Origin of the sequence: Niastella vici, assembly GCF_002077945.1 — a bacterium.
Lineage (GTDB): Bacteria > Bacteroidota > Bacteroidia > Chitinophagales > Chitinophagaceae > Niastella > Niastella vici.
Genome location: NZ_LVYD01000124.1, coordinates 403,701 through 461,371, shown reverse-complemented (window position 1 = coordinate 461,371; position 57,671 = coordinate 403,701). Strand labels below are relative to the sequence as shown.

Below are 57,671 nucleotides of genomic sequence, written 5' to 3'. Positions count from 1 at the left end.
CTTATGGCACCACCACCAAGCGCATGAATACCGGCGATGTTACTACCATCACTGCAAAAGATATTGAAAAGAACCCGGTTAATAATGTACTGGAAGCCGTACAGGGGCATGCGCCTGGATTATTTGTACAGCAGGTAACGGGGCAACCCGATGGCGCCTTCAATTTGCGGTTGCGCGGGGCCGCTAATTTTCAGGCCGGGGCGCCGCAACCATTGATTGTGGTGGATGGCGTAAGATATCCCGGCGGTACCTTGCCTATGTCGACAAGCAGCTATGGCACCGTTGGTTTTTTGCAGGGTGGCAGCGGGTTGAATTTTATAAATCCGCAGGATATTGAAAGCATTAATATCTTAAAAGATGCAGACGCTACGGCTTTATACGGTTCAAGCGGCGCTTATGGCGTAATACTGATCACTACCAAAAAAGCCAGGCTGGGCGAAGCTTCGTCGTTAAGCGCCAATGTATATACCGGTACGTCGGTGCTGGGCTCAACGGTAAAGCTGATGAACACAGAACAATACCTCACCATTCGCCGGGAAGCCATAAAAAATGATGGGCTCACGGTTACTGCTGCTGATAAAGATCTGAATGGCACCTGGCCCGAAAGTAAGTACAACGATTATAAAAAAGACCTGCTGGGTGGCCGTGCGCAAACCACCAATGCCAGCGTCAATTATATGGGGGGTACCAAATATGCCAGCTACCTCATCAATGCAAGCTTTAAGGACAATGGCAATATTCAACGGCACAAAGGAAAATCGAGAAATGGTTCCATCCGGTTCTCGCTGAATACCAACTCAGCCGACAATAAGCTCAGCTTTTCGATCTCGGGCAGTTATCTCTCGGCTGTGAATAATATGGTGCCTACCGATTTTTCTTCAAGCATTATTTATGCCGCGCCCAACGCACCGGCCCTGTTTTCGCCCGATGGCAGCATTAACTGGGAAACAGGAAGCAATGACCTGGCAGATGATATAAACAGGACCTATAAAAATATCACCAATAACCTGCTGGCCAATTTTACCATGTCGTACAAACCGGTGCAACACCTCACGCTTCGTTCCATTATCGCTTACAGCGAAATTTTCAGCAAGGAGTTTATGGGCTATCCAACCACTACAAAAGCGCCTACCTACGTCAACGCCGCTGCAGAATCCCATAGTGAATTCCATCATTATGATGTGCGCACGGTCACTTTTTCGCCTTATGCAGAGTATAACATCAAGGTGGGAGGCAGGGGCGACCTGGACCTGAAGACCGGGGGCATACTCGACAATCAATTAAAGTATACCGATATGATCCATGGGGTGGGTTTTGCTTCCGATGCATTGCTCAGTAATCCTTCAGCCGGCGCCACCGTTACAGCTGAGTATACCGAAACACCCTACCGGGCGCTGGGATTTCATGCAGTGGCAAAATTTTCGTGGGACCAGAAATATATCATCAACCTGAATGCCAGAAGAGATGGCAGTACAAAGTTTGGCTCGGGAAAGAAGTTCGGCAATTTTGGTTCGGTGGCCCTGGCCTGGATCTTCAGTGAAGAAAAATTGATAAAGGATAATCTCCCATTTTTAAGTTACGGTAAATTAAGGGCCAGCACCGGTGTGGTAGGCGGCGATGCGGTTGGCGATCTTTCCTATTTGCGAACCTATAGTATTATAAATGGGTCGTACCAGGGAAAAAACGGGCTCACCACTTCTTCGCTCACCAATCCAAACCTGAGCTGGGAAAAAAATAAGAACTCCGAGATCGGGCTGGAGCTGGGCTTTTTGAACGGCCGCATTTATGTGGAAGGAAATTTTTACCGGAATATAGCCAGTAACCAGTTGATCAGTATGTCGCTTCCTACAGTGACCGGCTTTAGCGGCTATCCTATTAATTCAGCTGCGCGCATCAGAACAAGCGGCTGGGAGTTGGCGTTAAATACTACCAACGTTAAAACCCGGGATTTCAACTGGTCAACCCGCGTCAATATTTCTATCCCGCGCAGTAAGCTCATAAGGCTACCCGAACACAAGGTGCTTGATAAAGCGTATATCATTAATAAACCGGTGACCGGCGTGCTGTTGTACAAATACGAAGGCATTAATCCGCAAACCGGTTATTACAGTTTTACCGACGCCAGTGGAAAAAAGGATGATTTCGTGGGCGGCCTTACCAACGACGACAAAACCGAATTCCTTGACCTGGCGCCGAAATACTATGGCGGGGTGCAGAACTCATTTTCTTATAAACAATTATCATTCGATTTTTCGATCGCTTACACCAGCCGGGTAGGGAAGAACTTCCTGGCACAAACAGGATATCCTATTGGCTATATAGGCCTCAATGGCGGAACCCAATGGTTGAACCGCTGGCAAAAGCCGGGCGATATAACCGATATGCCCCGGGTAAGTACCGAGCTGTTCAGCCAATGGGCGCGGCATATGTTGTTTCAGGAAAGTACCGGCGCTTACAGCAATGCAACATATGCCCGGTTGCAGAATGTAAGCATACGATATGCCCTGAAACCCGGTTATCTTAAAAGGCTGCACATAAAGGATATGTCGGTATACCTGCAGGGGCAAAACCTGCTTACTGTTTCAAAGTATGGCGGGCTCGATCCCGAAAACCTCGACGCAGCCACCATTCCGCCTATGCGGGTATTCACCGCCGGCATCAATGTATCATTATAAAGCCTGAAAAAATAATACCATGCAATTGAAAATTATATCTCATACGCTTACCATATTGGTATTGTCGGTATCACTGATATCCGGGTGCGAAAAGTACCTCAACAATACACAATTGCCCGCTGGCACCATTGCCGGTGATGATGCTTTTGTTTCTGACAATTCCATCTCTGCCATTGTAACGGGCAGTTATTTCAGCCTGAACGGATCCGGTCCTTTTTCAGGAGGCAGTTCGTCAAACCTGGGAAACCTGATGGGGTTGTTTACCGACGAACTGAAACCGGTGGCTACCAGTAGCGTTACCAATCAGGTATATTATAATGATGCACTTACTACAAAAAATACCGGGTACTGGAGCGATCTGTACAACAAGATCTATGTGGTTAATGCCAACATTGAAGGCATTAAAAGCACACCGGCCTATTTGTATTACAAAGACCAATGGTTGGGCGAGTGTTATTTTTTAAGGGCCTTCCTGTATTTTAACCTGGTGAATATTTATGGTGATGTACCACTGGCGCTCACGAGTGATTTTACCGTGAACAGCAAACTGAGCCGGGCGCCGCAAAGCCAGGTGTACGATCAGATCATTGCAGATTGCCGGATGGCAAAAAGCTTATTGAGCTCTGATTATAAAGATGGTTTTGGTACCACGTCCACTTACCGGGTAAGGCCCAACCGGGCGGTAGCTACTGCGTTGCTGGCCAAGGCCTTTTTATTTGCCGGGAAGTGGGACAGTGCCGAAGTACATGCCGCTGCGCTTATTAATAATGGAGCCTATAAACTGGAAGCCCCGGATCAAACATTTTTAACAGAAAGTAAAGAAACCATTTGGGCGCTGGCAACAAATAATGATGAAAAAACGTACGAATACAGTATGTACAACAATGCCATGCCGGCCACTATAACGCCGCCCGAGGACCTTTCTGCCTGGACGCTGGTAGCCATGAACCCTGCACTCCCCAATGCATTTGAGACAAATGACCAGCGATTTACCAACTGGGTACGGTCAACAACCGTTGCAGCATCTGCCACAACGCCGTCCATCACTTATTATTTCCCTAATAAATATAAATCTGCTACTGGTGGCGCCGAAAAAACGGTATTATTGCGACTGGCCGAAATGTACCTGATACGGGCCGAAGCGCGTGCCCGGCAGGAGAATACCGGGGGTGCCCAGGTCGATCTGAATATGATAAGAACAAGGGCCGGACTGCCGGCAACAACTGCCGGTACCCGTGATGAGCTCATCAGCGCTGTTACTGCCGAAAGAAGGGTGGAATTGTTCACAGAATGTGGGAACCGTTTTTTTGATCTGAAAAGGACCGGCACCATTGATGCAGTAATGACAGTGGCGGCGCAACAGAAAGGAACTACCTGGAAGAGCTATATGTCACTGTGGCCAATTAATCCCGACGATATTATATTAAATACCAATTTAACACCTAATCCCGGTTATTAATATTGTTAAAATTAAAAACAAAAACTTCATTGAAAAAGAACATGATCGTGGCGATGGCACTGCTCCCTTTACTGGCCACCGCACAAAGTACTCCATTTAGTGTAACGGTAAAATTGTCAAAGCTAAAAAATGACTGGAAGGCTTACCTGATTTACCAACAGGATGAAAAGCGAATAATGGATTCTGCAGTTGGTAAAGATGGCATCTGGTCGTTTAAAGGCAACATTACAGAACCTGTTAAAGCCTACCTGGTACTCGATCATACGGGCGCGGGGCCGCAAATGAACAGAACGGCCGATTTAACGGGTGTATACCTCGAAAAAGGAAAGATGGAATTTACCGGTACCGATAATGTGAAACAGGCCACGCTCACCGGCGGCGCCATTAATAAGGAATACGTGCTGTACAAGGCGAAGGTGTTAACCCCGGCGCAGAAGATCATTGATTCGCTGGATGCCCTTTATTTAGCGGCGCCTGCCGAAAAAAAGAATGATGCCGCATTCAGGGATGGCCTTATGAGTGTAGCCGGCCAAACCATGGAAGAAAGGGAAAAACAAAAGTATGCCTACATTCAACAACATCCTGATTCATATATAAGCCTCGATGCGTTGTTGGAAGTTACCAGTGAAAATAATGATCATGAAAAAGCAGCACCGCTTTTCAAAAGTCTTTCTGCCAAAGTACAGGCCACTAAACGGGGTCAAAAACTGGCGAATGATATAGAGGCGCAAAAGGCGCTCGCCATTGGGGCCATGGCGCCTGATTTTACCCAGAATGATGTGAATGACAAGCCGGTGAAATTATCCGATTTCAAAGGCAAATATGTATTGCTCGATTTCTGGGCTTCGTGGTGCGGCCCCTGCCGTAAAGAAAACCCCAATGTGGTGATGGCCTATAATAAATACAAGGATAAAAATTTCACTGTTTTAGGCGTTTCGCTCGACCAGCCCAATAAAAAAGATGCATGGGTGGCAGCCATCAAAAAGGATAGCCTGGAATGGACGCAGGTATCGGACCTGCAATTCTGGGATAATGCGGTAGCCAAAAAATACCTGATCAGGTCAATACCGCAGAACTTTTTGATTGATCCCACGGGTAAGATCATTGGTAAAAATCTGCGTGGTGAAGACCTCGATGCCAAACTGGAAGAACTGTTTGCCGTAAAACAGTAACCGGTTGCTGATATAATTCCAATAAAAAAGGGTCCCGGCATGCCGGGACCTTTTTTTATTGGTCATTGATCAATGTATAGAGCTAGAACTTGTAACTCACAGTTGCCGAGAATTGAGCAGGCGGAATGGGATTGATGCTGTAGTTCTCGTGTACATAAACGTTATACGTGTTGGTAAGGTTCGAAACCTTTGCCAGTACAGCCACTTTTTTGAAAGTATAACCGGCCGACAGATCGATGGTAGTGAAACCGCTTACGAAAATGCGGCGGTCGCGGTAGGTAACCGGATTGGTTTTGGTAACATCGCTGTTCCAGCCGCCAACGCGGTCGCCAATGTAAACGATGGTGGTACCAACTTTCAACCCTTCCAACGCACCTTTTCCAAATGTATAGAAGATGCTTCCGTTGGCCGTGTGGGCCGGGTTATTTACCAGGCGCTCACCGGTTTTAAAACTGCCCACGGTGGTGTCGGTTTTAGTGTAGCGCATATAGTTATAGCTGTAACCGGCTGTAATGTTTAGTCCGTTCAATGGAGATGCGGCCAGGTCTACTTCAACACCATCGCTGGTGGTTTCACCGCCCAGCATTTTGATATTGGTGTTTGAATTTTGCTTGCCATCCAATGTATAAGGAGCTGTTTGCGCCAGGTTGTTATTCTTGATGCGGTAAACAGTAACGTTGGCCGACAGCATGCCATTCATGAACTGGTTCTTTACACCCGCTTCATATTGGTCAATAAGCGAAGGTTTTATCGCTTTGCCATAGATGTCCTGACCGGTATTGGTGCTGAAGGAATTTGAATAGCTTACGAAGAATGAGGTGGAGTTGAATGGTTTGTACACCAGGCCAAAGCGGGGCGAAAAGGCTTTATCGTATCTGGTTACGCCGGTTACTTTAGTGCCATTGGTGAGGTTGGTTGAATCAATACCACGGGTTTCAACATACGCCCATCTTACACCGGCCAGTAAATTGAATGTAGGCGACAGCTTAATGAGGTCCTGTACAAATACGCCAAAACGGTTCACCGGCGCCAGCCGTTCCCTGATGGCGGTAGCTACGGGTATATCGGTACGGGCTGCATATTTTCCCAGGTCCAGCACATTGATAGAGTCGTAGATCTGATTGGTAACGTCATAGTCGTTGTTGAACGTAACGGTGCGGTCAGCGTCGATACCGGTAAGCAGGTTATGCTCAATTTGGCCTGTATTGAATTTTCCGATCAGGTTAAACTGACCGGCATAGAATTTTTCGGTGGTATAAATTCTGCCCAGCGGTCTTTTCCATTTTCCGGTGCTATCGGCCTGTATGCGTTCTACCGCATAGTAATCTCTTTTATAATTCTGGTACGAGTAAGAGGTGTTGATTTTCCAGTTGGCCGACAGCTGATGTTTTAACGTAAGCGTACTGGTTGTTTGCCAGATCTTGTTGTATTGCCAGGGGGTGCCCATAAAACGGGAGCGGGGCACATCGGGAATATTTTTGTCGCCGATGCTGCCAATGCCAAAATCGGGTGTGAATTTATTATAGAGGTAATCGCCTTCTGCTATAATTTCGGTGCGTTTGCCCAGCTTGAACAGCAGGGAAGGGTTTACATAGTACCGGTCGCTGCTAACCTGGTCGCGGAAGCTGCCGGCTTTTTCATACGTGCCATTAACGCGATAAGCTATGGATGAATTAATGGGGCCGTAAATATCGAAAGTGGGTTTGTACAGGTCATAGCTGCCAACGCGCATCGACACTTCACCGCCAAAGTTGAATTTGGGTTGTTTGGTGACCATGTTTACAATACCACCGGGCGCAACCTGTCCGTACAGGATGGCGGCGCTTCCTTTCAGGATCTCTACTTTTTCGAGCGAGCTCATTTCGGGGAGAACGGTTGAGTTGATGCGAAACCCGTTTTTGAACAGGTTGGTGCTACCGAGGGCATAACCGCGGGCGCCAAAGCTTTCCTGCACATTGCCACGGGTTGTTGTAACATACACGCCGTTCACATTGCGGATCACATCGCTCAAACGCAGGGCCTGCTGTTCACGGATCAAGCCCTGATTAATTACGCTCAGGCTTTGGGGAACGTCCATCGGGTTCAGGGCTATTTTACCTGCGTTCACCGGCTGAGTGTTCAAACTTTTGTGCGTGGTTACAATAACTTCATCGAGTTGTTTATGATTTTCGGCCAGGGTAAAATTTACTTCAGCTACTTCATTGGCTTTAACCGTAATGACCTGTTCTTTTGATTCCAGTCCGGCCATGGTCACCAGCAGGGTATATTGACCGGGTTTTATATTCTTCAGGATGTAAGAACCGTTTTCGTTGCTATAGGTGCTGCGGTTGGCGCCTTTCAGCGTAATGGTTACATAAGCCGCAGGTTGTTTATCGGTTGTTTGAATGCTGCCCTGAACAACGCCTGTTTCCTTGTCTTCCGGTAATGCAACAGCCTGGTTGGTTGGTGCAGTCAGCATGGCTGTTTGGGAATAGCTGCCGGTAGAAGCAAGTAAAGCAGTGAGCAATAGGGTGTAAAGTCTGATCACGTTATCGAAATTTTTTGCAAAGAAAAGCCCCGCGAAGCGGGGCCCTGTGCCGTAAGCGGAAATCGAGTTACGCGATCCGGAAAAATTACGTTTTCCGGTTATAAGTGGAACCTAACCGGTTCCAACCCAATTATGTATTAAATGTTTGATAATGAACGCTTCCCGTTGGCAGGCAAGCTGCCCGGACCATTATTATAATGTCCTCATTTCCTGGTCTTCTTCAACTGCAGCCACCCCCTTTATAGCCCTTGCCTTTTGTAAAGTTTCGTGATCGGGAATTTTAACCACCAGCACATTTACTTCGCCCAGCTCATCAACCATTTTAATATTCAGGTTGTTCAATTCGGTCTTTATCGCCTCCACGGCTTGCGCGCCCTGGTCTTGCGCCAGAGAAACAAGATATTGTTTGGTCATAATCATCGTTTTATATTACAGGAATCGATAAAAGAACTATGCAAATTAGTATTTGTTCCCGGTTCCCGGTTTCCAGTTCCCGGGCTTGAATTTCGATCACTTTACAAATTATCGTGTTTCTCAATTCTTTTGCCTGGTAACGGGGAACTGGTAACTGGTAACCGATTTATTTGCAATTGAAAAGACAGAGCCATCCCGATTGTTATAGGGATGGGCCCTGTCGCCGTTTTCACTTTTCACACTATGCGGTTCACATGAATGATATCATGCGGATGCATTTGCTTTACAGCGTTGCCTTATCGCAGTTCAGCAAACCGGATCCATACGTAGGATCATTGCCCGGAACACCGAGGTCAGAAGAAGAAACGATCAGTTTTGCTTTTACCTGCGCCGGTGTAAACAGCGGGAATTTTTGTTTTATCAAGGCCACTGCACCTGCTACATGCGGGCAGGCCATACTGGTGCCCGACAGGGTTTTGTAACTGCTTGCAGGGAATGGGAAAGTTGAATTTATGGAAACACCTGGGGCCACCAGCGTTACTGGGTTCCAGGGTGAGCCATGTGTACCTCTTGACGACCAGGGGGCTATTATTTTATTGATATCAATAGCACCTACTGCAATGGCAAGCGGATGGCTGTTGGCAGGAGCGCCCACATAAGGGAAAGTCGTTGACTGGCCGTTGTTGCCTGCAGCGCATACCACAGTTACGCCGGCATTGGTTAATTGAGTAATAGCATTTTGATAAGCTACCATGGGCGGAACATTGGCTCCAAGGCTCATGGAAACTACTTTCATTCCATTTTGCCGGGCCCAGGTCATACCAGCCAGGATCCAGCTCGTCATACCCGAACCGGCGCTGTTTAACACCTTCACGGCATATAAGGAGGCGGCAGGCGCAACGCCGATCACCCCAATAAAATTATTACGGGCAGCGATGATGCCGGCGCAATGGGTGCCATGGCCGTTATCATCATTATAAGAAGCGAGACCAGGTACAAAACTGGCGCCACCGCTTACACCCAGATCGGCATGAGCGGCGATACCGGTATCAATTACTGCTACCTTAATACCATTGCCTCTGAGCCCTCTGGCCCATGCTGCCGGCGCTTTTACCATGGCAATATTCCACGGTGTAGGCTGCACGGGGAAAAGCTGGGATGGTGTGGGGCGTGCGAAGGGCGAAGTGGTAGGTGTTGGGAATGGATAATCGGTCCGTTGCTGAAGGCCTGTAAACGGGTTACCAGTTCTGGAAAATGCATTACCGCTGGTATTACCCGTGTTGATCCTGGTGTTTGGGTTGCCCAGGAACTGCTGCAGTTGCTCAAAGAAACTTTTTTGTGATTCGGCCTTACCCTGTTCAAAACCCTGTTTGAAATATTCCTGGACCAATTGATAATAAGGGTCCTGTTCGTTTGAAGCTGTTTCAACATCCTGTTGATGTTGATAATCTTCGAGGGTTTCAAAAGCAAACACTTCCACATCTTCTTCAACGGCTAAAACGCGGTTGTCCTGTTTAAGTTCTTCTGCTTTTTGGTCGCTTAAACTAAGAACGGTAGAACCAATGCCATCCAGGTGCAGAACATCTGCCCCGCCAAATTCAGCAGCTGTTGCCATTAATTCTACACCGTTTGCTACGCTGTTGGCATTTACATTCAATATTTGTGATGCGGTTACTGCATCTGTTTTGGAATCAACATAAGTTACGATGTAACGTTTTTCGCCAGATTGTTTTTTTTCTTTCATTGTTGATGTTGTTAAAATGACTACTTCTCTTCTCGTAAGAAGCAACAACGCGCCCTCTATCAAGCCAGGGCAGCCTGCTTGTGATCCCGGCTTGCCGGAACTACTTGCTACAATCTTGCTTAGGGAGCCTTAAGGAGTAATTATTCCTTTACCAATGGGAATAATGGGCAGGGTAAAGGCGGGTGCGGGGCATCGATGCGCCTGAACAGCTGAATGCTCAAATATACGTTTGACTGAATATGATTGGTGACCGTGTTTTAACGGTATTTACAATGTAATATGAATTGAATGTTAATTTGTTGTGATGGGTACACAGTAAGTTTTAAGTGATCAAAATCTGTAACCGATCTTGTAACCCGCGGTTATATTGGGATAAATATGATTCCCGATAGTCCTTGCCGCCGATTGCGACATCTCTACATTGTGAAGCTCTTCTTTATAAACAATATTGTCATGTTCCTCGTTCGAAGCGCCCCTATTTTTTCCTGCGTTTATACTTTATTTCGAGCGAAGCAACGCCGGCGTCTACCATACCCAGTTTGCGCGCCGCTTTTTTGGAAACGTCGATGATGCGGCCGGGGGCAAAGGGGCCGCGGTCGTTGATGGTAACATTTACTGAACGGCCATTGGCGAGGTTGGTCACTTTTACTTTGGTGCCAAAGGGCAGCGTACGATGGGCCGCTGTCATTTTATGCTGGTCGAATCTTTCGCCGCTGGCAGTAGGGCGGCCCTGGAATTTATCGGCATAAAAAGAACCCTTGCCGGTTTCGGTTATTTTGCGGGCACAGGATGAGAAACCGATCAGCATGATAGAGGCAAATAGAACAAAAAGAATTTCTTTTTTCACCGGGAATGATTTTAAAATGATGCGGCAAATATAGTTCCACTATTGTTTTTTACACCCTTTTCCCTACATTTGATCATAGATTAGTATAGAATAGGACAGGTGGTGCGGGAATTTGCTAATATTGATTGCATTGCCATATGAATGATATCTACAAACAGATCTACGAAATGGAAGGGGTGAGCGGGTTGTCGAAACACGATCAATTGGTGAACGGCATACTGAACGCCATTCAGAACAAAGCCCTGCAGCAGGGCGACCTGTTGCCCTCCGTAAACAACCTCATAAATGAATTTGGTTTTGCCCGCGAAACCATTGCCAAGGCCTATAAAGACCTGGTAATGCGCGGCGTAGTGGAATCGAAGAACCGCGTGGGTTTTTTTGTATCCAATACCGATATAAAACAACACCTGCGGGTGGCCCTGGTATTATTTGCCTTTGATGCCTTCCAGGAAACCTTTTATAAAGTGTTCCGCTCAAAGCTGGGCAAGGGCGTGCATATCGACGTCTTCTTCCACCATAATAATATCGACGTGCTCGAAAGTACCATCCAGAACATTCGCGGGCGCTATGGCTTCTATGTGGTGGCGCCCATTCCGCACAAACGTACAGCCGAAATTCTGGAAACCCTGCCGATGGATAAATTCCTGATGATTGACCGGTATGAAAAGATCGCCGGCGATCATTCGTACATAGCACAGGAATTTGACAAGTCGAGTTACCGCGTGTTTGATGAACTGAAAGATACCATCAGGCGCTACAACGCCATGATCTATTACCATCGCCCCGCAGCCGATACGCCTATCGAGATCCTGCATGCCTTCAAATCGTTTGTGAAAACAAATAAAATAAAACACGAGATCAGGACCGAATACATCCCCGGCACGCTTGAAAAAGGAAATGTATATTTTACCATCAATAATACCGAGCTGTGGAGCATGCTGAAAGACTGCAAGCTCAAAAAGCTGAAACCGGGAAAAGATGTAGGCATACTATCACATAACGATGAAGTGGTGAAGGAACTGATCTTTGATGGTATTACCACCTATTCGGCCGACTTTAAAGTAATGGCTGAAAAGGCTGCCGAGTTTGTTTTGACCCGAAAAAAGATCCGCGAAATACTTCCAACCGTCCTTATCCGGCGCAATTCACTGTAACGAGCTTAGTACACCATGAATATAACCGGACTTTGCTGCTTTTTACTTTTCCTGGCGCTGGTTGCCGCCATCTCTATTTACAATACCAGGAAGATGCGGTTGAACACAACGACCGCTTACTTTTTGGGTAACCGCTCCCTGGGTTTCTGGATGGTGGGCTTTTCACTCTTTCTTACCAATATGAGCTGTAATACGCTCATTGGGGAGAACGAATTCGTATATACGAACGATATGAGTGTGATGGGCTGGGGCATGAGCTCTGTGCTGGCCATGCTTATTGTTGCAGAATTCTTTCTACCCGTATACCTGAAAATGGGCGCCATTACAACGCCCGACTTTCTGGGGCAACGCTTTGGGCCCCGGTTAAAAAAGATCGTTTCGCTATTCTTTTTGGCCAGTTATGTGGTTAGTCTTATACCTACCGTGTTGTATGGAAGCGCCGTGGCGCTCAATGGCCTTTTTCATGTAGATGAAGTATTGGGCATTTCCTATTTTGCCGCCATCTGGCTGCTGGTGATTGTAGTGGGCATTGTCGGTTGCTGTTATACGGTATTGGGTGGTTTCAAGGCCATCACTATTTCCGACCTGGTGCAGGGTGCTGCCTTGTTGATAGGGGGTATTCTGTTGCTGGTGTTTGGGTTGCGTTACCTGGGGCAGGGTAGTGTACTGCAGGGTATTGAAACCATATTGGCTTCAAAGAAAGAGCACCTTAATGCCATTGGCAGGCCGCATGATCCCATTCCTTTCGGTACGCTGTTCACGGGCATGTTCCTCATTAACCTGTATTACTGGGGCATGGAGCAATATATTATGCAACAGGCGCTGGCAGCGCGCAGTTTGTCGCAAGGGCAAAAGGGCATTTCCCTGGCTTGTTTGGGCAAATTGTTAGCGCCACTGTTCCTGAACGTACCCGGCCTCATTGCCGTACATGTATATCCGCATTTGAACAATACTGCCACGGTTTTTCCAAAACTGGTGGGTGATGTATTGCCGCCCGCAATAACCGGTTTTATAGCCGCCGTGGTCTTTGGTGCAGCCATCAGCACGTTTAATGCAGGGTTGAACAGCTCGGGCACCCTGTTTATTATGAACCTGTACAAACAATGGCGGCAGCGCGCCGGCGATCGCGAACTGGTGAAGGCGGCCCGCATTTTCCAGATTGCTATAACCGTGGTGGCCATGTGCTTTTCACCGTTTATCAGCCATTTCAGCGGCGGGTTCTATTATTATATCCAGAAAATGTCGAGCTTCTTCAGCGTGCCGGTATTTACGGTAATGATCGTGGGTTTTTGCACAAAGCGGGTGTCGGAAAGGACCGCTACAACCGGATTGTTGTTTTTTATAACCACTTATATGTTGAGCCAGCTGGTGTTTGATTTGCCAATTCATTACCTGCATGTATTGGGTATTCTGTTTGTGGCAACGGTGGGGTTGATGTTGTTGATAGCCCGGTACAAACCCATGGCCACGCCCTATATTCCAAAGGACACAGCGATGGTTGAGCTAAAACCCTGGCGCAACCGGCATTGGTTCTTCGCGCTGTTGCTGGCGCTGATGGCCGGCGCCTTTGTATTATTTTCAAAAGCAGGGATCGCCCAATAAAAATCACCATTATAAAATACCCAACCATGTTCATTTGGTCACTATTAAACAAGCAATGCATCATTGTGCTTACTGCAATAGGGATGTGTTTGACAACTGTTGCAGCAATGGGAGCGCCTGTTGGCGAAAATGATACGCTGGTGACAATACCATTCGGAAAGAATAATGTGCTCAAGGTGAATCTGAAAAGAGGTACCTGGGATGTGTTATGCAATGGCAAGCCTGTTATAACCGACGCCTGTGCTACTTATAAAGGGAGGAAAATAATTACCAGCAACAATGCCGGTGCGGGCAAATATGCTGCAGGCGGCGATGGACATGGTTTTGGAATTGGAAAACAAAATATACATAGTGTAACATGGGTAAGTGAAGGCATGCGCGTGACACAAACATTTATATTAAAACCGGGACGCGATTTTTTTATTACCTGGGTAAGCGTTGCAGGCCCGGAAGCTGCAGCCAATTATATTTCACCAATGAGCAATGGAACGGTGATAGTGAAAGACACCGGTGACAACCGCGCATTGTTTGTGCCCTTCGATAATGATATGTGGGTGCGCTATAATGCACAACCGGTGGCGCAGGCCAGTTTCACCGGCAGCGAGGTTACGGCCATCTATAATAACGACACCTACCGCGGGCTGGTAATTGGTTCTTTGGAACATGATAGTTGGAAAACCGGTATCACTGTACAACACACCGCCAATAACGCCGTATCGGTGACTGCTTTTGGCGGGTTAACCGATGGCAACCTCACACACGATAAAATTCCTCATGGCGCTGTAGCCATTGGAGATACAAATTGTACCTCACCCTGTATAATGGTGGGCATGTTCAGCGACTGGCGCATGGGTATGGAGCAATATGCCACCTTAAGCACCGCATTCAATGAACAGGTCATTGCCCCCTGGAAAAAAGCCACGCCTATGGGCTGGAACAGCTGGGGAGCGTTGCAAACCAAACTCACGCTCGATAAAGCAAAAGGTGTTATTGATTTCTTCAGCGATTCCTGCAACCGGTTCCGCAATGCCGATAGCACCTTGTATATTGACCTCGATTCTTTTTGGGACAATCTGGTCAAAGGCGGGTTAGATGGTGATGTAACCCAATTACAGACCTTCGTGCAATATTGCAAAAGCAAACATGTGAAGCCAGGTGTTTACTGGGCGCCATTTACCGATTGGGGCAAGAACGATCGTAAAATGGAAGGTTCCAACTATACCTATGCGCAGGCCTGGTTAAAGCAAAATGGCAAACCCGTGGAAGTGGATGGGGCGCTGGCGCTGGATGCCACGCATCCCGGAACAAAAGCCCGCATAGCCTGGTACCTCGGCCATTTGAAAAAGCTGGGTTTTGAAATGATCAAGATCGACTTCCTGGGGCATGGAGCTTTAGAGAGCGATCATTTTTATGATGCGTCAATAACGACAGGTATGCAGGCTTACCGCATGGGAATGGAATATGTAGACAGTGTGCTTGACAATTCCATGCTGGTGTATGCAGCCATTTCGCCCACTATGGCCACGGCTCCCTATGTACATATGCGCCGTATTGCCTGCGATGCATTCAGTGCCATAGATAATACCGAATATACTTTGAACAGTACCGGCTATGGCTGGTGGCAAAGCCATTTGTATAATTATGTAGATGCCGATCATGTGGTGTTCAACCGCGAAAGCGAGGGGGCGAACCGGGCCCGGTTCGCAGCTGCCCTGGTTACCGGTACGCTCATCACTGGTGATGATTATTCAGAGCAGGGCCCCTGGTCAAAGGCCGCTGCCCGCTGGCTGCAGAACAAAGACCTGTTGAATATTATAAAAGACGGCCATAGCTTTCGGCCGCTTGAAGCCAATACCAATAACAAGGGGGTAGAACTGTTTGTAAAAACTGTTGGCGTCAAAACATATGTTGCCCTGTTTAATTTTAGCAACAGCGCGCGTGCGTATGCCATATCGTTAGCCAGGTTGGGGCTCAATGATAAGATGAAATTACAGGCCACAGCGTTGTTTTCCGGTTCTAAAAGTACCTGGGCGGCCCCGGTGAAAATTACGGTGCCGCCTTCCGATGCCATGATCTATGTAATTACTTCTGGTGGGAAATAATTAATTTCCCATTTTTGTTCGGATAAAATAACTTTATATTTGTACTAGTACAGAATAGGACAGATAAAACTGCCATATATGAAAAAAGGAATTCAGCTAACGATTGTTCTTGTTTCCCTGTTTTTTCTCCCGAACGCCCTGCAGGCGCAATTGCGATTACCCAAAATTTTTGGCGACAGCATGGTGCTGCAACGCAACGCCCCCATAAAGATCTGGGGCTGGGCAACACCCGGTGAAACCATTCGTATTAAATTCCATAATCAGCAACACGTAGCGCAGGCCGGTCCTACTGGTAGCTTTACGGCGGTGCTGGCGCCTGAACCGGTTGGTGGGCCTTACGTATTGCAGGTGCAGGAAAAAACAACCATTACGCTGCGTGGCATTCTTATGGGCGACATTTGGGTATGTTCAGGCCAGTCGAATATGGAAATGCCCCTGAACGGTTGGGGACAGGTGCTGAATTTTGAGCAGGAAATAGCTACAGCAAAATATCCCGCCATCCGGTTATTCACTGTTGAAAAAGATGTACAGGGGCAACCCGCTGAAGATATAAAAGGCGGAACCTGGCAAACCTGTAGCCCGCAACATATACCGCTGTTTTCGGCAGTGGGCTATTTCTTTGGCCGCACCCTGCATCAACAACTGCATATTCCCATTGGCCTCATTAGCACCAACTGGGGTGGAACCGATATAGAAAGCTGGATCAGCAGGACCGGTTTTGAAAAAGAACCCTATTATGATTGGTTACTTCAATTGGCCCCCGAAAAAAGCACCGAAGAGCTCATTGCCATAAAAGATAAACAACTGCAGGATTACCTGGTGGCCAATCAATTGAATGATATCGATACCAGCACGCTGAGTCAATGGCCGGCAACGGAACTCGATGACAGCAAATGGCGGCCCATGAATGTGCCGGGCTTATGGGAAAGCCAGCAACCCGGACCAAAATTCGATGGCGTGATCTGGTTGCGCAAAGAGATCATGATCGATGAAACCGACGCCGGCAAACCGGCCGTATTGAAGCTGGCCATGATCGATGACAATGATATAACCTATGTTAACGGCATACAGGTGGGTGGCATACATGGCTATAATGTACCCCGGGTATATAACATCAACAACGGTGTGTTGAAAAAAGGAAAAAATGTTATTGCCGTGCGGGTTGAAGATACCGGTGGCGGCGGCGGCATTTACGGCGAACCGGCCGATTGTTCACTGACGATTGAAGGCAAAACAATCGCGCTCAGCGGTCAATGGAAATACCGCATGGAATCGGTGTTAATGAACAAAGGGGTTGGACCCAACGATTATCCGTCTATCTTATATAACGCTATGGTTAATCCGCTGGTGAAGCTGCCTGTAAAAGGGGCCATCTGGTACCAGGGTGAAAACAATGCCGGCCGCGCAGTTGAATACCGCAAGGCAATGCCGCTGCTCATTAATGACTGGCGCAAACAGTGGCAACAACCTGCTATGCCTTTTTATTTTGTACAGCTTACCAGTTATAATGCCGGTAATGGCAACAGCAACCAGGGCAGCAACTGGGCCGAATTACGCGAGGCGCAAACAATGGCCGCTTCATTGCCGAATGCGGGCATGGCGGTTACCATTGATGTGGGCGACCCCAAAGATATTCATCCCCGTAATAAACAGGAAGTGGGTAAAAGACTTGCCGGTTTGGCCTTACAAAAAACATATGGGATCAATAAAGTGGTGTCGGGACCAGTTTACAAAAGCATGCAGGTGCAGGGAAACCGCATCGTACTACAATTTGTAAATACCGGAAAAGGCTTAACGGCACAACCTGTTGCCAACAGTGAGTTGGCGGGTTTTGAAATAGCTGGCGCCGATCAGCATTTTTATGCGGCAAAAGCCACCATTTCAGGGAATACCGTAATAGTATCAGCCCCGGAAGTGGCGAAGCCTGTTGCGGTACGCTATGCCTGGGCCGATGATGACAGCAAGGCAAATTTGTTTAATAAAGACAATTATCCCGCAGCGCCTTTCCGTACCGACAACTGGAAATCGATCACGGAGGGAAAAAAATATGCACCTCAATTGATACAACAATAATTTAATAGTTAACCTGTAACACCCAATACGTACCATGCAAAAGCCCATGAGCGGATTGACCTGCCTGACCGTTATAACCTTATTCTTCCTTGTACAACAGCATGCATTTTCCCAGAATATAACTATACCTGTAGAAACACAGCACAATGCCCTGGTATTACAAACCAATAGCAGTAATAACGTGGGTATTGTTTACCTGGGGCCTAAATTGACCGATAAAAAAGAATACGAGGCCATAACGGCCATGTACAAACAAACCACTGAATATACCGGTGTAGCCAATGCCGCCTATGCAGCTTCCGGTTCCCGCAATTTGTTTGAACCGGCGATTACCGTAACCCATGCCGACGGCAATACATCACTCGATCTGCAATATGTGCGGCATGAAACAACAAAGCTCGATGAAAATACTTCCCTGATAACTGTGTTGTTAAAAGACCCGGTGTATGATCTGGAAGTGAAGTTGAACTATAAGACCTTTTTCAACGAAGATGTAATGGAACAATGGAGCGAGATCAGGAATAATGAGAAGGGCAATGTAGTGCTTCAGAAATTTGCTTCAGCCGGTTTGTACCTGAAAGCGCAAAGCTTCTGGCTGCGTCAATACCATGGCGATTGGGCAAAAGAAATGCAGCCGGAAGAGAGCAGGCTTACCCATGGCATAAAAACGCTCGATTCAAAACTGGGTACCCGTGCCGATCTGTTTCAACCACCCGTGTTTATGATCTCGTTAGATAAACCTGCTACGGAAGACGAGGGCGCCGTTTTATATGGGGCGCTGGAATGGAGCGGCAATTTCCGCATCGACCTTGAACTCGATAACCAGGACAACCTGCGCATAATGGCCGGTATCAACAACCATGCATCTCCCTATACCTTACAACCCGGCGAAACATTTACCACCCCGGCATTTTTATCGGTTTTGTCGTACCAGGGAAAAGGCGATGCAAGCCGCAAACTGCAAGCCTGGGCGCGTAATTACAGGCTGCTCGATGGAAAAGGTTCAAGACTTACCTTATTGAATAACTGGGAGGCCACTTATTTCGATTTCAACGAAACGCGGTTAAAAGCCCTGTTGAAAGATACCAAAGCGTTGGGCGTGGATATGTTTTTGCTCGATGATGGCTGGTTCGCCAATAAATACCCGCGCAATAATGATGATGCCGGTTTGGGCGACTGGCAGGAAAATAAATCAAAATTGCCGAATGGCATCGCATCGCTTGTTAGTGAAGCACAGAACAATGGGGTGAAATTCGGGATTTGGGTAGAACCGGAAATGGTAAACCCACGCAGTGAGTTATACGAAAAGCATCCCGATTGGGTGGTAAAGCAACCGAACCGGAAGGAATATTATTTCAGGAACCAGTTGGTGCTTGACCTCAGCAATCCGCAGGTGCAGGAATTTGTTTTCAATACCATTGATAACCTGTTTACAAAAAATCCAAAGCTCGCGTATATAAAATGGGATTGCAATGCAGTGGTGTACAATGCATATTCAGCCCATTTAACCAACCAATCGCATTTTTATATTCAGTATGTGCAGGGCTTGTATTCAGTATTGCAAAAGCTCCGGAAAAAATACCCAACCGTGCCCATGATGTTGTGCTCGGGTGGGGGCGGCCGTGTTGACTATGCGGCCCTGCAGTATTTTACCGAGTTCTGGCCAAGCGATAATACCGACCCATTGGAACGCATCTACATGCAATGGGAATATTCTTATTTCTATCCTGCCATCAGTTCAAGCAACCATGTGACCGATTGGGGCAGGCAACCCATCAAATACCGAACGGATGTAGCCATGATGGGTAAGCTGGGTTTTGATATTGTAGTGAGCAAGCTGAATGAGAAAGACCTGCGGTTCTGCCAGGAAGCGCTTAAAACGTATACTACCATTAAGCCCATCATCTGGCAGGGCAATCAATACCGGTTGCAGGATCCTGTTGGCAATTCGGTTGCATCAATCCTGTATCTCGATGCGCAACAATCGGCCGGCGTCATCTTCAACTATCTGGTGAATAACCGGTACGGGGCGGCGAGTGAACGGCCCATCCGCCTGAAAGGCCTTGACCCTAAAAAGAAATACCAGCTTAAAGAATTAAATATCTATCCGGGTACCCTGTCAACCATCAACAGCGATAAAACGTACACGGGCGAATTCCTGATGACTGTTGGCTTTAACCCCGATGCACGGGCCAACCGTACCAGTGTGGTGTTGGAATTGAAGGCGGTGGAGTAACAAGACCGGTCAACATATAGCATGCAATAACAGGCTTTGACAACAAAATGTTAAAGCCTGTCTTTTTTTATACCCCGGCAGAATGTGATGTACCTCACGCAATCAGGCGCCCATTCCGGTTCATCTTTGTGTGGCAATAAAAGCACACAAAAATGAAAAAACAACAATTTAAGATCGATGCTACACAGAGCATCATTGATTGGGAAGGCCGGAAAATTACCGGTTCGCACAATGGCACAATTTCTATTAAACAGGGCGCCCTCACGGTAAATGATGGACAAATTACGGGCGGCACCTTCATCATCGACACTACTACTATTAAGGTGCTCGATGTAACCGACCCCGCCACCAATGCACAGTTTGCCGGCCACCTGGCATCAGATGATTTCTTTTCTATTGAACAGTATCCCGAGGCCACGTTTGAAATTACTGCTGTAAACAACAACCGCATTGAAGGACACCTGACTATTAAGGGTATTACACATGCTGTTAGTTTTGAGGCCAATGTTGGTGTTGCGGGCGATGTATTGACCGCCTCAGGACATCTGGTGATTGACCGCACCAAATACGGGATCAAATTCCGTTCGGGGAATTTCTTCAACAACCTCGGTGATACGCTTATTTACAATGATTTTGATTTACATATTAACCTCACTGCACGGGCTGCTGCTTAACAGCCCTGGCTTTAAAAACTATTTATATGCCATACATTAAAGTGGAATTGACCCGCGAAGGAGTTACCCGCGAACAAAAACAGCAATTGATAAAAGGGATAACCGACCTGTTTACCAATATACTCAACAAAGACCCGCACTTAACCCATGTAGTTATACAGGAAATTGAACTGGATGACTGGGGCTATGCGGGGGAACAATCATCGGTGTTAAGGGAGCGGGGAATAACGGCGGATAAAAAATAAAGTTATGAAAAAGCAAACCATCATAGTGACCGGAGCTTCATCCGGAATTGGCAAAGAAGTGGCCAGATACTTTTTAGAAAGAGGCGACAATGTAGTGATCAACTCTGCAACGCCCGGAAAATTACAACAGACATACCAGGAGTTGGGCGCCGGACCGAACCTGGCCATGGTAGCCGGTGATGTGAGTGATAAACGCACTGGTGAGCAGTTGGTGGCCGCTGCGGTTGAGCATTTTGGTTCGGCCGATGTGCTGGTAAATAATGCCGGCATCTTTGAGACCCGGCCTTTCCTGGAAGTGGATGAAGCGTACCTCCACCGCTTTTTGAACACCAATTTGAAAGGAACGTTTTTCACTACCCAGGCTGTTATACCACAAATGCTGAAGCAGCAGAATGGTGTAGTGATCAATATTGGTACGCCGCTGGTGAATCATGCGTTAGGAGGTGCGCCTGCTACGGCGCCCGTATCGAGTAAGGGCGCCATTCATGCCTTAACGATACAACTGGCGGCAGAGTTCGGCAAACGCAATATCCGCGTGAATTTGATTGCGCCAGGGACCATCCGCACGCCGATGCATGGAGCCGCTGTTGATGACAGCGCCGGATTGCATCTTGTTAACAGGGTAGGGGAAGTAGAAGATATTGCACAGATGGTGTATACCGTAGCGAAAAGTAATTTCATCAATGGAGCTATCATTAATGTTGATGGCGGTATGGCGGCGGGGCATAATTTGAATTGAGGGGAGCTGCTTTTTATATAATTTAACAACCAGTTCTCCGGTAGGTGGCGGAGGGCTGGTTGTTAGAAGGTTAAACTTTTACTCTGTATCTTTTAATTTACGCATAGCATTGGCGTAATTAAGGGTAGTATCATCATATTCTTCATGGCCATATCCGTGCTTTTCATTCAGCTCGTATAAGGTGTTATATAAAGTAAACGGGTTTTGACTGGTTGAGACCCAATTAATGATAATGTCAACCATTTCGTTCATAACTGGTTGAAATGTCATTCGGCCATCACTGCCACGAACGCCATTGTTATCAGATTTCTTTTTACCAAGGTTCAAAAAAACATTCTTCTCGTCATATATAATATCCCTTGCTTGCTTAAAGTCCTTGCCAGATGGCAAAAATTGCATTAGCACTTTGCGCATCCCATTGTAGTAGGCTTGGAATTTTTCTTCCGGATTTTCAAATTGTGCGCCAATCATGGCCCGCAATTCGTCGACTTCCCTAAGTTCATTATTGAAAGAATCGAATTGCAACTGCTTTCCTGGGGTTTCTGCAGCACGCCGAAGCAGCTCCATACGTTCTTGCTCTTGTTGTTCAGCAGAAAGTTGTTTCTTTTCTTCTTCGGTTTGTTTTTTTTGTTCGTTTTCCATAATTGTCAATTTACCTCAAAAACAATTTTTAATTTTTCGGCAACCTGTTGTATACTTTCTTCTTTCCAGCTCACCGGGTTTAATTTTTCTAATGCGAGCGTGTTTTTGGGAATCTCTTCTTTGAATGCCCCCCAATAGTTCTTTGAATGCAACTTTTGCTGATAGAACTGAAAGGCATTATAGATCATGGAAGGGTGTACCTGTAACTGTTTGGCGAAACGATCAACCTGGTACTTATTATGGATATGGTGCTTTATAAAATTATACTTATCTACATCGCAGAAATAATCCATCGCAAACTCATTCGCCTTATCTTCTATCAGGAACAGATCTGGCCGGCCTTCATCGGTTAAGTGAAATTTTGTTTTTTCTATTACTTCCAGATCGTATAGCACATGATGCAACTCATGCATAAGGGTCGTCCATACTGTAGGATAACTTTTGCGATAATCAGTTAGAACAATACATGGTTTACCATTTATTACAAACGTGCCGCCCCGTACTTGTGTTGTAGGTAACAGTTCCTGGGCAATGACTGTTACTCCACAATGGTACAGTGCTTTACATACCGTTAAAAGTCCATTATTTACATCCTGGGAATATGGCTTTGCTTTTACAATGATACCTTTCAATGCCTCGCGATTATACTCATGCGGGTTGGCAATGCCTTTAAAAACACGATAAGCTGAATCGACCCAGAATTTCATCATCTTATCGGTAAACATCGCTTTTGTACGACTATATAAAGGCGCTTCCTGACTTATTTCAAATTCATTGATTGACTTATAGCCAAAAAACTGAAGCAGGCGGTTTGTAATTTCATTTACATCTGCATTTTTATCAATGAAACCAAGGCTGGTAAGCTTCTTTATGTCAAAATGTTTTAGAAGGAAGACTGCATTTCTTGATTTTTCCAGTGAAGCTATCGTCTCGGCGCTTTGTTCTTTCATAGTTGCAGCAACAACCTGCTGAAGACCAATTCCAAGAAATTCTGCCAGTTTAACTACATGTATCAGGTTTGGTTGTTTTGCAGAACCGCTTATTATATCTTCAAAAACATCTTTATCTATTCCAAGAAAAGTGAGGGCTTTGGATTTCGCAATATCATATTCTTCCAGCTTTTTATTAAAAAGCCGGCGGAGGTCTGGCGCGTCCTCAAATGCAGAATTTAACAATCTGTCAATCTCGAAATTGTCCAAATTTTAGGGTGTTTACCCTCCAAATGTAGGGAAATTCTGGTCTTTAAAATGAATTTAGGGGTAATTACCCTAAAATTTAAAAACAACCAGCTGTTTGTGGGGCCGGTTGTTATTTTGCCTTGAAGTGCCTCATCCTTCGACTTCGCTCAGGACCCAGGGCTTACTGGAGGTTTGGCAACTCAATTTTTAGTTCCGCCAATCAGTTTATAGCTTACTCCAACCCGGTATTTGATATTTCCAATCGCTAAAAGCCATCACCAATTTGGTTTTTAATATTTCCAGTCGAAAGGAAGCCTCCTCCAATCGGGAATTTGATCTCTCTAACTCGGAATTTGATCTCTCCAACACGGGATTTCGTTTCCCAGATCAAATTAAAGTCTTCGCAAGTGGGGATTTGATATTTCCCAACAGGAAAAGGCTATCACCCGACGGGGGAGCTAATTCTTAACGGGAGGGGGGCTAATTCCCGATGGGAGAAGGCTAATTCCTAACGGGGGCGGCCATCGCCTGATTGGAGGAAGCTATCTCATGTTGGGAAGAGGTTTATTGCCTGAGGGATTAAGATTATGCTGAACAGGTAGCGTATAAGTGATTTTCCAGGAATTATAGAGAGCGAAAGTTTAAAAAATAATTTTAAAGGATTGCATCCCACTAAAAAATACTGTATAATAGCGGAAATTCAAACCTCTTAAAAATGGAACCACACACAGAAAATCCAGATCTGCTCGTATTTGAAGAAAATTTAGTTCGCGCCGATGCAGGTAAAAGATTCCTTAACTATATAATTGACGTCGTGGGTTTTTATGGAGTAATGGTCGTCCTTGGAGCAGCCATGGCACTTATAAACCCATCTGTATTTGACAGTATGGATGATTCTCCAGGCTTCGGCCTCGCTGATCGCATCGTTAGTATATTCCTGTATGGAGTGTATATGGGGATTGTTGAAGGATTGTTCAAAGGTAAATCGCTGGGTAAGCTAATTACAAAAACAAGGGCTGTAAATTATGATGGAAGCAAGATCAGTTGGAGTAAAGCTTTTGGCAGAGGTTTCAGCAAAGCTGTTCCGTTTTGTGTTTTCAGCGCGTTAGGTTCGCCCTGTAATCCCTGGCAGGATCGTTGGACATCAACAATGGTTATTGATGAAAAACATTTAATCAACGCACAATAATTTCGCTTACGGCGCAAAACAAGGACACCTAATAATGAAACTACTTTTAATAGTCGCTTTTAGAACAGTTCACTGCTGCAAAATGGGGTTCTACCAAAAGTTGTAATACAAGATTTCACTTAGTCTATAAAGTTATTACCATCTACCTGCCAATCTTAATCAATTGTTGATTTCGATCAATAAATTTACTCTGTTTGTTAGCGTTAGGTCATTGTGGCAAATGGTGTGAGTATTGGTTACCGTTACCTGATTCTATTCTTTTTCAATTAATTATCATCTCCTGTCAGTTTAATTAATATTTAAAATGTGCAACCAATTAAATAACGCAGCCCGGCCTTTCCTTTACCACAGGTATTGCACAGCAAAATAATATAGGCTATTTTTAGTTAATACACTCAAACCTATTAATCCCTAAACCCCTTAATAATGAATCACGAAAAAGGAAAATCAGGACTTACTAAAAAGATTGCAATCATTGTTGGTGCTGCCATTGCGGCTTTAGGCGTACAAAAAACCAGTGCAACGGCTCTCCCGGAGCTTCCCGCTGCGGACGGTAAAAACATCGATTATGCGAAAGACGCTGCAAAGCCCAAAAAAATGCCGGTACTTAAACTTAACCCGCAAAACCCTGGGCAAAGCAAGTTTGTAGCTCAACACAATTCTCATTCTTCCCACAGTTCTCATAGTTCTCACCATTCTCACTACTCAGGAGCCATGTTTGCTTAAATAATATAAATATGACAAGCAAAAATCGTATCCAAAACGGGGAAATTATCGCCTCTGTTGATGGAAGCCTTTATTCCAGCCAAACAGTATTTAAGTGTACTTACTGGTTTGGTGATAAATTCCACGTAAACGTGCAACAGGAAAGTGGCGATTATGTGATCACCTTGCGGCCTATGCCTAATGCTAATATTTCAGAAGGAGAACTTCCATATTACCTGCAAAAACTGGAACGCGACCTGGTTGATTTTCATTTACGGGATATTGTAAATAATGAAACCGGCAGTATAAGAGAATTGCTGGTGGCAAAGGCGTTTTCCAATGGCGAATATGATGAAGCGCCGCCAGGAGAGATCTCTGACCCCGTTGGCTTTGCTCCATTGGTTTAAGGCGTAAAGAGTTTATTGAGTTACAGTACAAATTTATTTGCATAAAAGGCTCCTGAGAATGGATATTCTAAACCCATTTTCAGGAGCATACCTTTCTATTTGCTTCTATTTTATTCATCTGCACCGAAGAAAACCCGAATTATGTCAGTCACAGATATAGCCACTACTAACAGAAAGTTTAAAGAAGCGGCTTTTTTGATAGCCGCCAGAATAACGATTATTATTTGATGCCGATCCGTTTTCACCGGTTGAATGATCAAAAGGAAGTGCTGGTCAATGAAGTGGGAGACCATTTGGTAGTTCCTTCCGGCACTTTTGCCAGACTCGTTCAAAAGGAGCTTGATAAAGAAGGGGAAGCCGATTTGTATGGAGATTTGGTGGCAGGACATTTTATTGCTGAAAGTCCTATTCCTACTCTTATTGATGTATTGGCTACCCGGTACCGTACCAAAAAATCTTTTTTAGATAATTTCACCACCTTGCATTTGTTCGTTGTTTCGCTGCGTTGTGAGCATACCTGTCACTATTGTCAGGTTTCCAGGGTAACACAGGATAAAGGCAAATTTGATATGTCAAGGGCGCATATCGATAAAGGAATCGATATTATGATGCAATCGCCCAGTCCACATGTTACTATGGAATTTCAGGGTGGGGAAGCCTTGCTGGCCTTTGATAATATTGTGTATGCTGTTGATCGAACTAAAGAACTTGCTCTGTTGCATAATAAAACTGTCACTTATGTGATCTGTACTAACCTGGCTGTTATTAATGAAGAAATGCTGAATTATTGCAAAGAAAATAATATTCTTATTTCTTCCTCACTGGATGGCCCTGCTTCTGTTCATAACGAAAACAGGAAAAGGCCTGGGAAAAATAGTTATGAACTGGCTATCCGTGGTATTGAATTATCTAGAAAGATCCTGGGTAAATCACGGGTTTCCGCATTAATGACAACTACAAATTTGTCACTTGAACACCCGATAGAAATTGTAGAGGAATATTACCGGCAGGGATTCTGGAATATTTTCCTGCGGCCTATTTCGCCCTATGGTTTTGCGGTGAAAAACGAAGCAAAGAATAAATATGAGATGGACAAGTTCCTTTCTTTCTATAAAAAAGCGCTTAACAGGATATTGGAGTATAATCTCCAGGGTGAATTCTTCCGGGAAGATTATGCTACTATTATTTTAAGAAAGATACTCACTCCATTTCCGGTGGGATATGTAGATCTGAATTCTCCAACGGGTGCTGTTACTAATGTGGTTGTTTTTAATTATGATGGAGCTGTATTTGCCAGTGATGAAAGTCGTATGCTGGCAGAAATGAAAGATTTTACATTTCAGCTGGGGCATTTGGATACGGATTCTTATGAGGATCTGATGTATGGAGAGAAAGCACGTAAAATAGTAGCGGCGGGTACTAATGAAAGTCTGCCCGGTTGCTCAGATTGCGCCTATCAATTGTATTGCGGTGCCGATCCAATCCATCATCATGCCACGCAGGGTGATATGATCGGATACCGGCCTACCAGTACTTTTTGTCAGCGGAATATGGAGATCATTCGTTATCTGATCGAATTGATGGATAGCGATAAAAAAATAAAAAGCATTTTCGAAAGCTGGGTAAAACCACAATTTTAATATGTTGTTACGTACAAAAGGTGTATCCCTGAATATTCAGGATTTTATAGTTGGCCGGGTAACAAGGAATCCCGATGCGACAGGCGAACAAGCCATTCTAATTTGTGATAAAGAAGAGCAGCGCATCAATGCCGGTCAATTTAGCTGTGTCCTTACCTCTTCTCAGCAGGAAGAAGGACTTAATGGATATCCTTCCGTATATAAGATCCCCTCGCTCGATCATTTGCAGGAAGGCGATGTCGTGGTGGTAGGAAATGATGGTAATATCAAAACCTTGTACCGGGTCAATTCATTTCATAATTCCATCCTGGCTACGGAAAGGTGTAACAGCAATTGCCTCATGTGTTCCCAGCCTCCACGCAACAGGAATGACATACCAGGGATTTTTAGTATTTATGAAAAAATGATTCCTTTGGTTCCCAAGGATTGCCCCGAACTCTGTATTTCGGGTGGAGAACCTACCTTAATGGGAGAATTATTCTTTCAATTACTTGAGAATATTAAAACCAATTTGCCAGATACGGAAATCCATTTACTGACAAATGGCCGTTCTTTTGCCTGGCATACCATGGCCGAACGGCTGGCAAATTTGGAGTATGACCGGTTAATGCTTGGTATTCCTGTATATTCAGATTATTATCAGGTCCATGATTATATTGTTCAGGCCAAAGATGCCTTTAATCAAACCATCCTGGGATTGCATAACCTGGCCCGTTATAACCAACGCATAGAGATAAGAGTGGTATTACACAAACAATCCATTCCCCGGCTCACCCGCCTGGCACGATATATTTACAAGAACCTGCCGTTTGCTGCACACGTAACGTTTATGGGATTGGAATATATCGGGTATACTCCGCACAACATCGATAAATTGTGGATAGATCCTTATGATTATATGGATGAATTGGGGGAAGCCGTTGAATTCCTGGCAGGGCAGGGAATGCACGTTTCCATTTATAACACGCAACTATGTATATTGCCCCAACAGCTTTGGAAATATGCCCGTAAGTCAATCTCTGACTGGAAACAAAGTTATTTGCCGGAATGTAACAATTGCACCAAACTACAGGATTGCGGCGGCCTTTTTACCTGGAATCTAAAAAAGCATAGTGAGCATATACGGCCGTTTACAGCGCCATTAAAAACAGATGCATGAGAAAGTTAAAGGCGGTTTTGTTGGCAAACGCAGGTATGCTTGAGATAGTCAAGAATGTAACAGAGATCGTTGCCATACTGATCGCTGCTACCTGGGCAATATATAGTTTCCACTTAAAAGATGCACCTATACTCGAAACATCTGCCAGATCATTCTGTGAATTACAAATTGATTCAATGAATGAGAAAAAATGTATATTGAAATATGTTTTGCACATGAAGAATGGTGGCGTTACCAGTTTTGATGTGGATTCGGTGCGTATCAGCTACTGGATCATTCCCAATGACACCATGTTAAAGAGTAACTATTTCTCAGCAGTTGACTATGTGAAAGAAACTGCTCCTGATTACTCGATGCTCGATCATGGATTTTCCTATCACTATGTTCCAGATAAGGAATGTATCGAAAGATATTTGTTTTTTGTAGACAAAAAACCAGATTGTGGTATCCTGATCAAAGCCAATTTCTTTATACAGGGCCAGAAGAGTTTTTTTTCTAATGAGTATTTTTGGGATGATACTTATTCTTTCAGGATACATTGCGTTCCTGGTGAAAAGTAACTTGAAAAATAGGTATATAAAATAACCAGGGCGCCAAAAAGTGAAAAAGCATGTGCCCGGAAGAAAACGTATCATTTAAAAACCACGATAAGAAAAGCCCCCTCCACTGTATCAAAACCGCACACCCGCTGCCCACATGTGAACACTGAATACAATCATTTCCCTTAGTTTACAGCTACTTCCGTAATGGCACACGGCTTGTTCCTTCATTGGCACTAAATCGACAACCATGCTCCGTCACTATTTTCAGATCGCCTGGCGTAACCTGCTGAAACGTAAATTTTACAGTTTAATAAACGTCACCGGTCTGGCAATAGGCATGGCATGTTGCGTGCTCATCACGTTGTATATCTATCATGAAAAGTCATATGATCAGTACCACGTTAAAAAGGACCGCCTTTACCGGGTTACACAGGTGTTCGGTGGTGCTGAAAAGGGTGCAAGCCCATCGCCTAAAGATTACCAGGTTTGGGGTTGTGCGCCATTAGGGCCCGCCCTGCAGGCCGATTTTCCTGAAATAGAAAAAGTGGTGCAGTTTATGAGCCCTTCCAGTATGTTGCTGCAACGCGGCGAAAAACGGTTCCAACAGGATAACCTGCTGTTCATGGATTCCACCGCATTCGATGTGTTCAGCTGGAAAATGATCTATGGCGATCCCAAAACGGCATTGACGTCTCCCTATAGTATTGTACTCACAAAAACAGTAGCGCAGAAACTGTTCAAGAATGAAAACCCGGTAGGCCAGGCACTGCGGGTCGATAATCAGAATAATTTTATTGTCACCGGCGTCATGGAAGATGTGCCACCTAATTCGCAATTCACTTTTAACGGACTGATCTCCATGACCACCATGCGAAAATTCAGAGCGGAAATTTTTGACTGGTGGGGCTATGTTGATTTTTATACGTATCTGCTGCTGAAAGAAAATACCAGCATTCAATCGCTACAGGCAAAAAAGACGGATTTTCTTAAACGGCATAATACAGACAAAAAATATACGATCGCATTTGAAAAGATGACAGATGCTTACCTGCATTCAGAAGCCAGCCGCCAGCCTGGCCCCACGGGTAACCTGCTCAATATTTACCTGTTTACTTGCATCGCTATTTTTATAATGCTTATTGCCTGTATCAATTTTATGAACCTGTCTACCGCACGTTCCCTGGAGCGGGCAAAAGAAGTAGGCGTACGGAAGGTGCTGGGTGTATTGCCTTCCCGGCTGATGTGGCAATTCCTGTTTGAATCAATCCTGCTCACCCTGGCGGCTGCGTTCATTGCATTGGTGCTGGTGCGTCCCGGCATTACGCTGATCGAAAAATTATCGGGAAAGGAGATGGCTTATGCAAATTTCTTCTCCCCGCTCACATTCGTTTATGTGGCCGGGTTTGCCATTGTTGTTGGTTTGCTGGCCGGCATTTATCCGGCCTGGTTCTTGTCGGGGTTCAGACCCATCGCTGTATTAAAAGGAAAATTCAATCCCTCAGGTGAAAGTATTTCCTTGCGGAAAGTGCTGGTCGTTTTTCAATTCACGTTATCTATTGCGCTCATCGCCGGAACTATCATCGTATACACCCAGTTAAAATTCCTTGACCGGCATGAATTGGGATTTCAGGATGACCAGATGCTGATCCTCGATTTTGAAGGCGATGGAAAAGTGCAGCAGAATATTGAAACTGTTAAGAGGGCCATTGCCGGTGAACCCGGTGTTATTTCGGTGGCATCCTCGCGTGCCGTTCCCGGTGAATTTCTGCCAAACGCCTATACACAAATACAAGCGCCTGGCGGACAAATGTCAGGTCTCGGGCCGCTTATTTATGAAATAGATTTTGATTTCATTCCTACCTATCATATTTCATTGGTGGCCGGTAGAAATTATTCCCGGTCTTTCCTTACCGATAGTGCCCAATCGATGGTCATCAATGAAGCAGCGGCAAAGCTGTATGGGTATTCCAACCCGGCCGATGCCGTGGGTAAAAAATTTGATCAATGGGGAAGGAAGGGAACCATTATCGGCGTGGTAAAGGATTTTAATTTCCGCTCGCTTCACCTGCCGGTAGAACCTTTGACTTTAAGATATGGGTATCCCGATAACCTCAACCGCATCTCTGTTGCCATCAAAGGTGATAATATCCCCGCAACGCTGGCCAAACTGAGAAGGACCTGGGACAAAGTAGCGCCGCAACGGCCGTTCCTGTATCATTTCCTCGACGAGTCGTTTAATGCGCAATATTCGGCCGACCAGCATTTCGGCCAACTGTTCACTTTCTTTTCCTGCCTCACTATTTGTATTGCCTGTTTGGGCTTGTTAGGCCTCTCCACCTTTATGGCGCAACAGCGGGTAAAGGAAATAGGTATCCGCAAAGTGTTGGGTTCATCAGTGAGCGGTATCGTGCTACTGTTGTCAAAAGATTTTATAAAGCTGGTGCTCATTGCCATCGTCATTGCCATTCCCCTGTGCACCTGGGCCATGAATAAATGGCTGCAGGATTTTGCTTACCGCATTAGCATAGGGCCGCTGGTATTTCTGGAAGCCGGTATTATCTGCGTGGGCATTGCATTTGCTACCATCGCCTGGCAATCGGTAAAAGCGGCGCTGGTGAACCCGGTGCGGTCGTTGCGGAATGAGTGAGCCGGTACCCGCAACCGGCGGCGCCGGATTACTCATCGCCCGGCACACTACGTAATACATCGGGGGCAACCTGCCATGTATTTGCTTTTTTTGTATATTGACGGCAGAAAAATGAATCCTTATACGTATCACAAAAGCAAATGCGAAAACTGATTTCTTTTTTATTGATCTTATTACCCCGGATAATGACAGCGCAGAATAGTAATAAAAACAACCTCAATGCACCATTCGACCAGCTTATTCTTGCTGATCAAAAACGTAAAACAGTCAAAGTTACCGGTATTGACCCCGCTGCAGTTGTTTTTGTGTGTAGCGATTCCATTCCAAAATATACGGCCAAAATGGAATTGGGCGATGGTATACTGAAAGCAATTCTGGAGAGCCCAACCTATTCAGAATCTTCAAAAATACAGTTCATAAAAGACGTCCTGGCTGATACGGTGGGGGACGGAGCAAGATGTTTTAATTTTGAATCCTGTAATTTCTGGCGGTCATCGAAAGAAGCAACAGCATTGATCAATGCTTATTTTGATGGAATGCAGTTTGAAAAGTCAACGCAAGCGCATCTCCGGTACCGGAAGCTTAAGTTTATGACCCAGTCGTTGTATCCGGAGAGTTATCAAATGATAGTCGATTACTTTAAAAGCAGGCCCAATCTTGATATTAAATACCATGAGGAAGCCGACCTGGTTTACTGGCTGGTTCAAATGGGTAAAGATGAAGAAGCGCTTGATTACCTGCAAATACTTGTTGATGATCTGATCCATGACAGGGTGAAATATCTTTCTTTAGGCAGCCGGTATGGCATATTTGAGAAAGGAAATCTTTTTGATCATCTTTGTTTATCAGAAAACGGGTCCACTGCCAAAAGAGCAACCGACCTGTTGTTTCAGCTGTTGCTTCAAAAAGACTTTGAAACAACGGATCTGTATAAACTTACTTACTATCTCGATAAAGATCGCCACGCTCAAATGCTGGCTGCAAAGAATATAAAGAAGGAAAAAATTATGCCTGTCTTTTTAATGCCTGAAGAGAAGATCAATAGCCTGGTAGCTGATTTAAATAAGGTTGCTGTAAGTTGTGATCTTCCTGAGATCAGGCTGAATAAATTGATGAAGTTCGAGATCGCTATAAAACATCAATACGGGGTAATTCACGATTTTTTCCGTGCCAACAACCTGCTTATTGGATTTTACCGCGAGGATGGCGATGTGCCTACAAATTATGTTAAATTATTTGAGGATGAATTCAAATGGGTGGTTAAAGCGCAGGGATGTAATCATTTCACCATTGGCCAGGTAACTAAATCCATCAATAAAGATGACTATCACTACAGCCTTTTTGTGAAATATAATAAATCGATCTACAAGCTGGGCTATTCTGAAGAAGGTACGCACGATTACAACGACATGCAGCGCCTGATTAAATTGCTCAACTTATGTTTGATTGATAATAAGGAAAAGAAACGGTTTGTAGGAATGCCAGGCGAAGCATTCTATGAATATGTGCTGATGGAACCGGCCATCGTAATGCCGCTATCAAAAAAATATAATTTAGAATTCTTTCCCATTGATGAAAAGGATTGATAGCAGGAAAGATATCCCTGGTATCCCTTATAATCGCTAATGCAGGTCCCGCACTACCTCATCGCCCGACCCACCACGTAATACATCGAGGTCGGCGCCCAGATGCGCCTGCTGCACATGATCGATATAGAACTTTACATAACCGCGTGTTGCCCGGGGGGCAGGCGCCTGCCAGCGTGCTTTGCGCGCTGCCAGTTCTTCATCGCTCACATCGAGGTGCAGCTTCCGGGCTGCTACATCCAGTTCTATGATATCGCCATTCTGTACCAGGGCAAGCACGCCACCGATCGATGATTCGGGCGATACATGTAAAATCACCGTACCGCCGGCCGTACCGCTCATGCGCCCATCCGAAATACGTACCATATCCTTAATACCTTGTTGCAACAATTTCATCGGCAGGTCTACATTGCCTACTTCGGGCATGCCGGGGTAACCTACCGGTCCTGCGCCTTTCAAAACGATCACGCAATGTTCATCAATATCCAGTGCCGGATCGTCTATACGCGCATGATAATCTTCTATATTCTCGAATACCACCGCACGGCCACGATGTTTTAATAAGTGTGCCGAAGCAGCGGAAGGCTTTATGATGGCGCCCTGTTCACACAAATTGCCTTTCAGCACGGCCATACCAGCTGCCGGTTTCAACGGTTGTTCCACCGTGGCGATCACAGCTGCATTATAACAGGCAGCAGAAGCACTATTTGTACTGATACTTTTTCCGTTAACGGTAATGGTGTTGTTGTGCAAATACGATTGCATTTCCCTGATGATCACGGGCAATCCGCCGGCATAATAAAAATCTTCCATCAGGTATTGGCCCGATGGTTTCAGGTTCAATAACAACGGCACTTTGCTGCCAATGGCATCGAAGTCTTCGAGGGTGAGCGGAACACCTATTCTGCCGGCAATGGCCAGCAAATGAATAATAAAATTGGAGGAACCGCCAATGGCAGAATTGACGACAATGGCATTTTCAAAAGCAGCGCGCGTGAGTATCTGCGATAGTTTCAGGTCTTCCCGCACCATTTCTACAATACGCCGGCCGCTTAATTGGGCCATTACTTTTTTACGGGCATCTACCGCCGGAATGGCGGCGGCGCCGGGCAGGGTAAGGCCCAGCGATTCTACCATACAGGCCATGGTGCTGGCGGTGCCCATGGTCATGCAATGGCCCTGGCTGCGGGCCACGCCGGTTTCCACTTCCAGGATATCTGCTGCACTATAATTTTCAACACCCTGTTTTTCCTTGATCAGCCAGTTAAAGGTGCCACTGCCCATACATTCACCACGAAAGCGTCCGTTCAGCATGGGACCGCCGGGCACTACAATGGTGGGCAGGTTCACACTACAGGCGCCCATCAGCGTAGAAGGCGTTGTTTTATCGCAACCGGTGAGCAGCACCACGCCATCGATAGGATTGGCGCGAATGGTTTCTTCCACATCCATACTGGCCAGGTTGCGGAATAACATCGTGGTGGGCCGCATAACGGTTTCGCCCAACGAAGTAACGGGGAATTCCAGGGGGACCCCGCCGGCCTCTATCACGCCTCGTTTCACTACTTCGGCCAGATCGCGCAAATGCCCATTGCAGGGCGTTAACTCACTCCAGGTATTACAAATGCCGATCACGGGTTTGTTCTGGAAATAATCGTCGGGATAGCCCTGGGTACGGAACCAGGAGCGATGCACAAATCCCATCTTGTCGTCTTTACCGAACCAGTCGGCGCTCCTTAGTTTTTTCTCTTGTTTCATTTGTTTGTAGTTAGAGATATGTGGTTATTTTTTTTGAAGTAGGAGGTAAGAAGTAGGAGGTAAGAAATACCCGATAATTTCAAAGCGCTGCCATTATTCAGAGGTCTGAAGATTAGGGCGCTTCCTACTTCCTACGTCTTACTTCATATTCCTATATTCACTATTTTAACAATATAACTCACTTGTCCCACCAGATCCGTGTACTTAACTTATCAACTCCCTGCCGGGCAATGGCTTCATTTACATTGTCGGTATTCACACTCAGTTCCGAAGTAGGGTAGGTAAGCCTTCTGATAAACGTGCCATTCGGTACATCCGGGTTATTGGGCTGTCCATACGGGTTTGGTGTCAACACCGGAAAGCCGCTTCTCCTGAAGTTAGCGAATGCTTCCGGACCGTTCAAAAAAGAAGCGATCCAGTATTGGGTATTGATCTGTTGTAATTCAGTACCTGCGGTAAGCGGGTTCGCCGTTATATAGGTATCGCGGGCCGTGGCGGAAACGGCGGAATTGGCGTCGTACATAGCCATCTGGTCCATATTTGCTTTAATGCCATTGGCAAAATATTGTGCGGCCGTACCGCTGGTGATCCAGCCGCGAAAGCGGGCTTCGGCCAGCAACAGGTTGGTTTGTGCAGCCGTTACCAGGAACACGGGCGAGGAGATCTTCACCATGCGGCGGCGGTCGACCTGGCTGTAATCATAAAAGCTTGCCAGTCCATCGGCCGTTGCGGCAGCGCCCACGGTGCCATTGTCTTTCCCGATGGGCATACCAATTTGTTTGGAAGGATCAGTGCTGCCTGCAGCCACGGTTTGTCCGGCGCCGCTGCCTGCACCAACATACCTGATCGCGATCGCCTGCAGGCGTGGGTCACTGGTATTCTTCAACTGATCAACAAAAGGTTTGGTAAGGTAGAAGTTCGCTGCTTCACTGCCATTGAGCGTACCGCCGATCGGTTGCGTAAAATTGGCATCATGACGGATGTAAGCATTGTCGGCATTGTCGGTAATGACGCCGCCCGCCACAGCCGCCTGTACGGTGCTTTGCGCTTTGGCGGCATCTATTTTACTCAACCGCATCCCTGCGCGCAAGAGCAGGGAATAAGCAAATTTTTTCCATTTGGCAATATCGCCGGCATACAGTACATCGCCGGTTTCAATGGTGCCCTTTGTGCTCAGCGCTGTTGCTGCATCTGTAAGCTCCTGAATAAGCTTTGGGTAAATATCCTGCTGCCGGTCGTATTTTGGGAACAACACGCGGTCCGATAATCCGGCGCCGGCCTGTGAATAGGGAATGTCGCCATATTCATCAGTCAATATCATAAAAACATATGATTGAAAAATGCGTGTCATATTGTACATATTGCTTCGCGCGGCATTATCCTTTGTTCGGGTAAGGGCGTCATAGGTGTTCTTGATCACGCTTTGATAATAGGCCGTCCATAAAGGTTGCGAGGTAACATCCTTGCTGTCCTGGTTAAAATTGGCGCCGGCCAGCACACCGCCATTGGGCGTTACCATCTGCTGTACAATGCCAATGTCGAACACCATTGATTTTACGGGGAACGACGTATTGATAACAGCCTGGTTTAGCAACAAGGCCGGGTCGAGCCCGGTGGGGCTCGTTTTGTTCACGTTCAGATCAGACAATCCTTTTTCGCAGGAAGCCATGATCAATATTGACCAAACAAGCAGACTATAATTGACAATCTTTTTCATGATCGAAGGTGTTAGAATTTAATGTTCAAATTCAATCCAAGGCTGCGGGTGGTGGGCAGGCCGGGCGATTCAAGCCCAACCTGGTTATCGGAGCCAAAGCCAAATGTTTCGGGGTCTATATTATCGACCCATTTCTTTAACAGTAAAACATTATTGGCGATCAGGTCGAGTTTCAGGCCTTTGACGGGCCATTTGGCCGGAAGATGTTTGGTGAAATCGTAGCCCAGCGATACCTGCCGCAGCTTCCAGTAACCACTGTTATAAATAACCGATTCAACGATCTGTTGCGAACGCAAATGTTCCCAATAGGTTTGCACCGCCGCAACTGCGGTATTGGGATTTCCGCTGGCATCAACACCGGCGCCTTTTACGCCGCCTTCGCGCCCTTCCAGCGTTCTTTTATGCAGGCCATGCCGTATGGCATTGAAGTTGGTGCCCGACAGCATTTTGCCGCCCAGCTTGTAATCAATAAAAACGGAGAGGTTAACACCTTTGTAATTGATGGTGTTCAGGAAACCGCCTACCCATTTGGGCAGTGCGCTGCCAAACAATACAAAGTCGGCGGTGCGTTGCGGTAATCCGTTCGACTGAAAGATCCGTTGTCCTTTTGCATCACGCGCATAGCCGTAGCCGGCAATTTGCCCGATCTCTTCACCCACCACATGCCGGGTTTCGCCGTTGAATACGTGTGTGCCCGTGGTAATGCGTTCACCCGGTTTGCTGGTAATGATGCTTAGCACTTTGGTGATATTGTAAGAAGTGTTGGCGGTGAATTCCCAGCTGAGATCATTTGTGCGTACCGGCACCAGGTTCACCATGGCCTCAAACCCGTAATTGCGGCTCTTGCCGCTGTTGATGGGCGTATTAAAATAACCCGATCCATCGGAGATCTGCGCCAGTACGATCTGGTCGCTTGTTATCTTCCGGTAAACGGCGAGGTCGAGGTTGACGCGATTGTTGAACGTGCGCACTTCCAAACCGGCTTCTGTTTCGGCTACCCGGCTGGGTTTCAGATTAGGGTTGGGCAGGGTAGTGCCGCTGGTAGTGCCGGGAATGATATTGCTGGTGCCTACCGGTACGGGTGTGCCATTGGGATTGTTGATGAAGTTGGCGTTCACTGTATAGAACAGCTGATCGGCATAGGGCGCCACATCGCCATCGCTGCCTACCTCGGCATAGCCCAGCCGCAGTTTACCAAAGTTCAGCCAGCTTAAAGTGGGCAGGTGTTCCGAAAAAACATAACTACCCGAAACAGATGGATATAATATGCTGCGGTTTGCCGGCGACAGGGTAGAGAACCAGTCGTTGCGTACCGTACCGGTCACATAAAAAGTTTGTTTCCAATTTAGTTCGGCCGAACCGTACAGCGAGTTCACACCCTGTTCTGTTAATGTGTATACCGGGTCTTTGGCCCTTCCGTTCTGCACGGTATACAATCCCCTGATGACGAAATCGGTTACCTGTACATTGTTTATATCAGAACGTTTGCGCATGCGGTTACCCCCGCCATTTATATTAATATCCAGGTTGCCGAATTTTTTGTTGGCATTCACCAGGAAGTCGAGGTTGGTTTCGCGGAACCGGCGCGATTCCTGGGTGTAGATGCCGTTCACAAAACCGGCCGGCGCAGCCGTCCTCGAAGCCTGGCCGGTGGGGAAGTTATTGACATCTTCATCGCGCGACCAGTAGTCCTGCCCAAACCGGCCCTGTACGCTTAACCAGGGCAGAATGTTATATTTTAAAGCCACATTGCCGAAGATGCGGTCGCGTTTGATATTATGGAATTGTTCTGCCAACACCCAATAGGGAATGGTTCGGTTCGTGAACCGCGACCAGTTGTACTCGTTCCCCGCCGCATTGTATTTGTTCTCATTAAGCACGCTCAGCGGCATGGAATTGGCCAGTGCCATCAGCGTGGTGGGAATGGAGTTGTCCTGGTTGGCGATATTAGGTGGGTTCTTATTGATCTCGCGCGAGTAATTGACGTTGCCCGACAAGGTGAATTGTTCAGTGAGGTTATAGCTGAAACCGAGGTTCATCGATTTGCGGTTGAACGTATTATTGGGCATAATGCCCTTGTTGCTCGTATTGTTGAGCGATAACCGCAGGCCGCCCTTCTCGTTGCTGGCTTCAAAAGCAACGGTGTTCGAAGCGTTCTCGCCATGTCGATAAAATTCTTTAATACGGCTTCCCTGGGGTTGGTAGGGTACCGTGAGGTTGTTGAACAGGATATGCGTCATGCCCGGTTGAAACTTTTCACCAAACGACCATTCCCCCGAAGTGGGGTTGGGCGCTGTTGGGCGAACACCGTTCTCACCCTGACCATATTCTTTCTGGTAATCGGTATAATCGAGTGGGGTATCGTTGGTATAATTCAGATTATAGGTAACGCCCATGCCTTTTGTCTTTCCTTTCGTTTTTGTCGTTATCATAATAACCCCGTCCTTGGCGCGCGAACCATACAGGGCCGAAGCCGGGGCGCCTTTCAAAATGGTCATGCTTTCAATATCATCAGGATTAATACTCGATAATCCATCGCCACCATCGGCATACACCCCGCCACCTTTAACAGATATGGTGTTGTCGTTAAAGTTGGTATTATCAACCGGTACGCCATTGATAACGATGAGGGGATTGTTCTGTCCCGAAATAGACGACTGGCCGCGGATGCGGATCTTGGAGGTGCCGCCCGGTCCCGTACCCAGGGAAGAAATATTTACACCGGCCACTTTGCCCTGCAGGGCATTCATGACATTACTGGTACGGTTTACACTTAGGTCTTCGGGCTTTACGCTGGTGGCGGCATAACCCAGGCTGCGGGCCTGCTTTTTTATGCCCAGGGCGGTAACAATCACCTCGCCCAGGTTCTGGTTGTCGCCGGTCAATGATACATTCACCACCGTGCCTCCGTTAATGGCTACATCAACGGTTTTAAAGCCTACAGAGCTGAACGTTAAAGTGGCATTGGCGGGGGCCTGAATGCTGAATTTGCCCTCATTATTTGTAGAAGTTCCCACGGAAGTACCCTTTACTATTACTGAAACCCGGGAAAGCTTCGTACCTTTTTCATCAGAAACGGTACCTGTTATGGTTTGTGCATGAGTAACGGATAAGATCAATTGAAAGAAGAAAAGCAGCCATAGCCCCGTAAAGCGGGATGGCCTGCCGTTGCGATACTTTTTCATACCGGCAAGTTGTTTTGGTGAGTAATCGTTGGGTCGACAAATTATCCGGTATTGGAATGAAAAACTACCAAAATAAAACTGCGTTGAATTTTGTACATGCGTGACGAATAAATTCCCTTTCTTTATATACGCTTCCTGCTAAGGTTAGAGGGTCCACGATAAGTATGTAACGCCATATGAATCAATTCGTGCTACAATATGGTAAATCGAACGAGCTGCTATTATTCCCCCATATTCTGGAATTGGGGTTGAAGAAGAATGGCGCTATCCTTTTCAATACTTTTTTGACCACAGTCACGGAAGGCTTACGCATCTATTATATTATTGAAGGCCGGTTCGAATGGCGCATCAATCACCAACCGTATGTTTTTTATCCGGGTGATGTGGCCGTGATCCTGCCCGGTACGTCGTTCGGCAGCGATAAAGGGGCCCTGGAGATCGGTTCGTTTTCCTGGCTGCACCTCGACGTACAAAAGCCCGATAATGGCCAGCCAATGTTTGGCAAGTGGAGCGGTTTATCGGAAAGCGAAGGCGCGGCTATTGGCAAGATCTTATTATTGAACCCCTCGCCGGTTTTGAGCCGGTTCCCCGATGCCGGCAAAATACTCAAATGCATCCAGGGTGAATTATTCAATAATGAAGTGGCGTACCAGGCGCGGGTCAATCACCAGCTCGATGAACTGCTGATTGCTTTAACCCGGCAAATGACCCGGCAAAATCACTCCACCCGCGACTTTCCCAAAACATTTATGCACCTCGAAGAAGTATTGCGGCAAAACCTTTCACACCAATGGACCGTGGAAGAAATGGCTGCCCTGGTGGGTATGGGCACCACTTTGTTCACGGAAAGGGTGAAAAGCTATTCCGGCTTTTCACCCATCAATTACCTGATCAATATCCGGATCTCTGAAGCCATTAAATTATTAAAGCGGCCCGGGATCTCGGTTACAGATATTGCGCTGGATACCGGTTTTTATTCATCGCAACATTTTTCAACCACGTTCAAAAAGCTGACTGGTTACCGGCCCAGTGAATTCCGAAACAACCATTTGCGTAATAAATAACGACTGAAACATGAAATGCATCATCACCATAGAGTTGGGGACAAACGGCGTACGGGTGTTTGCTTTTACGCTCAGTGGCCAGGTCATCGGTTCCCTGAAGGGCTACTATCCTACATTTCATACCGAGCCCGATCACAGTGAACAGGACCCTGAGCAGATATTTATTACCACGCTGTATGTGCTCAAGAATTTATTGAACGAATATATACATCCGAAAAAAATAAAGGTGGCCTGTATTTGCTTCAGTGCCGCCATGCACAGCGTGCTGGCGGTTGATAAGAATGGCAATCCCCTGGGCAATGCCATTACCTGGGCCGATAACCGCGCCAAAAAAGAAGCGCAGGAATTACGGCGTTCGGCATTGGGAAAGAAATTGTATGCCGCAACGGGCACACCCATACATCCCATGTCGCCCCTGTTAAAGATCGCATGGATCAGGAGCAACGATAAAGAACGCTTTAAACAGGCGAACAAATTCCTTTCTATTAAAAGTTATATCGTTCACCAGCTCACCGGCGAATACATGATCGATTACAGCATAGCTTCCGCAACCGGGTTGTTGAATATTCATACCATAAAATGGGAAGCCGATGCATTACAGTATGCCGGTATTACCGCTGCCAAGCTGCCTGAGCTCGCACCCATATTCACGGCTACGGGTAAACTGAAAAAAGCCTATCAACAATCGCTGCGATTGCCGGCCGAAACAAAGATCCTCATCGGGTCAAGCGATGGTTGTTTGGCCACTCTGGGCGATGGCGTGAAAGGCGAGGGCAAGGCTACCATTACCATTGAAGACAGCGGCGCCGTGCGTGTAATGGGACCTGCCGTTTTGAAAGACGAGCAAATGCGTTTCTTTAATTATCTGCTTACCGATAATTGTTATGTCTCAGGCGGGCCAACCAATAATGGTGGAAATATTTTCGAATGGTTCACCCGGCAGTTTGGGGATTTCACCAATCCGTTCGACATAGAAGACAGCATACAACAATTGATGGAGGAAGCCGCCAAAGTGCCGGCTGGCTCCGATGGACTGTTGTTCCTGCCATACCTGTTGGGCGAACGTGCGCCTATCTGGAATGCCAATGCGCGCGGCGCTTATTTCGGCCTGCATATAAAACATGAACGCCGCCATTTTGTGCGTGCTACCATTGAAGGTATTATGTATGAGATCTACAGTATTGGGAAAACGCTGGCCGAACAGCGCACCATCAAGAGCCTTTCGGTAAATGGAAGTTTCGGCACCATTCCATTCTGTACCCAGTTGATTGCCGACCTGTTCAACAAACCGGTGCGGCTGCGGCAGCAATTTCACAGTGTAAGTTTTGGCGCCTGGTTATTAAGCGCCACGGAGATGGGTATTTACAAATCGCTCGATGAAGCTGCCAAAACAGTGGAGTTGCCCGATGTATATAAACCCAATAAACAACACCATGCTATCTATGCCGATTACTTTGGCATTTTTGAAAAGCTGAGTGTGAAGTTGTATGATGAGTTTGAAGCGATCGGCGGGTTACAACAGAAGTATGGGGTGGTGGAGGATGTTTTTAAGAAGAAGTAAGTTTTGAGCTCATAGGTATGAGAAGTAAGAAGTAGGAGATAAGAAGTAAGAAGAACCTGTATTTCATACTTCCTTCTTCTTACTTCGTAAACAATAACAACTTGCTATATATGAAAAAGTGTTGCTTTATTCTACTTCAATTCCTGCTATGTACACTGCTACAAGCACAACAAACGACATTGACTCCAGAACAAATAAAGGCGCTAACCCCAGACTGGAAAGGCGAACGTTCTGCCGATGGGCGGCCGCATGTATCCGACAAACTATTGACCCGGCTCAAAGCGGTACGGCTCGAAGAAGCCTGGGGCATCTTACGCAACAAAGGGTATATGAACCAGTTCGAAGGCGACTGGATGGTGCTGCATCCCGATTCGGCCATGACCGGCCGCGCGGTAACTGCACAATACCTGCCCATGCGCCCCGATGTTGACAAACTGATAAAAGAAAAAGGAAAAGCCGAAAGCCGCATTGGCGCGCCCAATTCCTGGCCCATCGATGTGCTTCAGCACGGTGACATCTACATTGCCGACAGTTATGGAAAAGTGGTGGATGGCACCCTCATCGGCGATAACCTTGGCAATGCTATTTACGCCAGATCTGCCCGCGGGGTCATCTTCTACGGCGCTGTACGTGATAGGGAAGGGTTGGAAGAAATAAACGGTTTCAATGCCTGGATCAAAGGGTACGATCCCTCTTACATTCAACAAATGATGCTCGGTGGCATTAATGTGCCCATTCGTATTGGCCGGGCTACTGTATTACCCGGCGATGCGGTGTTGGCGAAAAAAGGCGGTGTGGTGTTTATTCCGGCCCAGCTGCTGGAAGATGTGGTGTTGAACGCTGAGTTCATTGCCCTGCGTGATGCCTTTGGTCACCAACGCTTGCGCGAAGGAAAGTATACACCCGGACAGATCGATACCCAATGGACAGACGAGATCAAAAAAGATTTTCTGAAATGGCTCGATGCGAATCCTGATAAGCTGCCGATGTCGAGACAGGAACTGGATGTGTTTATGAAAGATAGGACCTGGTAGGGGAGAGAAGTAAGAGGTAAGAAGTAAGAGGTACGAAGTATTGGTGTAAAAGAAAAAAAAGATTTGAGTCCTGAAGTATGAGGTTCTTCCTACTTCCTACTTCTTACTTCTTACTTCCTACTTCGTATTCCTACAAACTCAAATTTTACAATTAATCAACTTCAAAATAATTACATCATGAACCCATCCCAAAAATTCCTCACGAAACTGGGTTTAAAAGACCCGGCGCCTGTTAGTGATCATACCAGCTGTGAGGCTCCCAACAGCCGCCGGTCTTTTTTGAAAAGGTCCACGCTGGGCGGCATTGCATTGGGTGGCATCAGTGCATTATGGCCCATTGAAGAGCTCATTGCACAAACCACGCAAAAGGTCAGCCGCTATTCCAATCCATCAGATCTCCGCATCACCGATATGCGTTATTGCATCATTCAGAACGTTGGGCGTACGCCTATTATTCGCATCGATACCAACCAGGGTATATATGGTTTGGGCGAAGTGCGTGATGGCGCCGATGAACGGTATGCATTGATGCTAAAAAGCCGCCTTCTTGATCAAAACCCCTGTAATGTAGAAATGCTGTTCAAAACGGTACGGCAGTTTGGTGGTCATGCCCGGCAGGGCGGTGGCGTATGTGCGGTGGAAATGGCCTTGTGGGACCTCTGCGGAAAAGCCTACAATGTTCCTGTATGGCAATTGCTGGGTGGCCGGTACCGCGATAAAGTACGCATTTATGCCGATACGCCCGAAGCGGCCACCTTCGATGAGTTCAAGGCCAAGATCAAACACCGGCTCGAAGACCAGGGCATGACCTGGTTGAAGATGGATATCTCTATCGGTGAAGTGAAAGATAAAGAAGGCGCCCTGGTGAACGGAAAATTCTGGGGCAGCAACCTGGCGCAATGGCGCGGTGGTTATATGGACTATGCCAATACCAAACATCCGTTTACCGCCATCCAGATAACAGAAAAAGGCCTTGACGGCATGGCGCAGATCGTACATGATGTGCGTTCGGTAGTGGGGTACGAAATTCCTATTGCGAGCGACCATTATGGTCATTTCGATCTGAACAATGCCATTCGCTGGGGTAAGAAAGTAGAACCCTACCGGCTTGCCTGGCTCGAGGACATGGTGCCCTGGGAATTCACCGATCAATACAAAAAAATGTCCGATGCGTTGGAAACACCGGTCTTAACAGGGGAGGACATCTACCTGCTAAACGGCTTCAAACCCCTGATAGATGCAGGTGCGGTTGATATCGTACATCCTGACCTCGCAACAGCCGGTGGCATCCTGGAAACAAAGCGCATTGGCGATTATGCCGAAGAAAAAGGCGTGGCCATGGCCATGCATTTTGCCGGCAGTCCGGTTTCGTTTATGGCCAATGTTCATTGTGCGGCAGCCACGCAGAATTTCCTGGCGCTGGAACACCACTCGCTCGACAATCCCTGGTGGGAAACCCTGGTAAAGACTACAGATGGCCGCAAGCTGTTCGAGAAGGGCTATGCGAATGTGCCGCTCTCAGCCCCGGGGCTGGGCATTGAGCTGGTGGAAGAAACCATCAAACAACATTTGCTGCCGGCGAATAAAACGTATTTCGCGCCAACGCCCGAATGGAACGATGTGCGGTCGCACGACAGGTTGTGGAGTTAGGCCCCCAGCCCCCTAAAGGGGATCCCCGGATCCCCCGATCATTTAAAACAAAAATGCAATGACCACTTCAAGAAGATCATTCATAACCAAAACAGCCATTGCGGCGGCTATGGCCCCGTTGGCTTCCTTATCCACTTTCGGTCAGGAATATGAGAAAGCGATAGAGCGAACGCCAAAAGCGTCACCACCTTCCAACCTGAAGATCACCGAAGTGAAGTGCGGATATATCAAAGGCAGCCTGTTTGTAAAAATATATACCAACCAGGATCTTTGGGGTTGCGGTGAAGGCGTGGACGCCATTCTGGGCACCTATCACCTGGTAAAAAATTTTGGCGAACGCATCAAAGGTAAAAGCCCGTTGAATGTGCACCGCCTGTTTGAAGACATCCGTAAATCGGGTTTCTTCCAGGGCGCCCAGTCGGGCATGTATGTGGCGGTATTGTCGGCTATTGAAACCGCCCTGTGGGACCTGGCAGGAAAAGCCCTGCAGTTGCCCGTATACCAGTTGCTGGGCGGTAAGTTCCGCGATAAAGTGCGGGTGTATTGCGACACGGCCCTGTACCAGCGAAATTTGCCAACGCCGAAAGATTTTGCCGAAGCCGCATTGACTGCAAAGAAGATGGGTTTTAATGCCATCAAGTTCGATCTGGACCAGGCGAATGATCCCAACAAGTATGATAGGTATAACTGGACCGCCGGCCCTGCCGAACTGCAACGCATGTACGATCAGCTGGCTGCTGCGCGTGAAGCAGTGGGCCCTGCTATCGACATTTGTGCAGATATGCACGGCCGTTACGACGCTGTTACGGCGGAGGCCATAGCCAAAAGGGTGGAATCGCTGAATCTCATGTGGCTCGAAGAACCCATCCCGGCCGAAAATGTAGAAGCCTATCAAAAGATCACCGCTTCAACCAGCACGCCCATCTGCGCCGGTGAGAACCATTACCTGGCCTATGGGTTCAGAAGATTGCTCGAGATCGGCGCCGTGGATATTATAATGCCCGATCTGCAAAAATGTGGCGGGCTGGGGGAGGGACAACGGATCGCCAACCTGGCGAGTTTATATTATGTGCCTTTTGCGCCGCATATGGTGGCTTCGTTCCTCGGCGCCATGGCTTCTGCCCATGTTTGTGCATCCGTGCCCAACTTCATGATCATGGAGTGGCAATCGTATTTTCATACCCAGCCTATGTTCAAAGAGATCATTAGCTATGATGGCGAATGGGTGAACAACAGTTTTATAACTGTATCCGATAAACCGGGAATTGGCGTGGAGATCAATGAAGCGGGGATGAAGAAATATGCGATCCCGGGTATGCCTTTTTTTGAATAGTACAGGATTGAGATCTATCGAAAGGTATATTGTAATTAATTGTGAAGTAAGGAAATAATAGGAAAACGAAATATGAAGTAGGAAGTACGAAGAGCGCGAACGTCTTACGTCTTATTTCCTACTTCATACCTCATATAGCTAGCACCTCAATTGTCTACTCATATCGACCTTTGGTCTACTCTTCGGACCAAATGATGCACATACGTGCTAATTTACACCGCATTGGTATATTTGATGTATGAAACCGGGGCAGCTTACTGTATCATCAAAATGGGTCCATGCGGCGGTATGGATATTATTGCTGGGCGTGCCCGGCATTATCCTTTGGGACCAAACGTTTTTTGGACTGCCGGTACAGTTTTACTTCATCACTACCCTGTATCATATCGGCCTGTTCTATTTGAACGCTTTTTACCTGTATCCCAAATTACTGAACCGGCGTACCTGGTGGCTCTATCTCATTTGCCTGCTGGCGATCGTTGTTTTCTCAGGCTTTGCCAAGGTTTTCTTTTTGCAGCTGGACCCCAATTTTCATTTCACCCCGGTGAACCGGCGCGTGATCTTTTTTCCTATCGTTCCTTTTTTGTTTGCCAGCATTATTTTCAGGCTGGTGTACGACCGTATACGATTTGAAAGAATGGAGAAAGAGGCCCGGGCGCAACGGCTCGATGCCGAACTTAAATTATTGCGATCGCAGGTGAGCCCGCATTTTTTGTTCAATATGCTCACCAATATGGTATCGCTGGCGAGGGTGCAATCCCCTTTGCTGGAACCGTCGCTGATCAGTTTGTCTGAACTGTTACGGTACATGTTATACGAAAGCAATGAAGAAAAGATCTCCATTGGCCGGGAAATTGAGCAAATAGAAAATTATATATCATTGCAGCAATTGCGTTTCGGGGAAGATGTGAAAATAACAGTACATATTCAGAACGAATATCCCGAAGGCATGATAGAACCCATGCTGCTGGTGCCGTTTATCGAAAACGCTTTCAAGCATGGCATCGGTATGGTCAGGGACCCATTCATAAAGATCTCCCTCATCGTAAAAGAACAATTGCTCACCTTTACCGTGGAGAATAATTATGATGCCGCCAACCAGTCGAAAGACAGGCATTCGGGCATTGGCCTTTCCAATGTTAAGAACAGGCTGGCCTTATTGTATGCCAACAATTACCAGTTGAACATCTCAGATCATGATGGAATATATGCTGTTCATTTAAAATGTAAATTGTTATGATGCGTTGTATTGCCGTGGATGATGAAAAATGGGTGCTTGACCTGCTGGTTGATAACATTAGCCGGGTGCCTTTTTTACAATTGGCGGGCCGTTGTAAGAACGCCCTGGAGGCCATCGAGCTGTTACATCGCGAGGAAGTGGACCTGATCTTCCTCGATATTCAAATGCCGGGATTGAACGGGATCCAATTTGTGCAGTCGTTACAGCACCCGCCCATGATCGTCTTTGTAACGGCATATAAGGAGCATGCCTGGGAAGGGTTTGAACTGGCGGCGGTAGATTACCTGCTGAAACCGGTATCGTTTGAACGGTTTTTAAAGGCCTGTAACAAGGCGCATGAATTGTTCAGGTTACAACAAAAGCCGGTTGCCACCAAAGAATTGCCGGCCTCGTTCTTTGTATATGTAGAATACAACCAGGTGAAAATAACCATTGCCGATATTCTATATATAGAAGGCATGAAAGATTATGTGAAAATATTTTTGACCACGGGTACCAAACCCGTGATCACCAAAATGAGCCTGAAAGCGCTGGAAGATAAACTACTGCCTTACCGGTTAGTGCGCATACATAAATCCTACATCATTGCGGCCGATAAAGTTACTGCATTGAAGCGCGATATCATTTGCCTCGGTAACATTGAATTACCATTGAGTGATAGTTACCGCCCTGCTGTTGAAGCATTGCTCTCCCTGAATAAGTAAGAAAGTCTACTCATACTGCCAGCTCATCTACTCTCGCCCGGTACGGCTATGCCCGGGGTGTAGCTTTGTGTCATCAAAGAGACCCTGAGCGGAGTCGAAGGGTATTATTCATTTTAAAACCTGTAATTATGTTACCATTATTCATTGTATCGAGAGTGCTTTTTATAGCGAGCATGGTATTTATTATCGGGGCTGTCTTCGGTAATTTTCTGCAACGGCGGACCCTGGCTGTTTTCAGTAAGATAGCCGCTATTCTGGTCATTGTGTTGTTTTTTGCCACCACAGGGCTGGCCATGCGCTTTGGCGGCTGGCGTGGTTATAACCATCATCGCGGTCATTATTATGAGCATTGCGATCACCAGCCTGCTGATTCCACTGTAAACCGGTAAAATAGCAATACCATGAAAGCATCAACCGAACGAAAAATAATAAGATGGTTGCACATTGTGCTGAGTATTCCCATTCTTGGTTATTTATACGGCCCACTGGCGGGTATGCCCCGCCAGGCCATGGTCGTAAAGTTGATCATTTTCCCTTTGCTGGTGATCTCAGGTCTCTGGTTATGGAAGGGGCATTTGTTGAAGAAGCGGTTGAAGAGAAGTTAAAAAATACAATAAAGGACCTGCAAAAAAAAAGAAACTGGCGAAGCATTTCTTTAAATAAAGTTGATCATTGCTGTGGCTATTTTCTTTTCAGCAGAATGATCTTGCCCTGGTAGGCTTCCTTACTTATCATAGTGATAAAGTTGGCAATTTTTCCCGTTGCCAGCTTTTTTATTTCATTTATTTGATCATCTACTTCAATGATGTCATATTTCCCTGTTAATTGAGGGCCTATGGCAATAAAACTGGTGGCCACGTTCTGCGTGTCACAATTTGAACATTGCAGGTAATAGCTTCCATAATTCACCAGGGTATGAAAGCTTTCGCTATCGCAAATATGGCAACGTAAATCCATTGTTGGTAAATATCCTTTATTCCTTTGTAATATTGATCAACGCCCTTCTGTTCTTACTTCTTCCATCAGGGTTATCGCGGCCATTGATCAGCTCCATTTCAAGCGGGCAACAGGCCCCGAATGAAGCAAAGCTGATGCGGCCGGCTGCAATGCCTTTTTGAATAAAGTAATCGGCACAGGCCCGGGCCCGGCGGTCGCTCAGTACCTTGTTGTATTCATCGCTGCCCCTGCCATCGGTATAACCGGAGATCTGCAGGGTTGTGGTGGGTAATTCTACCAGTACCTTGTAAACGGAATCGAGTTTGTTGACGGCTTCGGTTTTCAGATTGTATTTATCAAAGTCGAAGTATACGGTAACAACATTCTCGGGCCGCAATACAAACTTTTTGGCGATGTAAATATCGGTATTGAACAACTGATCTGTCAGTAGATTGCTTTCGTCGGTTTTGGTGATCGTTACCACTGCCAATGTATCATCATAGGCATCTTTGTTCACTGTAATGGTAAAACCGGTGGTAGTGTTATCAACGCTATCGAATACATAGTTGCCCGTTTCATCAGTAGTGGTGCGGGTGGTTTTTCCCGAAGGCGTGGTCAACACAATACCGGCGCCGGTTACCGGTTTATGGGTTTTGCTGTCAAATACCTGTCCGGTGAGCCGGTTGTTCTTAGGCGTTTTGTTAACGCGGTAAGTTTCAAGGCAACAGCCGGCGCCTCTGTCGGAACCGATCACGGCATCGGCCAGGAGCGCTGTTTTTTCAGGGGCATAAAAATAAACATCATCGCGTGAGGAGTTTACCGGGTAACCGAGGTTCACCGGCTGGCCCCAGGTGGTTTCACGGCCTTTGGCGGTGAACAGATCATAGCCACCCATGCCTTGCCGGCCATTGGTACTAAACACCAGTGAGCCGCTGCTGGTATGATAAAAAGGCGCCTGTTCATCACCGTCTGTATTGATGACCGCACCTGCATTCACCGGTTCACCGGCGCTGCCATCGCCCTGTAAAGGTGCGTACCAGATGTCAAAACCGCCCAAACCGCCAGGACGGTCAGATGCAAAAAATAAATACTTTCCATCAGCCGTGCAGAAGGGCTGCTTGCTGTTCGAGACATGATTATTCACCTGTTCCAGTAATTCCGCGCCCGACCAGCGGCCGTTGTTTTTCTTTATAACATAGATGGCCGATACGGTACGGCCATTCACTTTTTGCCATTGGGTAAAATAAATGCAGTTGCCATCGGGACTTACGGTGGCCGCGCCCTGGTTACTCATCAGGCCATCGGAGGGCAGGGAAAGGGCCGCGAGCTTTCCCAGGCTGTCTTTATTCAATACGGCGTAGAACAAATGACTGTTATTCGGGTTGCTTCCGGCAACGGCAGGCGAATCGGTTCTCGTACTGCTGATCAAATATCTGTTTCCGCTCACCGGCACCAGGGCGAAAGAACCTTTTTCATAACTGCCCGGCATCCTGAGTTTACGCACAGTGGTGAGGCTGGCATCGGGCCGCATCAATTGGCTGTCGATAAATCGTAAAGTTCCCCGTTCTTTTTCCACCAGTTCTGAAATCTGTTGATCCTTCGGGGTGTATCCGGTTATTTTTTCTTTTGCTTCATCATATTTTCCCAGGCTTCGTTCACATACAACGCTCCAGTATAACGCATCTGGATTACCGGTACATGCTTTATATAACGAATCGGCCTGCTCCCAGTAATTGGCCAGGCGGTAACATTCTGCCATTTGGTACAAAATGGCGCTCCGGGTATTTTTATCTATTGGCGCTTTTCTTTTGTTGGCGTATACCGGGAATGCCTGGTCTTTTTTAGGATCTTTCGGCGGGTTCAGGTATTGTTCATACAAATGAGCGGCGGTATAATATTCGCCGGCGGCATAATATTGTTTGGCCAGCTCAAGCGGGCCTTTTGCCGACTGTTTGGTTTGAGCCTGGGCAGGTAACCAGGCTGTACAAATTACCAACCAGCTTGCGCCTTTTGCCATTGATGATTGAAAGAGTGTAAATAGTCGCATAGTTGGTAATTAAAGTCTTGAACAACGGATAAAGTCCATAACGTTCCGGGTGCCGGAGCGTTTGATATAAGAAAGGCTCAGCTCAAAGCTGTTTACATTTTTTGTCATGGAACCCAGTTTCGAGGTATTGGCGTCATAACTTAAACCGATAACAAAATTCTTGTAGTCGATGCCTACAAATGGCGCCACCGCATCGTTCACCCGGTAATAACCACCCAGCATAAAATCGGTATCGGGGTTAACGTTTATTTGTCCGTATACGCCGAGTGTGGTTTCTGAGGCAGTACCCTGGCGCATGTACAAGGCATGCGGAATGATCCGGGTCCTATCTGATATAGTATAACTTACGCCGCCCTGAATGGAATAGCGTACAGGAATGGTATTTAGCTCTGTGCTTTGAATGGCAATGATGGGGTCTTTCGGTTTGTTGAGATGATAGATCGAAAAGCCGCCAAACGGATTCCATTGCTTGTTTGATGAAGCATCAAAATACAGAATGCCCGCGCCAATATCCAGCACGGTGGAATTGGTATGCGCAAAAGTTTCCGTGTATGCGCGGCTTGCCTGGTATCCGTCGATGGGGTTCCATTGTTCGCCCCACTTGAATTTTGATGTATTGACCCGGCGGTTGATGATGCCACCCTGGATGGCCATCACAATATGCTGGCTCAGGTTATTCCCGAATTTAACACCCGTATAGGCAAACGAAAACGAAGAAGTAAGGTAATTAAAACCGCCATCGCCGGCCGATTGGTTCAACACGTTCAACCCCAGCGCCACATTCTTGTTGGTGCGGGCATCGAACGAAATGCCGATGGTCCGGTAAGGATTGCTGATGCTGCTCCACTGGTTACGGAAAATGGCCGAAGCCCGGTAATCGCCATCCGAACTGCCGGCAAGCGCCGGGTTCACATACATCGGAAATGTATACTGCTGCGTAAAATGGGGATCTGTTTGTGCAATTGTTTTTATTACAGTTATAAAAAACAAACAGGCCGTGTACCAGATATATCGTTGGATGAATTTGTTAGTCATGGCTTTTGTTTTATCGCACCAGGGTTATAGAACCTTTTTTGTTTATTGTGCGTCCATCTGTGGTAACCACCTTTAATACATAAACATATACGCCTACCGGTTGTGGGCTTCCTTTGAATTTTCCATCCCAGCCCTGTGTCTTATCGGTTATTGTTACCATTCGCTGCCCCCATTGGTTAAAGATGTGCAGTTCCATGGTGGCAATGTATTTTCCGTATACAAACAGCCCGTCATTGTGCCCGTCATTATTTGGTGAGAAAACGTTAGGCACAAAAACATCCTTATTCAATGGTTTCACCGTTATCTTGTAAGTGGCCGGCGCGCCTTTGCAACCATTAATATAGGGCGTGGCAATAATAACGGCAGTTACCGAATCATTCGTCATGTTGGTGGCGGTAAACGAAGGCACCGGGCCCGAACCCGACGGCGGCAAGCCGATCGAGGGCTCTGAATTTACCCAGCCCAAACCAGCTGTAGGGATGTTTAATTCCCAGTTATAACCCGGCAGTATATCGCCATCATACACCGATGTATCCTTTCCTATACCAGTTATAACTGGTATAGGATTCACCTCGTAATAAAAAGACGTTGTATCGGCGCATTGACCGGCAGTAGGTGTAAACACATACTTTCCCGTTGTTTGATTGTCGACCACGGCGGGGCTCCAGGTGCCGGTAATGCCGTTGTTTGAAACAGCCGGTAACACCGGTGGTATTGTATTGATACAAACTGATTGGGAACGCCCGAATGTAAATGCTGGTTTAATGATGGGGTTCACCGTCATCGTGAATTTTACCGGCGGCACACAGGGGGTAGCGCTGGTAAATGTATAGGTGCCGCTTGTTGTATTGCTGACAATTGCCGGGCTCCAGGTACCGGTTACGCCATTTGATGAAGTGGTTGGTAATACCGGCGCTACATCACCTGCACAAATGGAAGCAGCGGCGCCAAAAGAAAAGGTTGGCGTAACAACCGGGTTCACCGTTACTGTAAATGTTATCGGCAACGCACAGGGATCCGAGGTAGGCGTAAAGTTATAGATGCCGCTTGCTGTATTGCTTACTACCGCGGGGCTCCAGGTACCGGTTATTCCATTTGATGAAGTGGCTGGTAACGCCGGCACTGCATCGCCTGAACAGATCGTTGCGCTGGTGCCGAAAGAAAATGCAGGCGTTGTTACCGGGTTCACCGTTACAGTCAATGTCACTGATGGCGAACAGGGGTTCGATGTGCTGTTGAATGTATAGGTACCGCTTGTTGTATTGCTTACTACTGCGGGGGTCCAGGTACCGGTTATTCCATTGGTTGAAGTAGTTGGCAAAAGCGGCGCCGTTGCCCCGGAACAGATCGATACAGCTGTACCAAAACTAAAGACTGGTGTCGTTTTCGGATAAACCGCTACTGAATAAGTTACGGATACCGCACACTGGCCGGGATCAGGCGTAAATGAATAGGTGCCGCTGTTTGTATTGCTTACCACTGCCGGGCTCCAGGTACCGGTTATTCCGTTCGTTGAAATATTTGGTAAGGTTGGCACTGCATCGCCCACACAGATCGTAGCGCTGGTGCCAAAAGAAAATGAAGGCGTAATGACCGGGTTCACTGTAACTGTATAAGTGGTGCCGGTAATACATCCTGTAATATTGGGTGTAAACACATAGGTGCCGGAATGATTGGGGTCAACCACTGCCGGGCTCCAGGTGCCGGTAATACCTTCGTTGGAGGTGTTCGTTAATATCGGTACGGGCCCGGTGCCACAAATAACAAGACTGATCCCAAATGGGAAAGTTGGTACTGTTTTGGGTCGAACCGTAATACTTATATTGACCGGCAATGCACAGCTGCCGGCTGTAGGGGTAAACGTATAGATGCCCGACTGCATGTTATTCACTACGCTCGGGGTCCAGGTTCCCGTGAAGCCATTATTCGATGTTGTGGGCAGAACGGGCGGCGTATCCCCTTCACAAATAGACGGAAAGGAAGGGAAGGTTGGGATAAATATGGGGTCACTTAAAATAACGCCACCTGTATAGGTCAATGTAGTACCACCATTCGTGAAGGAAAAACTGGTATACAAGCCTTTATTTAAACCGGTAATGGCTATGGCACCCGATGCATTGGCAACAACGGTTATTGGGCCTATTGTTACGCCGTCATCAATATAAGTTAGCTGATAGGAGGCGTTGGGCGTCAATGCACTTAAGGTAATAGACCCTTCAGAACCATTACAGGTTGTAGGGTTGGCGCTTGCCTGCAGGGTAGGAGACTGGCCATAGGAATAATTACTGCAAAGTGTAATAATTAATCCTATAAATATATAGGGTATTATAGAGGGTTTCATTTTTCTATGGGATACTAGGTATTGTTCAGGGGTTTGGTCAACTGACTCTTAAGGCCGGACTATAAACGTGAAATCTGGTAAAACTAATAAAACAGTTCAATGATGGCAACGAAAATTGATAACTGTGCACTTTTTGCCGATAAGTGCGTCATTTTGGGCAATAAGCGTGTAGCCTGCCGGGTTGCCGGAGAGTTATTCCGATAAATAATAATTTGTGCTTTAAAACGTTGAATTAGCTGAGAAAAACAATACTAACAGGCAATACTTACAGCCTTAAAATAATCCCGGTTGTGCATTTCTTTTTTAGCAACTTCATTATACCTTCACAATCAGTAAAAAGGTAAATTATACCCATGAACCGACATTTAACCCTGATTGCCGTACTCTGCCTTGGTAGCCTGTTTTCTACAGCACAGGAAAATAATCCACTTATTAATTCTGCAGAGGCAATCCAGGCCGGCGTCAAATTATATGATGATGGCAAATACAAAGAGGCGCTTAAAGAATATCAAAAAGTAAAAGCGGGCGATACCAACTATGTATGGGCGCAGTATGAAATGGCATTGACCTGTGCCACCGACAGCCAGTTTACATGGGGGATAAAGATTTGTGAGGATGCCCTGGCGGGTATCAAGGAAAGAGAACGCTGCCCCGAACTGTTGACGCAATATGGTATCCTGCTCGATTATGACGGTCAACAGGAGCGGTCATTGAAGATCTTTGATTCGGCAATAGCTGTTTATCCGGCATATACCATGTTATACGTGAGCAAAGGCACCACGCTGCTCAGGATGAAAAAATATAAGGAAGCCGAGAAAGTATTTAAACAAACATTGCTGATCAATCCATTTTCAGCAAGCGCGCATTATAAACTCGGTCTTTGTGCATTGAACCAGGGCAATATTGTTCCGGCTTATTTAAGCCTGGTGGCCAATCTTCTTATGGAACCCGAAGGCCGGTTCGCCATGAACAGCATTTCCCTGCTTGATAATATAGCCAAAGGCAAAGATGATATTGTGGAACTGGTGAACAAACGAACAGAAGAACCGGATGAAAATTTCCGCATGATTGAACAGATCGTGTTGTCGAAAATAGCCCTGGATAAAAATTATAAATCCATCATCAATCTCGATGATCCCATTTCAAGGCAGTTGCAGGTGATCTGTGAAAAACTCTCCTTCGAAGCCGGTGATAAGGATTACTGGATGCAGTTCTATGTTCCCTTTTTTAAGAAAGCGTTTGAGGAGAAACAATTCGAATACCTGGTCAACTATGCTTTTTCAGGCGTGAGTTTACCCGCCATTAAGGAATATAACAGGAAAAGGAAAAAAGATATAGAAGCGTTTACAACCGGCCTGGTTGAATACTTAAAAATAATACGCAGCACCCGTGAGTTGGATGTGGCGAAACGCACTACCAGCGGTGCATACTATCATTATGAGAACGGATCACTGATAGGAAAGGGCGCAACAACAAATAATGGCGAAAAGTTAACCGGCCCCTGGGAATTTTATTTTGCCGCAGGGAATAAAAAGGCTACCGGTTTATACAATGAAAAAGGGGAGAAGGAAGGCGACTGGAAGTATTATTATTTCAACGGACAAGTGAAAGGCGAAGAGTTTTACCGCGGTGGCAAACAGGAAGGAAAAGAGACCTACTATTTCGACCATGGCGTTGTTTCTTCGCGCGCTTCCTATAAGAACGGGGACGCCGATGGAGAGCATATCATCTATTACCGGGATGGCATCGTAAAGGCCATTGAGCAGTACCAGAATGGCAAGTTGAACGGCATCAGAAAAAGCTTTACCACAGCCGGCCTGCTGCAATCTGAAGTGAATTATGTCAATGGCGTGCAGAACGGCGGGTTCAAAACCTTTCATGCCAATGGCAAATTGGAGTCGGAAGGTAAATATGTTGATGATAAACTGAGCGGCCCCTATAAAGCCTGGTACGACGACGGCGTGGTATCGGTAACTGCCCAATACGACCAGGATAAGCCAACCGGCGAAATGAAAAAATACCATGAGAATGGCAAACTGAAAAGTGTTGAGAATTACGTGAATGGCGTGGTGGAAGGGGAATATATTTCTTATTACGACAACGGCCAGATAAATACAAAATATACCAACAAGAAAGGAAAGACCGACGGCGATATTCAGTATTATGATAAAGATGGCAAATTATATTCTACGGTAACCTTCGACAATGATAAACCGAAGGTGGCCAAATATTTTGATAAAACCGGTAAACAGATCAGTATTTCCGAGGTCTCCAAAGGAAAGCTCGACCTTACGACCTACCGGGCCGATGGCAGTAAAAAAGTGTTCACCCCATACAGCATAAAAGGAGAAGTGAATGGCACGCAGGTATTTTATTTCGGTTCCGGAAAAGAAAAAGAAACAAATACCTATGTAAACAGTGAGTTGACCGGCCCTTCCATTTCTTATTTTCCCAACGGGCAAAAAAGCATCGCTTCTACCTATTCGGCGGGTAAAAAAGACGGCTATTATATCTCCTGGTTCCTGCATGGCACCAAACAGGAAGAAGGCTGGTACGCAGCTGACGAATTGCAGGGCGAATGGCTTACTTATAACGAACAGGGCGTGGTGGTTTCCCGCACCAATTTTTTGAATGGGGAGTTGAATGGAATAAAAACCGCTTACTGGCCCAATGGAAAACTGGAATCTGAAACTCTGTACGATATGGGT

Annotated in this window: 42 protein-coding genes (2 of these 42 cut by a window edge); 29 read left to right on the top strand and 13 right to left on the bottom strand. The window is 46.5% G+C overall.

Annotated elements, in window-relative coordinates:
* The 3 genes in view from A3860_RS39425 to A3860_RS39415 are tightly spaced (at most 29 nt apart) and all read left to right on the top strand, a layout consistent with a single transcriptional unit that may run on beyond the window.
* Positions 1 to 2,675 carry the 3' portion of a SusC/RagA family TonB-linked outer membrane protein gene (locus tag A3860_RS39425; RefSeq protein ID WP_081156088.1) on the top strand. 694 nt of this gene lie to the left of the window's left edge, so only the last 2,675 of its 3,369 coding nucleotides appear in the window; its start codon lies off the left edge, out of view; its stop codon occupies positions 2,673 to 2,675.
* Between the two features lie 19 nt (positions 2,676 to 2,694).
* Positions 2,695 to 4,134 carry a RagB/SusD family nutrient uptake outer membrane protein gene (locus A3860_RS39420; RefSeq protein ID WP_081156087.1) on the top strand — a complete coding sequence of 480 codons (1,440 nt, stop codon included), beginning with the start codon at positions 2,695 to 2,697 and terminating at the stop codon, positions 4,132 to 4,134.
* 29 nt (positions 4,135 to 4,163) lie between these two features.
* Complete coding sequence (locus A3860_RS39415) at positions 4,164 to 5,306, top strand: TlpA disulfide reductase family protein (protein WP_081156277.1); 1,143 nt, start codon at positions 4,164 to 4,166, stop codon at positions 5,304 to 5,306.
* 82 nt (positions 5,307 to 5,388) lie between these two features.
* Here the strand turns inward: A3860_RS39415 and A3860_RS39410 are convergent, their stop codons facing one another.
* From A3860_RS39410 to A3860_RS39395, 4 genes are all read right to left on the bottom strand, one after another.
* A complete protein-coding gene (locus tag A3860_RS39410) occupies positions 5,389 to 7,833 on the bottom strand; it encodes a TonB-dependent receptor (RefSeq protein ID WP_245843724.1) in 2,445 nt (814 codons plus the stop codon).
* A 192-nt stretch (positions 7,834 to 8,025) separates the two neighbouring features.
* Complete coding sequence (locus A3860_RS39405) at positions 8,026 to 8,247, bottom strand: hypothetical protein (protein WP_081156086.1); 222 nt, start codon at positions 8,245 to 8,247, stop codon at positions 8,026 to 8,028.
* A gap of 283 nt (positions 8,248 to 8,530) precedes the next feature.
* Positions 8,531 to 9,991 (bottom strand): S8 family peptidase, encoded by a 1,461-nt coding sequence (locus tag A3860_RS39400; RefSeq protein WP_081156085.1) that lies wholly within the window; start codon positions 9,989 to 9,991, stop codon positions 8,531 to 8,533.
* Between the two features lie 475 nt (positions 9,992 to 10,466).
* Positions 10,467 to 10,838, bottom strand: a complete 372-nt coding sequence (locus tag A3860_RS39395; protein WP_245843723.1) for a septal ring lytic transglycosylase RlpA family protein — start codon at positions 10,836 to 10,838, stop codon at positions 10,467 to 10,469.
* A gap of 137 nt (positions 10,839 to 10,975) precedes the next feature.
* On the opposite strand from A3860_RS39395, the gene A3860_RS39390 reads away from it, so the two are divergent.
* The 8 genes from A3860_RS39390 to A3860_RS39355 all read left to right on the top strand — a co-directional run bounded on the left by A3860_RS39390 (position 10,976) and on the right by A3860_RS39355 (position 21,663).
* The gene (locus A3860_RS39390; RefSeq protein WP_081156084.1) at positions 10,976 to 11,992 is read left to right on the top strand and encodes a winged helix-turn-helix domain-containing protein; all 1,017 of its coding nucleotides are present in this window, start codon (positions 10,976 to 10,978) and stop codon (positions 11,990 to 11,992) included.
* A 15-nt stretch (positions 11,993 to 12,007) separates the two neighbouring features.
* Positions 12,008 to 13,594: a solute:sodium symporter family transporter gene (locus tag A3860_RS39385; protein ID WP_081156083.1), complete on the top strand. Its 1,587-nt coding sequence runs from the start codon at positions 12,008 to 12,010 to the stop codon at positions 13,592 to 13,594.
* Positions 13,595 to 13,620: 26 nt separating this feature from the next.
* A complete protein-coding gene (locus A3860_RS39380) occupies positions 13,621 to 15,696 on the top strand; it encodes an alpha-galactosidase (protein WP_143774482.1) in 2,076 nt (691 codons plus the stop codon).
* Positions 15,697 to 15,774: 78 nt separating this feature from the next.
* Positions 15,775 to 17,769 (top strand): sialate O-acetylesterase, encoded by a 1,995-nt coding sequence (locus A3860_RS39375; protein ID WP_081156081.1) that lies wholly within the window; start codon positions 15,775 to 15,777, stop codon positions 17,767 to 17,769.
* Positions 17,770 to 17,803: 34 nt separating this feature from the next.
* On the top strand, positions 17,804 to 20,005 hold the full coding sequence (locus A3860_RS39370; RefSeq protein ID WP_081156080.1) for an alpha-galactosidase: 2,202 nt from the start codon (positions 17,804 to 17,806) through the stop codon (positions 20,003 to 20,005).
* Positions 20,006 to 20,157: 152 nt separating this feature from the next.
* A complete protein-coding gene (locus A3860_RS39365) occupies positions 20,158 to 20,679 on the top strand; it encodes a YceI family protein (RefSeq protein WP_081156079.1) in 522 nt (173 codons plus the stop codon).
* Between the two features lie 26 nt (positions 20,680 to 20,705).
* On the top strand, positions 20,706 to 20,924 hold the full coding sequence (locus A3860_RS39360; protein ID WP_081156078.1) for a tautomerase family protein: 219 nt from the start codon (positions 20,706 to 20,708) through the stop codon (positions 20,922 to 20,924).
* 4 nt (positions 20,925 to 20,928) lie between these two features.
* The gene (locus tag A3860_RS39355; protein ID WP_081156077.1) at positions 20,929 to 21,663 is read left to right on the top strand and encodes an SDR family NAD(P)-dependent oxidoreductase; all 735 of its coding nucleotides are present in this window, start codon (positions 20,929 to 20,931) and stop codon (positions 21,661 to 21,663) included.
* 78 nt (positions 21,664 to 21,741) lie between these two features.
* Here the strand turns inward: A3860_RS39355 and A3860_RS39350 are convergent, their stop codons facing one another.
* Positions 21,742 to 22,305: a hypothetical protein gene (locus A3860_RS39350; RefSeq protein WP_081156076.1), complete on the bottom strand. Its 564-nt coding sequence runs from the start codon at positions 22,303 to 22,305 to the stop codon at positions 21,742 to 21,744.
* Positions 22,306 to 22,310: 5 nt separating this feature from the next.
* Positions 22,311 to 23,504: a hypothetical protein gene (locus A3860_RS39345; RefSeq protein WP_081156075.1), complete on the bottom strand. Its 1,194-nt coding sequence runs from the start codon at positions 23,502 to 23,504 to the stop codon at positions 22,311 to 22,313.
* A gap of 694 nt (positions 23,505 to 24,198) precedes the next feature.
* On the opposite strand from A3860_RS39345, the gene A3860_RS39340 reads away from it, so the two are divergent.
* From A3860_RS39340 to A3860_RS39305, 8 genes are all read left to right on the top strand, one after another.
* Positions 24,199 to 24,672: an RDD family protein gene (locus A3860_RS39340; RefSeq protein ID WP_081156074.1), complete on the top strand. Its 474-nt coding sequence runs from the start codon at positions 24,199 to 24,201 to the stop codon at positions 24,670 to 24,672.
* Positions 24,673 to 25,098: 426 nt separating this feature from the next.
* Positions 25,099 to 25,398, top strand: coding sequence for a hypothetical protein (locus A3860_RS39335; RefSeq protein WP_081156073.1), 300 nt, complete (start codon positions 25,099 to 25,101; stop codon positions 25,396 to 25,398).
* Between the two features lie 11 nt (positions 25,399 to 25,409).
* Positions 25,410 to 25,784 (top strand): His-Xaa-Ser system protein HxsD, encoded by a 375-nt coding sequence (gene hxsD / locus A3860_RS39330; RefSeq protein WP_081156072.1) that lies wholly within the window; start codon positions 25,410 to 25,412, stop codon positions 25,782 to 25,784.
* Between the two features lie 227 nt (positions 25,785 to 26,011).
* Positions 26,012 to 27,424 (top strand): His-Xaa-Ser system radical SAM maturase HxsB, encoded by a 1,413-nt coding sequence (hxsB, locus tag A3860_RS39325; protein WP_143774500.1) that lies wholly within the window; start codon positions 26,012 to 26,014, stop codon positions 27,422 to 27,424.
* Between the two features lies 1 nt (position 27,425).
* A complete protein-coding gene (gene hxsC, locus A3860_RS39320) occupies positions 27,426 to 28,583 on the top strand; it encodes a His-Xaa-Ser system radical SAM maturase HxsC (RefSeq protein WP_081156071.1) in 1,158 nt (385 codons plus the stop codon).
* On the top strand, positions 28,580 to 29,143 hold the full coding sequence (locus A3860_RS39315) for a hypothetical protein (RefSeq protein ID WP_081156070.1): 564 nt from the start codon (positions 28,580 to 28,582) through the stop codon (positions 29,141 to 29,143). Before hxsC ends, A3860_RS39315 begins: the two co-directional genes overlap by 4 nt.
* A gap of 229 nt (positions 29,144 to 29,372) precedes the next feature.
* Positions 29,373 to 31,772 carry an ABC transporter permease gene (locus tag A3860_RS39310; protein ID WP_081156069.1) on the top strand — a complete coding sequence of 800 codons (2,400 nt, stop codon included), beginning with the start codon at positions 29,373 to 29,375 and terminating at the stop codon, positions 31,770 to 31,772.
* 140 nt (positions 31,773 to 31,912) lie between these two features.
* Positions 31,913 to 33,358 (top strand): hypothetical protein, encoded by a 1,446-nt coding sequence (locus A3860_RS39305; protein WP_081156068.1) that lies wholly within the window; start codon positions 31,913 to 31,915, stop codon positions 33,356 to 33,358.
* A 36-nt stretch (positions 33,359 to 33,394) separates the two neighbouring features.
* On the opposite strand, the gene A3860_RS39300 is transcribed toward A3860_RS39305, so the two are convergent.
* The 3 genes from A3860_RS39300 to A3860_RS39290 all read right to left on the bottom strand — a co-directional run bounded on the left by A3860_RS39300 (position 33,395) and on the right by A3860_RS39290 (position 40,018).
* Positions 33,395 to 35,116, bottom strand: coding sequence for an IlvD/Edd family dehydratase (locus A3860_RS39300; protein ID WP_081156067.1), 1,722 nt, complete (start codon positions 35,114 to 35,116; stop codon positions 33,395 to 33,397).
* Positions 35,117 to 35,294: 178 nt separating this feature from the next.
* Positions 35,295 to 36,833, bottom strand: a complete 1,539-nt coding sequence (locus A3860_RS39295; protein ID WP_081156066.1) for a SusD/RagB family nutrient-binding outer membrane lipoprotein — start codon at positions 36,831 to 36,833, stop codon at positions 35,295 to 35,297.
* A gap of 11 nt (positions 36,834 to 36,844) precedes the next feature.
* Entirely contained in the window at positions 36,845 to 40,018 is a 3,174-nt protein-coding gene (locus tag A3860_RS39290) for a SusC/RagA family TonB-linked outer membrane protein (protein WP_081156065.1), read from the bottom strand.
* Between the two features lie 176 nt (positions 40,019 to 40,194).
* On the opposite strand from A3860_RS39290, the gene A3860_RS39285 reads away from it, so the two are divergent.
* The 9 genes from A3860_RS39285 to A3860_RS39245 all read left to right on the top strand — a co-directional run bounded on the left by A3860_RS39285 (position 40,195) and on the right by A3860_RS39245 (position 49,209).
* Positions 40,195 to 41,082 carry an AraC family transcriptional regulator gene (locus A3860_RS39285; RefSeq protein WP_081156064.1) on the top strand — a complete coding sequence of 296 codons (888 nt, stop codon included), beginning with the start codon at positions 40,195 to 40,197 and terminating at the stop codon, positions 41,080 to 41,082.
* Between the two features lie 10 nt (positions 41,083 to 41,092).
* Positions 41,093 to 42,643 (top strand): gluconokinase, encoded by a 1,551-nt coding sequence (locus A3860_RS39280; RefSeq protein WP_081156063.1) that lies wholly within the window; start codon positions 41,093 to 41,095, stop codon positions 42,641 to 42,643.
* Positions 42,644 to 42,822: 179 nt separating this feature from the next.
* Entirely contained in the window at positions 42,823 to 43,677 is an 855-nt protein-coding gene (locus tag A3860_RS39275) for an RraA family protein (RefSeq protein ID WP_317043520.1), read from the top strand.
* A gap of 177 nt (positions 43,678 to 43,854) precedes the next feature.
* Positions 43,855 to 45,327 carry a mandelate racemase/muconate lactonizing enzyme family protein gene (locus A3860_RS39270; RefSeq protein WP_143774481.1) on the top strand — a complete coding sequence of 491 codons (1,473 nt, stop codon included), beginning with the start codon at positions 43,855 to 43,857 and terminating at the stop codon, positions 45,325 to 45,327.
* Between the two features lie 58 nt (positions 45,328 to 45,385).
* Positions 45,386 to 46,660 (top strand): mandelate racemase/muconate lactonizing enzyme family protein, encoded by a 1,275-nt coding sequence (locus A3860_RS39265; protein ID WP_081156061.1) that lies wholly within the window; start codon positions 45,386 to 45,388, stop codon positions 46,658 to 46,660.
* Between the two features lie 238 nt (positions 46,661 to 46,898).
* Positions 46,899 to 47,900 carry a sensor histidine kinase gene (locus A3860_RS39260; protein WP_081156060.1) on the top strand — a complete coding sequence of 334 codons (1,002 nt, stop codon included), beginning with the start codon at positions 46,899 to 46,901 and terminating at the stop codon, positions 47,898 to 47,900.
* Positions 47,897 to 48,604, top strand: coding sequence for a LytR/AlgR family response regulator transcription factor (locus A3860_RS39255; protein ID WP_081156059.1), 708 nt, complete (start codon positions 47,897 to 47,899; stop codon positions 48,602 to 48,604). Before A3860_RS39260 ends, A3860_RS39255 begins: the two co-directional genes overlap by 4 nt.
* A gap of 128 nt (positions 48,605 to 48,732) precedes the next feature.
* Positions 48,733 to 48,993: a hypothetical protein gene (locus A3860_RS39250; protein WP_081156058.1), complete on the top strand. Its 261-nt coding sequence runs from the start codon at positions 48,733 to 48,735 to the stop codon at positions 48,991 to 48,993.
* Positions 48,994 to 49,005: 12 nt separating this feature from the next.
* Positions 49,006 to 49,209: a hypothetical protein gene (locus tag A3860_RS39245; protein ID WP_081156057.1), complete on the top strand. Its 204-nt coding sequence runs from the start codon at positions 49,006 to 49,008 to the stop codon at positions 49,207 to 49,209.
* A 76-nt stretch (positions 49,210 to 49,285) separates the two neighbouring features.
* Here the strand turns inward: A3860_RS39245 and A3860_RS39240 are convergent, their stop codons facing one another.
* The 4 genes from A3860_RS39240 to A3860_RS39225 are packed head-to-tail and all read right to left on the bottom strand — an operon-like array spanning position 49,286 to position 54,963.
* The gene (locus tag A3860_RS39240; RefSeq protein ID WP_081156056.1) at positions 49,286 to 49,561 is read right to left on the bottom strand and encodes a hypothetical protein; all 276 of its coding nucleotides are present in this window, start codon (positions 49,559 to 49,561) and stop codon (positions 49,286 to 49,288) included.
* A 16-nt stretch (positions 49,562 to 49,577) separates the two neighbouring features.
* Positions 49,578 to 51,587: an OmpA family protein gene (locus tag A3860_RS39235; protein WP_081156055.1), complete on the bottom strand. Its 2,010-nt coding sequence runs from the start codon at positions 51,585 to 51,587 to the stop codon at positions 49,578 to 49,580.
* Between the two features lie 9 nt (positions 51,588 to 51,596).
* Positions 51,597 to 52,622, bottom strand: coding sequence for a PorP/SprF family type IX secretion system membrane protein (locus tag A3860_RS39230; RefSeq protein WP_081156054.1), 1,026 nt, complete (start codon positions 52,620 to 52,622; stop codon positions 51,597 to 51,599).
* A 10-nt stretch (positions 52,623 to 52,632) separates the two neighbouring features.
* Positions 52,633 to 54,963, bottom strand: a complete 2,331-nt coding sequence (locus A3860_RS39225; protein ID WP_081156053.1) for a gliding motility-associated C-terminal domain-containing protein — start codon at positions 54,961 to 54,963, stop codon at positions 52,633 to 52,635.
* 353 nt (positions 54,964 to 55,316) lie between these two features.
* On the opposite strand from A3860_RS39225, the gene A3860_RS39220 reads away from it, so the two are divergent.
* A protein-coding gene (locus A3860_RS39220; protein ID WP_081156052.1) for a toxin-antitoxin system YwqK family antitoxin crosses the window boundary here: on the top strand, positions 55,317 to 57,671 show its 5' portion. The gene runs 939 nt beyond the window's last position; only the first 2,355 of its 3,294 coding nucleotides appear in the window; it begins with the start codon at positions 55,317 to 55,319; its stop codon lies off the right edge, out of view.

What these genes read in the sequence shown, in the direction of transcription:
- A3860_RS39365 (WP_081156079.1), top strand. Translation starts at nt 20,158, where the DNA reads ATGAAAAAACAACAATTTAAGATCGATGCTACACAGAGCATCATTGAT.
- A3860_RS39255 (WP_081156059.1), top strand. Translation starts at nt 47,897, where the DNA reads ATGATGCGTTGTATTGCCGTGGATGATGAAAAATGGGTGCTTGACCTG.
- A3860_RS39295 (WP_081156066.1), bottom strand. Translation starts at nt 36,833, where the DNA reads ATGAAAAAGATTGTCAATTATAGTCTGCTTGTTTGGTCAATATTGATC.
- A3860_RS39350 (WP_081156076.1), bottom strand. Translation starts at nt 22,305, where the DNA reads ATGGAAAACGAACAAAAAAAACAAACCGAAGAAGAAAAGAAACAACTT.
- A3860_RS39300 (WP_081156067.1), bottom strand. Translation starts at nt 35,116, where the DNA reads ATGAAACAAGAGAAAAAACTAAGGAGCGCCGACTGGTTCGGTAAAGAC.
- A3860_RS39305 (WP_081156068.1), top strand. Translation starts at nt 31,913, where the DNA reads ATGCGAAAACTGATTTCTTTTTTATTGATCTTATTACCCCGGATAATG.
- A3860_RS39250 (WP_081156058.1), top strand. Translation starts at nt 48,733, where the DNA reads ATGTTACCATTATTCATTGTATCGAGAGTGCTTTTTATAGCGAGCATG.
- A3860_RS39400 (WP_081156085.1), bottom strand. Translation starts at nt 9,991, where the DNA reads ATGAAAGAAAAAAAACAATCTGGCGAAAAACGTTACATCGTAACTTAT.
- A3860_RS39420 (WP_081156087.1), top strand. Translation starts at nt 2,695, where the DNA reads ATGCAATTGAAAATTATATCTCATACGCTTACCATATTGGTATTGTCG.
- hxsC (WP_081156071.1), top strand. Translation starts at nt 27,426, where the DNA reads ATGTTGTTACGTACAAAAGGTGTATCCCTGAATATTCAGGATTTTATA.
- A3860_RS39285 (WP_081156064.1), top strand. Translation starts at nt 40,195, where the DNA reads ATGAATCAATTCGTGCTACAATATGGTAAATCGAACGAGCTGCTATTA.
- A3860_RS39340 (WP_081156074.1), top strand. Translation starts at nt 24,199, where the DNA reads ATGGAACCACACACAGAAAATCCAGATCTGCTCGTATTTGAAGAAAAT.
- A3860_RS39360 (WP_081156078.1), top strand. Translation starts at nt 20,706, where the DNA reads ATGCCATACATTAAAGTGGAATTGACCCGCGAAGGAGTTACCCGCGAA.
- hxsB (WP_143774500.1), top strand. Translation starts at nt 26,012, where the DNA reads ATGCCGATCCGTTTTCACCGGTTGAATGATCAAAAGGAAGTGCTGGTC.
- A3860_RS39335 (WP_081156073.1), top strand. Translation starts at nt 25,099, where the DNA reads ATGAATCACGAAAAAGGAAAATCAGGACTTACTAAAAAGATTGCAATC.
- A3860_RS39235 (WP_081156055.1), bottom strand. Translation starts at nt 51,587, where the DNA reads ATGCGACTATTTACACTCTTTCAATCATCAATGGCAAAAGGCGCAAGC.
- A3860_RS39245 (WP_081156057.1), top strand. Translation starts at nt 49,006, where the DNA reads ATGAAAGCATCAACCGAACGAAAAATAATAAGATGGTTGCACATTGTG.
- A3860_RS39270 (WP_143774481.1), top strand. Translation starts at nt 43,855, where the DNA reads ATGAACCCATCCCAAAAATTCCTCACGAAACTGGGTTTAAAAGACCCG.
- A3860_RS39310 (WP_081156069.1), top strand. Translation starts at nt 29,373, where the DNA reads ATGCTCCGTCACTATTTTCAGATCGCCTGGCGTAACCTGCTGAAACGT.
- A3860_RS39390 (WP_081156084.1), top strand. Translation starts at nt 10,976, where the DNA reads ATGAATGATATCTACAAACAGATCTACGAAATGGAAGGGGTGAGCGGG.
- A3860_RS39370 (WP_081156080.1), top strand. Translation starts at nt 17,804, where the DNA reads ATGCAAAAGCCCATGAGCGGATTGACCTGCCTGACCGTTATAACCTTA.
- A3860_RS39225 (WP_081156053.1), bottom strand. Translation starts at nt 54,963, where the DNA reads ATGAAACCCTCTATAATACCCTATATATTTATAGGATTAATTATTACA.
- A3860_RS39290 (WP_081156065.1), bottom strand. Translation starts at nt 40,018, where the DNA reads ATGAAAAAGTATCGCAACGGCAGGCCATCCCGCTTTACGGGGCTATGG.
- A3860_RS39375 (WP_081156081.1), top strand. Translation starts at nt 15,775, where the DNA reads ATGAAAAAAGGAATTCAGCTAACGATTGTTCTTGTTTCCCTGTTTTTT.
- A3860_RS39230 (WP_081156054.1), bottom strand. Translation starts at nt 52,622, where the DNA reads ATGACTAACAAATTCATCCAACGATATATCTGGTACACGGCCTGTTTG.
- A3860_RS39280 (WP_081156063.1), top strand. Translation starts at nt 41,093, where the DNA reads ATGAAATGCATCATCACCATAGAGTTGGGGACAAACGGCGTACGGGTG.
- hxsD (WP_081156072.1), top strand. Translation starts at nt 25,410, where the DNA reads ATGACAAGCAAAAATCGTATCCAAAACGGGGAAATTATCGCCTCTGTT.
- A3860_RS39385 (WP_081156083.1), top strand. Translation starts at nt 12,008, where the DNA reads ATGAATATAACCGGACTTTGCTGCTTTTTACTTTTCCTGGCGCTGGTT.
- A3860_RS39355 (WP_081156077.1), top strand. Translation starts at nt 20,929, where the DNA reads ATGAAAAAGCAAACCATCATAGTGACCGGAGCTTCATCCGGAATTGGC.
- A3860_RS39380 (WP_143774482.1), top strand. Translation starts at nt 13,621, where the DNA reads ATGTTCATTTGGTCACTATTAAACAAGCAATGCATCATTGTGCTTACT.
- A3860_RS39315 (WP_081156070.1), top strand. Translation starts at nt 28,580, where the DNA reads ATGAGAAAGTTAAAGGCGGTTTTGTTGGCAAACGCAGGTATGCTTGAG.
- A3860_RS39405 (WP_081156086.1), bottom strand. Translation starts at nt 8,247, where the DNA reads ATGACCAAACAATATCTTGTTTCTCTGGCGCAAGACCAGGGCGCGCAA.
- A3860_RS39265 (WP_081156061.1), top strand. Translation starts at nt 45,386, where the DNA reads ATGACCACTTCAAGAAGATCATTCATAACCAAAACAGCCATTGCGGCG.
- A3860_RS39260 (WP_081156060.1), top strand. Translation starts at nt 46,899, where the DNA reads ATGAAACCGGGGCAGCTTACTGTATCATCAAAATGGGTCCATGCGGCG.
- A3860_RS39240 (WP_081156056.1), bottom strand. Translation starts at nt 49,561, where the DNA reads ATGGATTTACGTTGCCATATTTGCGATAGCGAAAGCTTTCATACCCTG.